Raw genomic sequence first — 55,860 nt, 5'->3', positions numbered from 1 at the left:
CCGCGGCCCTGGTCCACCGATTGCGCGCCCGGGGCGGCACCCTGCACTGTGGGCGACGCGTCGAGCACGTCCTGGTGCGTGACCGGCGCGCGGTGGGCGTCCGCACGGCCGGCGGGGAGACGGTCGCCGCCCGGCGCGCCGTCCTCGCGGACGTGTCCGTGCCCGCCCTCTACGGCGATCTCGTCGCCCCCGAGGACCTGCCGGACCAAGTCCTCGCCGATCTGCGGCGCTTCCAGTGGGACTTCGCCACCTTCAAGGTGGACTGGGCGCTGGACGGCCCCGTGCCCTGGCGGTGCGAGGACGCGGCCACGGCCGGGACCGTGCATCTGGCCGACGGTCTCGACGAGCTGACCCGGTTCGCCGCCCAGATCGCCATGCGGCAGGTCCCCGACCGCCCCTTCACGCTGTTCGGCCAGATGACGACCACGGACCCGTCCCGTTCACCGCGCGGCACGGAGTCCGCCTGGGCCTACACCCACGTCCCCCACGACATCCGGGCCGACGCGGGCGACGAGGGCATCACCGGCAGCTGGGACACCGAGGAGCAGGAACTCATGGCCGACCGCGTCGAACGTCAGGTGGAACGCTTCGCGCCCGGCTTCCGGTCACTGATCCGGGCCCGGCGCGTACTGGCCCCGCCGACACTCCAGAACATGAACGCCAACCTGGAGGGCGGCGCCATCAACGGCGGCACCACGGCCATGCACCAGCAACTCGTCTTCCGGCCCGTGCCCGGCACCGGGCGGCCGGAGACCCCGGTGACCGGCCTCTTCCTCGCCTCCGCGGCCGCCCATCCGGGCGGCGGGGTGCACGGGGCGCCGGGCGCCAACGCCGCGCGCGCCGCGCTGCGTCAGCACCGGTTCGCCGGCCTGGCGCGGCTACAGCGCACCCTCACCCGACGCGACCGCACCGGCGACAAGCCATGACCGGCCGCGTGCTCCCGGCCGTGTGCGACCTACCGCGTCCGCCGGGCACATGCGGTCGGCCGCGTGCGGCCGGGCCCCTGCGACCGGCCGCGTCCGACCGTCCACGTCTTCCCCGAGAAAGGGCCGACCGGTGACAGACAGCCCCCTCCGGAATCGCACCGTCGTGGTGACCGGCGCCGCGCGCGGACTGGGCGCCGCCCTGGCACACGCGTGCGCCCGCCGAGGCGCCCGGATCGCGCTGCTCGGCCACGAGAAGTCGCTGCTGGACGCCGTGGCGGCGGACCTGCCGACTCCGGCGCTGGCGGTCGAGGCCGACGTCACCGACCCCGCCGCGCTGGACGACGCGGCCGATGAGGTCCGCGGGCGCCTGGGCCCGCCGTCGGTCGTGGTGGCGAACGCGGGCATCGCGGAAGGCGGCCCGTTCGCCACGTCGGACCCGGCCGAGTGGCGCCGCGTCGTCGACGTGAACCTGACCGGCAGCGCCCACACGGCCCGCGCCTTCCTGCCGGACCTGCTCCGCACCGCCGGATACCATCTGCAGATCGCCTCGCTGGCCTCGCTCGGCGCCGCGCCCATGATGAGCGCCTACTGCGCCTCCAAGGCGGGCGTGGAGGCCTTCATCCACTCACTGCGCGCCGAGGTGGCCCACCACGGGGTCGCCGTGGGCATCGCCTACCTCAACTGGCTCGACACCGACATGATCCGCGACGCCGACCGATACGCCGTCCTGCGCGAGTTGCGGGCACACATGCCGGCTCCGGCCCGCCGCACCTTCCCGGCGGACTACGCCGCCGACCGGCTGGTACGCGCCGTGGAGCGCCGTCGCACGGCCGTGTACGTGCCCGGCTGGGTGCGTCTGGCACAGGTGGGGCGCACGACCCTGCCGCCGCTGGTTCTGCGGCTGTCCCGCCGTGAGCTGCCCCGGCTGGAGGCCGAGGGCGCCATGACCCCCACCGGTCCGCTCGGCGCGGGCGGGCGGGCCGACCGCGCGGTGGAGGAAAGCGGGGCGTAGCGGGCCCGGCGCAGGTCAGCGCGGCCCGAACCGTCGCGCCACGGCACGCAGCAGTGCCGACCGTCCCCGGTCAGGCACCGTCCACAGCGTCTCCCCCCGTACGCCCCACCGCTCCAGCAGGGCGTTGGCCGCGAGGAACCCGGAGGTGGCGGCGCGTTCCATCAGGGCCACGGGCAGATCCGTACGGACCAGATCCCCGGCGACGACGACGGCCGGGTCGGGCGTGCGGACCGTCGGACGGTCGCGGTAGCCGCCGACGGTGAACAGCGGGCAGTCCGCCCGCCACTCGTGCCGTGCGGCCACGATCCGGGCCTCGCGGGTCTCCGGGTACACCTGGTGCAACTGGCCGACGAGGCGCTTCTCCTCGACCTTCCGGACCGCCGTCGAGGGCAGCGCGTAGGCGTGGAGTTCGACGACCGAGCCTCCGGTGCGCGCGGCCCAGCGGCCCGCCTCGCCCTCCCACTGGGACAGCACACTGACGTTGTCCAGCGAGCCGTATCCGCTGGTGCCGAGGAAACCGGGCCGGCCGGACGCGACCGGACGGTCCAGCCACAGCCGGGAGACCAGGAACGGCGGAGCGGTCCGCAGCCGCGCCACCCGCCGGCGCCAGCCGTCGTCACCGAGCTGCGGTGAACGGCCCACCACCCCCTTCAGACCGCCGGTGTCCAGAGCGAGCACGACGGCGTCGTACGGCCGGGAACCGGCGGAGTCGACCACCAGGTGGCCGCCGGACGGACCGGGCCGGACCGCCTCGACGGACGTGCTCGTCCGCACCTCGGCCCCGTGCCGCGTCAGTTGCTCCGCGAGCGGATCCCACAGCGCCCGCGGGAACGGCTCGCGGGGGACGTCGAACAACAGGCCCTCGCTGGAGCCGAGGAAGTAGATGTGGAACATCAGCGCCATCTCCGCGGCCGACAGCTCCCGCGGGTCCGCGAAGAAGCTGCGGGAGAACACCTCGAAGGCAAGATGCCGCGCGGCCGCGGGAAAGCCCACGGCGTCGAGGAAGTCGTGGGCGCTGATGTCGTCCAGTTGTTCGTGGACGCGGCGGGTACGGACGTCGAGGAGCGGCAGGGCCGCGGCGGGCCGCATGGCCGGCAGGTCGCGCAGCCCGAAGCTGGGGCTCAGGGCGACGAAACCGAGGGCGCTGAACGGCGGAGTGCGCGGTACCCGGCGGAAACCGTCGCGCAGCCCGCTGCTGTGCCACAGCGGATAGTCCGGCAGCCCGGTCAGCATCCCCAGCGCGGGGTCGGAACGGCGCAGCAGGCCCCGCAGGTTGTAGTACTGGCGGAAGAAGGCGTGGAAGCCCCGGCTCATCGTGGCGGGGCTGCCGTCGGGCAGGTCGGCCGGCCAGCCGGCGACCCGGCCGCCGAGCACGGCCTCGCGCTCGTGGAGTACGACCCGTACCCCCCGTTCGGCCAGGACGGTCGCCGCCGCCAGGCCCGCGATGCCGCCGCCGATCACCGCCACGGACGGCGGATCACCGGCCACCCGGCTCCGCCCTGCCCGGGGATGGACGGCCGAGGCGCGGCGATCCCGCCCCGGCGGCCGCACCCCGCCGCCCCGGATCACGAGGTACCTCCGGCCTGCGGGCCGCCAGTCCGCACCCGGCCCGTCCCGACCGGGCCCGTCCGCGCACCGCCTGCCTCCGCGCCGTGAGCCTCGGCACCGTCCGTCGGCGCGCCGTCCGTCTCCGCGCCGGCCCGGCGGCCGAGGAAGGTGTGGGTGACGCCCGTCTGCCAGCCGGGCAACGGGAGGACCCGGACCCGTTCGAATCCGGCCCGGCACAGCCGCGCCCCGAACGCCGGCGCGGTGTCGAACTCCACGACGCTGCGCCACAGGTGCCGGTAGAGGTCCCGGTCGCCCGTGGCCGTGCCCAGCGGCAGTACGACGCCCCGGCACACCCCGGTCCACACCAGACGGTCCACGCGCCGCCCGCCGAGCGCGTACTCGTGCACCGCCAGCCTGCCCCCGGGAGCCAGCAGCCGGTGCACCGTACGCAGGACGGCGTCGGGGTCGGTGAGGTTGCGGAAGAGGTAGGCGGCGAGCACCGCGTCGAAGGGGCCGGGCACCGCACCCCGGTGCAGTTCCTCCGCCGGGGCGTGTACGAAGCGCACCCGCGACGGCCAGCGCTTGGCCCGGGCCCGGTCCAGCATGCCCGCCGAGGCGTCCACCCCGACGATCTGAGCGGCGGGGAAGGCCGCGGCGAGCGCCGCCGTCGAGGCGCCGGTGCCGCAGCCCAGGTCCAGCACCCGGCGTCCGGCGCCGCCGTCCGCGAGGCCGAGCCGGCGGGCGGAGCGGCGCAACTGGGCGTGGTAGCCCGGGTTGAGCGCGACCAGGCGGTCGTAGCGGTCGGCGCCGTGGTCGAAGGCGGTGGTCAGCGCGGCGTCGCGCAGCAAGGGCGGCATCGGGACTCCCGGGGCAGGTGGCTCACGGACGGGTGGTGCTCGCGGACGGGTGTTGCCGGCAGGCGGGTGTTGTCGACGGGCGGGTCCTGCTCACGGACGGGTGGCGACGCGTCACGTATGGATGGGTTGTGTTCGGACGGGTCGCGCTTGGAGGGGCTGTGTTCGGACGGGTCGCGTTCGGACGGGCTGTGTTCGGGCGGGCTGTGTTCGGACAGTCCGCATACGGGCGGGCTGTGTTCGGACGGGTCGCGCTTGGACGGGCTGCGTTCGGACGGGCTGCGTTCGGACGGGCTGCGTTCGGACGGGTCGCGTTCGGACGGGTCGCGTTCGGGCGGGGCCCGCTCAACGGACGGAGGGGTGGCGGCGCGGCAGCCACGGCAGCTCGGCCGCCGTGCGCAGCATCGGCAGGGCGGGGGTGCGCACCCCGACCGCGAGGTCCTCGTACAGCCGGGACCGTCCGTCGAGGAAGCGCAGCAGCCGCCCGGCGGGTACGCGGTCGAACAGCCGGAAGAAGAGATCGGGGCCGTCCACCCGGCCGGTGTCCAGCGCGCGCAGCAGCACCGCGTCCATCAGCCGGGCGCGCACCGGGTGCGGGGGCGGCGGTACCGGGCGGCGGCCCGCGCGCACGGCGCGGGCGACGGCGTCGGACTGCCGCTGCACGGCGGCGAACGTGTAGCCGGTGGACGCGCGGGTCGCCCCGCCCGCCATCCCGATCCGGAAGACGGCGCCGGAGCCCTTCGCCCGCCGCTCGAACACGGCGTCGGTCATCGGGATCACCCCCTGCTCCGTCGACAGGACCTCCGTGGCACCGGTCCGCAGGACGCGGCGCGTGTAGTCCTCCAGGGCGCTGTCGTACGCGGCGGACGTCAGCGGCGCCGGGCCGAACTCGGTGTACTCGACCAGCGCGGTGTGCCGCCCGGTCGGGAGCACGTAGCCGAAGGACAGGCCGCGCTCCGGCTGCCGGGTGCGGAAGTCCATCAGGTCGACCACCGCCGGGTCGAAGACCGGCCGCTCGGTGCGGACGAACCAGCCGCGGAAGTGCTGGAGGAGGCGGGTGCGGGCGGGCGGCGGGCGGCCGGGCGGGCGGGAGTCGAAGACCCAGCGGGCGCGCAGGCCGACGTCGGCCCCGGCGGCGTCCCTGGCCGGCACCCAGGCGGTCCCGTCCGGCAGGGTGGTCACGGTGCCGACGGTGGCCTCCAGACGCCGAAGCCCGGCCCGTTCCTTCAGGTCACGGTCGACCAGCGCCTCGAAGTCGTCCGAGCGGATCATCTTGTAGCGGGCCGGCCCGATGTGCCGCAGGGCGACCGCCCCGTCCCGGCTCCGTACCCGCAGCCACTCCCAGGACGCCGTCGTCGCCGGGTCGAAGCGGCCCGGGCCCGCCTCCCAGAAGCACCAGGTGCGTCGCGGTGCCCGCAGCGGGCCGGGCGGCGGATCGATCAGGACGACGGAGGGCGCCGCGCCGTGCGGTGAGTGAGCCGGGAGCCGGTGCGCCAGGGAGAGACCTGCCGCGCCGGCACCGACGACGACGATGTCCGCCTCGACCACGGCCACTTCCGGTGCCACCTCCTTCCGCCGGTGCGACGAGCGTGTGACGGCTCGGTCCGGCGGAGTATTCCGTCCCCGTGCCGTCCGCGGACGCACGGCGCGCTGAAATGCCTGGCGCCGGGTACCCACCGAGCGCGACGGATGCCCGCCGGGCGGGTGACTGCCGAGCGCGGAGGAGCTCGGGCGGCGTCGTACCGGAGGAGAAGGGGGAAGGGATGGTGCCGAGTCACCCCGTCGGACCGCGGCCGGCGCCGGAAGGCGCATCCACCGCGCGCCGCCAGACCGAAGCAGTCTCGGCGGCCGACGTACCGACACGGCTCGGCGCCGCGGCATACGACGAGAGGACCGGGATGCGACCCAGCACGGTGGAGGACAGGCGGAAACAGCCGGGGGACCTGCCGCACCCGGCGGAGGGCGCGCGATGACGCGGACGGTGACCGGCCGCACCGACCACGTCGTGGTCGTGGGTGCGGGGCTCGCGGGCCTGTCGGCCGCCCTGCATCTGCTGGGCTCCGGGCGGCGGGTGACGGTCGTGGAACGCGACCCGCTGCCCGGCGGCCGTGCCGGACGGCGTGAGTTCGGCGGCTACCGTCTCGACACGGGCCCGACCGTACTGACGATGCCCGATCTGGCCGACGAGGCGTTCGCCGCCGTCGGCGACCGGCTTGCCGACCGCGTCGAACTCCTGCCCCTGCACCCCGCCTACCGGGCGTTCTTCGCCGACGGCGGCACCCTGGACGTCCACACCGACGCCGCCGCCATGGAGGCGGAGGTGGAGCGGTTCGCCGGGGCGCGGGAGGCGGCCGGATACCGGCGGCTGCGCGCCTGGCTCCGGCAGCTGTACGCGGTGCAGATGCGCCGGTTCATCGACGCCAACTTCGACTCTCCGCTCGGCCTGCTCACGCCCGACCTGGCCAGACTCGCCGCCCTCGGCGGCTTCGGCCGGCTGGACGCGCGCATCGGACGCTTCCTGACGGACGAGCGGCTGAAACGGGTCTTCTCCTTCCAGGCCCTGTACGCCGGTGTCGCACCGGCCCGCGCGCTGGCCGCCTACGCCGTCATCGCCTACATGGACACCGTGGCCGGCGTGTACTTCCCACGCGGCGGCATGCACGCCCTGCCCCGAGCCATGGCGGACGCCGCCGCCGACGCCGGCGCCGACCTGCGCCTCGGACAGGACGTCACCCGCCTGGAACGGTCCGGAAACCGGGTCACCGCCGTCGTCACCGCTCACGAACGCATCCCCTGCGACGCCGTCGTCCTCACCCCCGACCTGCCCGTCGTCCACCGGCTGCTGGGCCGCCGCCCGCGCCGCCCGGTCGGGCTGCGGCACGCGCCCTCCGCCGTCGTCCTGCACGCCGGCACCACCCGTACCTGGCCGCACCTCGCCCACCACACGCTCTCCTTCGGCGCCGCCTGGCGCCGGACCTTCGACGAACTGACCCGGACCGGCACCCTGATGACCGACCCGTCGCTGCTGATCACCCGGCCCACCGCCGGGGACCCCACCCTGGCCCCAGAGGGACGTCACCTCCACTACGTCCTCGCGCCCTGCCCCAACACCGACATCGGGCCGGACGCCCGGGCCTGGACCGATCTCGCGCCCCGCTACCGAGACCGTCTGCTCACCACCCTGGAACACCGGGGACTGACCGGCCTCGCCGCCGCCATCGAGGAGGAATGCCTGGTGACACCCGCCGACTGGACCGCCCAGGGGCACGCCGCGGGCACGCCGTTCTCCGTCGCCCACACCTTCGCCCAGACGGGTCCCTTCCGCCCCCGCAACCTGGTGCGCGGCACGGAGAACGCGGTCCTCGCCGGCTGCGGCACCACCCCCGGGGTGGGCGTGCCGACCGTGCTGATCTCCGGGAAGCTGGCCGCCGCCCGCATCACCGGCACACCGGCGCGACGCACGGCGACGAAGGGCGGGCGCCGATGACCCGCCGTGAACTGGACGCCGCCGGCATCACCGACCCGGCCCTGCGCGCCGCCTACACCCGGTGCCGGCTCCTCAACGCCCGGCACGGGCGCACCTACTTCCTGGCGACCCGCCTCCTGCCCGCCGACCGCAGGCCGGCCGTGCACGCCCTGTACGGATTCGCGCGGTGGGCGGACGACATCGTCGACGACCTGGGGGCCCGGGCGACGACCGCCGAACGCGCGGCGACCCTCACCCGGCTCGAGGAGCAGCTGCGGCGGGCGCTGACCGATACCGGGCCCGCCGGCGAACCCGTGGTGGTCGCCCTCGCCGACACCGCCGCCCGGTACGCCATCGACCCGGCGCACTTCACCGACTTCATGGCCTCCATGCGCAGCGACCTCACGGTCTGCGACTACGCCACCTACGACGACCTGCGCGCCTACATGCACGGCTCGGCCGCCGTCATCGGCCTGCAGATGCTCCCCGTGCTCGGCACCGTGACCGCCCGCGCCCGGGCCGCGCCGCACGCCGCCGCGCTGGGCGTCGCCTTCCAGCTGACCAACTTCCTGCGGGACGTGGGCGAGGACCTGGACCGGGGGCGGATCTACCTCCCGGCGGACCTGCTGGCCGCGCACGGCGTGCAGCGGGACCTGCTGCTGTGGAGCAGGCGCACCGGCCGCCACGACCCCCGCATCACCGCCGCGCTGCGGGCCGCCGACGACCTCACCCGCGCCGTCTACCGCGAGGCCGCACCCGGGCTGGCGATGCTGGACCCGGTCTCGCGACCCTGCGTCCGTACCGCGTACGTCCTCTACCGCGGCATCCTCGACGCCATCGCGGACGGCGGGTACGCGGTACTGCACCGGCGCGCGGTGGTGCGCCGCCGCCGTCGCGCGACCGTGGCCGCCGACGGGCTCGTACGAGTGCTGTCCGCCCGGCTGAGGGCGCGGGGCGGCGCCGCTCGCGGGGCGCCGCCGGTGCCGTGCCGGAACGACGCCTGCTCTGTGAAGGAGGCCGGATGAGGCGCGACCCCAGCCCCCGCCGGGGCCGTTTTCCCCTACGGCTGCGCCGCCGGCCCGTCCCCTGGCAGAGGCAGCGCCCGACCTGGCGCGAGGCCCGCCCCGGCCTCATCGCCGCGGCTCTCGGGCGAGCCCGGGCCCGACCCTCGGGCAACTGGTACGTACTCGGCGCGAGTACGGAGGTACGGGCCACCAGCCCGCTGTCCGGCACGGTCGCCGGTGTCGAGGTCGTCGTCTGGCGCGACGCGCGCGGGCGCCTGGTGGGCGGACCCGGCGCGTGTCCCCACCTCGGCGCCCCGCTGGCCGACAGCCCGGTGCGGTGCGGCACGCTCGTGTGCCACTGGCACGGACTCGCCCTGGACGGTGCGGCGTTCGCCGGCTGGGAGCCGCTGCCCGTGCACGACGACGGCGTACTGGTGTGGGTACGGCTGGACACGGTGGGGGAGGAGGCGCCGACGGTCGCGCCCTTCGTGCCCGGCAGGCCACCGCTGGCGACGGCCCTGACGTCGGTGTGGCGCGGGACCGGGGCCTGCGAACCCGAGGACGTCGTCGCCAACCGGCTCGACCCGTGGCACGGTGCCTGGTTCCACCCGTACTCCTTCGTGGATCTCACCGTCGTCGAGACGCCCGATGAGGGATCCGGCGACACCGCGGTCGCGGGCGAGGACGACGACCGCTTCGTCGTGGACGTGTCCTTCCGGCTCACCGGCCGGCTCGTCGTGCCGGTACGGGCCGAGTTCACCGCGCCGGAGCCCCGCACCGTCGTCATGCGCATCACGGACGGCGAGGGCACGGGATCCGTCGTGGAGAGCCATGCCACGCCGCTGGGTCCCGACAGGGGCGGCCGACCGCGCACCGCGGTCGTCGAGGCGGTGCTGGCCACCTCGGACCGGCCGGGCTTTCCCGTGGCCAGGCGACTGGCACCGGCCCTGCGCCCGCTGATGCGCGCCGCCGCCGGCCGCCTGTGGCGCGACGACCTCGCCTACGCCGAGCGCCGCGGACACCTTCGCGAGCGCGGCCAGTTCCCCGGCTGAACGGAGCAGCACCGGCATGCAGACCTTCCTCCCCCACCCCGGCTTCCGGGAGTCGGCGCTGGCCCTGGACCGCCGCCGACTGGGCAAACAGCGGGTCGAGGCGCTCCAGGTACTGCGCGGTCTGACCGTGCCCGGCTACGGCTGGCGCCGGCATCCGGCGGTGCGGATGTGGACGGGCTACGAGGAGGCGCTGGTCCGGTACGGCCTGGAGGTCTGCCGGGTCTGGCGCGAGCAGGGCCACCAGGACAGCTGCGCCGCCTCGCTCGTCGCCGGGCTCGCCGCGAGCCGCCCGCACGAGCCGGTACGGGACCAGCCGGAGCTGGCGGACGCCGGGGAACTGCCGCCCTGGCTCGGGGACGACGCCTTCCACCGCAGCCACCGGTCGGCGCTGGTGCGCAAGGAGCCGGAGGTGTACGCCGAGCTGTTTCCCGGGACCCCGGACGACCTGCCCTATGTGTGGCCGGCCTCGGACCGGGAGCGCGGGGAGGCGGGGAGCGGCGCCCCGTAGGTCAGGCCTGCTGCTCGCCGGCCAGTTCCTTCAGGTCGACTGTCTGGTCGGCCGGCGGCTGTTCGGGGCTCACCGGCTTGTTGTAGTCGCTGAAGGTGACGCTGCCCGGGTTCTTGCCGCCCTCGGTCGTGGTCTTCAGAATGTACGGCTCGCCCTCCGTGGCGACGTACAGGGCGAGGGTCTCCCCGGCCGAGCCCTTCTTCGTGAGCTTCAGGGCCTCCTCGCCGTCCACCTCCGTCGTGTCACCGCGCTTCATGCCCTGGCGCTCGGACTTGTCCTCGTCCATGGCGGAGATGAAGCCCTGCTTGTCGCAGACACCGGTGGTCGTGGCGTCGTTCGCCGGCATCTTCACCCACTTGTCCTGGAGCTCGGGCGCCATCTTCCGCGCCGCGTCGGGCTGCTGCTTCAGGGCGTTCTGCCAGTACTGCTCGTCGCCGCGCAGGTAGAGGCTCGCCTCGGTGTGCCGCACGTCGGCCGTGGACTCTCCGGTGCCGATGGTGCCCTGGCAGTTCTTCTCCTGGTCGACCGAGACGTCGATGCTGACGGTGCTGCCGTCCTCCAGACGGTTGTCGCCCTTCACGTGCATGGACTTGGCCTGCCGCGTGGCCTCGACCGCCTTCGCGGCGATGTCGTCGGCGCTCTGCCCCTCGAACGGCTTGCTCTCGCCACCGGAATCGCCGCCGCAGCCGGCCAGTAAGGCGACCGAGACGCTCGCGGTCGCCACAGCGGTTGCCACTTTGCTGGTGCGCACTGGAAGCCCCTTCACATGTCTGTTCATGACTGTCAAATCCCTTGCTTTCCCGATGTGTTGGCACCGGGAGCTTCCGACTACCCCGGATTCCTGTGACATGCACGTGATGGAGAAGCCGTGATGCCCGTGTGAGGGCCCTCAACGGCGATTGGTCCCCGATGGTGCCCGTCGAGTGGACCCCGTGACGGACCGCCGTGCTTTCTAGCGTCGTGGTCATGAACGCCACCACCACGCGCGGGGCCCTGCTCGCCGCGTTCGCCTGTGCCCTCGTCGGAGGGTCCTTCACCGCCAACAGCCTGCTCGGCGACTACCCGTACGCGGGCGGCCAGTTCCTGCGCTACGGCCTGGCCTTCCTGCTTCTCGTCCCGCTCGCGGGTCCCGGCGTGACGACCCGGCTGCGCACGCTCGGGGCCGGCCGGTGGCTGCGCCTGGCGCTGCTCGCCGCCGTCGGCATGGTCGGCTTCAACCTGGCCGTCCTCGCCGCGGAACGCACGGCGGAACCGGCGGTCCCCGGCGTCTTCGTGGGCTGCGCGCCCGTGGTGGTCGCCGTCCTCGTCCCCCTCCTGGACGGGCGCCGGCCACAGCGCGTCGTGCTGTACGGGGCGCTGTTCGTGGCCGTGGGCGCCTTCACGGTCCAGGGGTGGGGGCGCACCGACGGGGCGGGCATCGCCTTCTCCGTGTGCGCCCTGGTGGGGGAGGTCGGTTTCGCCGTCCTCGCGGTGCCCGTACTGCGGCCCCTGGGCCCTCGCCTGCTGTCCACCGTGGTGTGCGGTGCGGCCGCCGTCGAGTCGGCGTCGGCGGGTGTCCTGGCGGACGGCGGCGGATGGCTGCGGCGGCCGGACGCGGTCGAGGCCGGCGCGCTCCTGTGGCAGGCGGCGGTGGTCACCGTCGTCGGGTTCGTGTGCTGGTACATGGGCATGCGGCGGATCGGGGCGGAGCGCGCCACGCTGTTCTCCGGCCTGATCCCGGTCGCCGCCGCCTGCACGGCACCGCTCGTCGGCACGGGCTCCTACGGTGTCGCGCAGGCCGTGGGCAGCGCCCTGGTCTGCGCCGGGGTCGCCGTGGGGTCGGGCGCCGCGTCGCTGAGGTTCGCCCGCCGGGGCCGCGTGCCGGGGGGCGCGTCAGTGGACCTCGGAGCGCTCCATGGAGAAGCTGTAGAGGACCTTCGAGGCGTTGATGAACTCCCCGACGATCACCGTGACGGCGCCGGCGCCGGCGCCGTCGGCGTACGGCGGGGCCCGGCGGACATCCGCCGGGGCCCCGGTGGGTGACCGTCAGGGCTCAGGGCTGTACGGGCATGCTCCAGCAGTTGGAGCCGGCCGGCTTCCCCGAGAGGCGGTCGGTGAGCCAGGAGATGGCCTTGCCCTGGTCGGCGAGCAGCGGGGCGAAGTGGTTGAGCAGGCCACTGCCGACGCCGGGCAGCAGGACCGCGTCGTAGGTGACCTTCGCGCCCTTGCGGCACCAGTCGACGGCCAGTCGGCGGGACTGCTCGTGGGGGACCAGGTCGTCGCTGACGCCGGTGGCCACGCGCACCGGACTGCCGGGTTTCAGCGAGCCGATGCGCTGTTCGGCCAGGAAGGCCTGCAGCGTCGGTTCGGCCCGGATGATGTCGCTGATCGACTGCCCGGTCTCCGTCCAGCCGGTGCTGCTGTCGCCTCCGTACCCGAACAGCGCGTCGCCGACGCACATGGTCGACAGGTCCTTGAGCGCCTCCTCGCCGGCCGTGCTGATGTACCGGTCGGCGATGGGCCGCAGGGCCGGCTCGGTCTGCAGGAAGCCGTTGAGCGACCAGCCCAGCGCGCCCGCCAGGTCGCCGCCGTCGATGGCCGCGGTCACCTCGGTCAGGTCGGCGGGCGGAGCGCCGGCGTAGGTGCCCGCCAGTTCCACGTCCGGGGCGTAGGACGGCTGGAGCTCGGCCGCGGCGGCCGTGGCCCCGCCGCCCTGGCTGTATCCGAAGAGGCCGACCCGTGAGTCGGGGGTGACCGACGCCGAGTCGAGGGAGCGTGCGGCGCGTACGGCGTCCAGTACGGCGTGGGCTCCGTCGACGCGGTTGACGTAGGTGTGCAGCCGGTCGGTGGTGCCGAGGCCGACGTAGTCGGTGACGACGACCGCGACACCGCGCAGCAGCAGCCGGTAGATCGACAGGTCCTCGTAACCCACCGACACCGTCTCGCCGTTGAGCAGCAGCGGGTGCTCCAGGGCCATCGATGCGGCGCACTGGTCGCCCTGGCCCATGGTGCCGGGTGCCACGGCGACCAGGGGTCGCGGTCCGCCGCCGCGCCACTTCGCGGCCGGCTCGATGTAGGCGCCGGTCACGGCGACCGGTTCGCCGTTCGCGTCGGTGGACTTGTACATCAGCCGGGTCGCCCGCCCCGGAAGGGGGCCGTCGAGGCTGGGCAGGCTCAGCGCGAGGCGCAGCGGTTCGCTGCGCACCAGCGCGCCGTCGGCGCCGGGCAGTGTGGACGGCGGGGTGTAGAAGGCGGGTATCTCGACGCCGCGGGACACCTCCGTGACCGCGTCGGTGGCCGATCCGTCGGCAGCGGCGGCCGGGACGGCCTGCGCACCGAGGGCGAGCGCGACCGTGACGGCCGCGGCGAGCGTGCGTGGGCGTGGGGGCATGGCGAACCTCCTGGGGGAAGGGCCGGAACCGGTCGTCCGCGGTCCGGTGGGAGAGGGCCGTGGTCGCGCTGCTCCTGCGGGGTGACGGGACCGTAACCGGCCTGGGGTTACCACGGGTAGCGCCCTGCTCATTACGGTTCAGTAACTTGACGGGCTGTCTAACAACGGTCACGCCGCCAACCGGGACGCGGCCGGCTTCTCGACGGGAACGTCAGGGCCCGCCACGCCCTCCGGCAGCGGGCCAGACGCCCAGGTCGGCCAGCCGGAGCACCAGCGCCGCGATGTTCCAGGCGTCGTCCACGCCCCGGTGGTGCCGCCCCTCCAGCGGCAGCCCGGCGAGTTCCAGAGCCCGCGCCATGCCGGGCCCCCGGCGCAGCCCGTGGGCGTCGGCGAAGACCGCCTTGGCGTTGGTGTGCGTGCGCTCGGGAGGGTGGCCGAAGGGATGGGGGACTCCGTCCGCGGCGCACTGGCGGACGAACTGGCGCCGGTCGTAGCCGCCCCAGCTCGCCCAGGGCCAAAGGCCCGCGCCGTGCTCCCGCACCAGCGTGGCGCAGGCCTGGGCGAATCTCACGCCCCGGTCGGCCTCGGCCTGGGTGATGCCGGTGAGTTCGGTGCAGTACGCGCTGACCCGGGAGCGGGCGGGCCGCACCAGGACGCGGTGCCGGCTCACGCGCTCCCGGGCGTCGAGGTCGACCACGGCGAGCCCGATCTCGATGACCTCGCTCACCGCGCCGGGCGGCGGCTGCCCCTGCCGGCAGGTGGCCTCCAGGTCGATGACGTTCAGCAGGCCCTCGCGGCCCCCGTCCGCGGTGCGTCGCTCCATCCCGGAACCGTACGACGGCACACGATCGGCCTCACCCGGTTTCCGGCCCGGGGGGAGGCACCTACCGGCGGCTGCGCACCAGCAGATACAGGAAGTACGGCGTACCGATGACCGCCGTCATGAGCCCCGCGCCGAGCTGCGCCGGCGCGATCACCGTGCGGCCGATGAGGTCGGCCGCGCAGACGAGCGTGGCGCCGAGGAGCAGTGCGACGGGCACGACCCGCACGTGCCGCCGGCCCACGAGGGCGCGGGCCGCGTGCGGGGCCACGAGCCCGACGAAGCCGATGGTGCCCGCGCAGGCCACGGCCGTCGAACTGAGCACGACGCTGAGCACGAGGAACCCGAGGCGTCCCGGACCCAGCGCAAGGCCCAGCAGCCGGGGCGTGTCCTCGTCCAGCGAGATCAGGTCCAGTTCGGTGCGCCGGGCGACCGCCACACCGATGCCCACGGTCAGCGCCAGCGCGACCGGCACGATGTCCGGCATGGTCCGCCCGTAGGTGGAACCCGACAGCCAGGTCAGCGCCTTCGTGGCGTTGAACGGGTCGGTGAGCACGATCAGCAGGCTGATCAGCGCGGTCGTCGCGGCGGCGACACCGATGCCGACGAGGACCAGCCGGTTCTGCCGGAAGCCGCCCCGGGCGGCGAGCCCGAAGACGAGGACCGCGGTGACGGCGGAGCCCCCGAAAGCGGCACCGGCGACCCCCCACGTCCCGGCGACCGGCGCGGTGGTCACCAGGACCACGGCACCCAGCGCGCCACCGCCGGAGACACCCAGGACACTGGGTTCCGCGAGCGGGTTGCGGGTCACCGCCTGCACCAGCGTGCCGGCCAGGGCGAGCGCCGCACCCGCGCAGAGCGCGGCGAGCACCCGGGGCACCCGCGTGTCCAGGACGAAGGAGACGGTCCGCCCGGCCCGCCCCTGCGCCCAGTTGACGACGTCACCGAGCAGCAGTTTGCTGTCGCCGACCAGCACGGCGGCGATCACGAGACCGACCAGGACGGCGGCCAGGACCGCCACGGTGGCCAGGAACACCGTCCGGCTCGGGATGCGCAACCGGTCGGGCGCCCCGGCCCCGGCCGGGTCCTTCAGCCGCAGCGCCATGACGACCAGGAACACGGCGCCGACCAGGCTGGTGACGACGCCCGTGGGGACGGCCACCGAGAGGTCGTCCGCGACGAAGGTCCGCAGCAGCACGTCCGAACCGAGGACCAGGGCAGCGCCGGTGAGCGCCGCCGCGAGCATGGCCGTACGGGACCGTGCGAAGCCGCGGAACCGGCGGGCGAGCGGGCGGACGAGGGCGGGTGCGCACAGGCCGACGAATCCGATCGGCCCGGCGAGCGTGACCGCGGCGGCGGACAGCAGCGCCGCCAGGACCACGACCGTGACCCGGGTGGCCCGGACCGGGACGCCCAGGCCGCGCGCGGCGTCGTCGCCGAGCGCGAGCGCGTCCACCCGACGGGCCGTCAGCAGCAGTCCGACGAGCCCGACCAGGGCGATGGGCAGCATCTGCAGGACGCCGTCGAAGCCGTTCTGGGCGATGCTGCCCTGGTTCCACTGGTAGAGGCCGTCCGTCTGCTCGGGGAAGAGCAGCAGCAGTCCCTCCGTCATGGAGTTGAAGCCCAGCATCAGAGCCGTACCGGCGAGCACCAGCCGGACGGTGCCCGTGCCGAGCCCGGACAGGCCGAGCACGACGGCCGCCGCCGCCAGGCCGCCGGCGAAGGCGACGCCGGAGGAGGCGATCATCGGGAGCGAGACGCCGGTGGCGCCGACCAGCCCGAGCGCCAGGTAGGAACCCGCGTTCACGGCCAGGGTGTCGGGGGACGCCAGCACGTTGCGGCTGACCGCCTGGAGCACGGCACCGGCCGTGCCGAGGACGGCACCGACCAGCAGCCCCGCGGCCATCCGGGGCAGCCGGGACGCGACCACGACGGACGCGTCGTCCGGATCGGCCTGCCCGGTCAGGGCCTTGAACACCTCGGTGGGTCCCACGGCGGCGGTGCCCTGGGTGATGTCGACGACGGCCAGGACGGCGACCAGCAGGACGAGTCCGGCCGTCACCGCGGCCGCACCCGACCGGGACGTGGGAGCCGTCGACGGACGGGCAGCGGGTTTGGTTGCGGTGACGGCCATGGCCTCGCTACTTCGTCAGCGCGCCGACGACGGCGTCGATGTACGCCTCCATCGACCCGGGGCCACCGAACATCCAGATGCCGTCGTCCAGCCGGTGCACGTCGCCGGCCTTCACGAACGGCAGGGACTTCCACACCGAGTTCTCGGCCAGCGCTCCGGTGAACGGGGTGGCGTTCGGGTCGTCGTCGTTGCCGATGTAGGCGAAGTGGGTGTCCTTCGGCAGGGCGGTCAGGCCCTCGACGTCGGTGGAGCCGAGACCGTAGGCCTCGTCGCCCTTCACCTTCCAGGCGTTCTTCAGACCGATCGCCTCGTTGACCTCACCGATGAGGGAGGTCGCGGTGTAGGGGCGGATCGAGACCTGGTTGGAGGCCACGTAGCCGTCGGCGAAGGCGATCTGCCGGCCGGCCGTCTTGGCGTCGGCCAGGGCCTTCTTGCCCTCGGCGACCTTCGCCTCGAAGTCGGTGCGGATCGTCTTCGCCTTGTCCGTGGTGCCGGTGGCCTTGGCGATGAGGTCGATGTTGTCGAGCATCTGCCCGATCTGGTCGGTGCCGTCGGCGGACTTCACCTCCAGCACCGGGGCGACCTCGCGCAGCTGCTTCACGGCGGCGGGCGGCAGGTCCGTGGTGGCGACGATGAGATCGGGGGAGAGGGAGGCGACGGTGTCCATGCTCGGCTCGCCGCGGGTGCCGATGTCCTTGGGCTCGTTCTTCAGCGGGACCGAGGTGTCCCACGTCTTGTAGCCCTTGACGTCCGCGACGCCGACCGGGTCGACACCCAGCGAGACGAGGCTCTCGACGGCGTTCCACTCGGTGGCGACGACCTTGGTGGCCGGGCCGTCGAGCTTCACCTCGGTGCCCTTGCCGTCCTTGAGCGTGATGGCCTCGGAGGCCTTCTTCTCGGTCTTGTCGGCGGCGGGCTCGGTGGTGCCGCAGGCGGCGAGGGTGAGCGCCGCGGCGGTGGTGGCGGCCGCGGTGAGCAGGAGGCGTCTCATGAGGTGGTGCCGAGCCTTTCGGGGGTTCGTATGTGGTGGCGGCCGATCGGGCGGGTGCGCAGTCGGCCGGTCAGGGGGTCGGTGTCGACGTCGATCCGGATGCCGTAGACGGCACTGAGGCGTTCCGGCGTCAGCACGTCCTCCGGCGGGCCGTCGGCGACGACGCGGCCCGCTTCGAGAAGCGTGATCCGGTCGGCGACGGCCGCGGCCTGGTCGAGGTCGTGCAGGACGACACCGACGGCGATGCCGTGGTCGTCGGCCAGGTCGCGGATGAGGTCGAGGAGTTCGATCTGGTAGCGCAGGTCGAGGTAGGTCGTCGGTTCGTCCAGGAGCAGTACGCCGGTCTCCTGGGCGAGGCAGCTCGCGAGCCACACCCGCTGCAACTGCCCGCCGGACAGGTGGTCGGCGCCGCGGTCGGCGAGGCCGTCGACGCCGGTGAGCGCGAGCGCCCGGACGACGGCGGCCGGGCCGTCCGGATCAGGCCGCCCCCAGCGGCCCCGGTACGGATAGCGGCCGAACTCGACGACGTCCCGCACGGTCAGCCCGCCGGGAGTCGGACGCCCCTGCGTCAGCAGGGCCACGTACCGCGAGAACTCACGGGACGTCAGCGCCAGGCCGTCGGTGTCCCCGTCGATCCTGAGCGTGGCACTGCGGGCACGCTGGAGCCGGGCGACGGTCCGCAGCAGCGTCGACTTGCCGCTGCCGTTCGGGCCCACCAGGACGGTCACTTCGCCGGGCCTGAGCCGGACCTCCGCGTCGTGCACGACATCGACACCGTCGTACGCCACGGTCACACCGGTCGCCGACAGTTCATGACCGCGCAGGCGCGGGGTGCCGGCTGCGTCTTCACCAGATCTCACGTGGCGAAGGTTAGCCTAACCTAAAAACCCCTGGTAGAGACGGGGCTCACACAGCCCCGGCGGCGACCGTGGCGCCCCGTTCGCCGCCGGCCGGGCGACCGGCTCAACTCACTTGCCACGACTGGGGTTTCCACAGCCCCGCCCGGTTCAGGGACTGCGGGCAGTGAAGGTAGATCTCGTCGATCTCCAGAAGCAGGGCGAGGTCCGGACGCCGCCCGTCCCGTGCCATCGCGTCGAAGAAGGGGGCGTCGGTGAGGATGCGGGCCCGGCCGTTGATCCGCAGCACCTCCTTGCCGCCGGGGATCAGGTAGAGCAGTCCGGCGTGCGGATTGTCGAGAATGTTGTGGAAGCTGTCTCCCCGCCGGTTCCCCGCCCGGTCCGGCAGGGCGAGGGCGCCGGGTGAGAGGACGTGCGTGAAGCCCGGCGCGTCACCGCGCGGCGAGACGTCACAGCCGCCCTCGGCGTCGGAGGTGGCCAGCAGGCAGAAGGGGGAGCGGGCCAGTATGTCCCGGTCCTCGTCCGTGAGCCGGTCGTGGACCTTGTTTATGACGAGGGGCCAGGGCTCGCCCAGCAGCTCGCGCAGTTCCGTGCGCGAGCCGAGCTCGACCCAGCCCTCCTCGGTGACGGCGTCCGGTCGTTCGCCGGTCGCGTCGATCGTGTGCGGCAAGGCCGGCTCCCCAGGTGTCTGCGTGCCGGAAGTGTGGCCTTCCGGCGGATGGCTGCACCCGGCACGTTATCCGACGTCAGGTCCGCCTTACCCGGCGCCCGGAGCGACGCGGAGCGCGGCTGGGCGGTGCGGCCTCAGAAGGCGTACCGGACGCGCAGCCAGGGCGCGTGGGCGGCGACGAGCGCCCGGAGCCGCTCCACCGCCCCGGCCTTGACGCCGTTCCGGTAGCGCACGTTGAGCGCGCCGTTCTCCGAGCGCTTGGCCTGCTGGAGCTCGGGCCGCCACAGCACCTCCTCGGCGCGCGGGTGCCAGCCGAGGTTGACCTCGTGCAGTTCCCGGTTGTGGGTCAGCATGATCACCTCGGCGGCGGCCTGTCGCTTGACCCGGTCCGGCAGGACGTCGTCGAGGTGCCGCAAAAGCTCCGCCCAGGCCTCCTCCCAGCCCGGCCGCACCACCACGGGGGAGAGGTTGAAGTGCACCTCGTAACCGGCGTCCAGGAAGTCGCCGGCCGCGGCGATGCGCTCGGCCACCGGCGAGGTGCGCACGTCCAGCAGCCGGGAGTCGTCCGGCGGCATCACGGAGAAGCGGATCCGGGTCCGGCCGCGCGGGTCGAGGGCGAGCAGGTCGGGATTGACGAACTTGGTGGCGAAGGATGCCTTGGCCGTCGGCCACTGCCGGAAGGCGTGCACCAGGTCCGCGGTGTTGTCGCAGATCAGGGCGTCCACCGAGCAGTCGCCGTTCTCGCCGACGTCGTAGACCCACGCTTCGGGGTCGCACTGGTTCGGCTCGGGCTTGGGCCCCTGCCGCGCGATGTGCCGGCCGAGGTGGGCGATGATCCGGTCGATGTTCGTGAAGACGGTGACGGGGTTGGCATAGCCCTTGCGGCGCGGCACGTAGCAGTAGGCGCAGGCCATGGCGCAGCCGTTGGAGGCGCCGGGGGCGATCCAGTCAGCGGAACGGCCGTTGGGGCGGGTGGCCGGCGTCTTCCTCTCGCCCAGGACCAGCGTCTCGCCCTTGACCCGCACCCAGCGCTCGACGTTGCCCTCGTTGCCGTGCAGGCCGGGGACGCGCCAGTGGGAGTCCACCTCGACCACACGGGCCTTCGGGAACCGGGCGATCACCTGCCGGCCGCGCGGAGAGGCCGCCGCCGCCGGCTCGGCGTGGATCTCGCGTACGGGCAGCAGGCGGCGGGCGGCGGCGGAGTCCCGGAAGAGCGGTCCGGCGGGCGGCGCGTCCGGCAAACCGGGCGTCAGGGCGCCGAGGCCGAACAGCGTGCCGGAGCCGTCGTCCGGTGCGGTGGACGGGTCGTGCATGGGTGCTCCGGTGGGGGCGGGTGCGTAACGGACCGCTCTCGGCCTCGGTGCGCCGCGGACGGTCCCGGTCCCCTCCACTGTACGAAGCGCGTGGTGCCTTCCGCGGTGTCACGCCTCCGGTCGGGGGCATACGCGTGACACGGCACCGGCCCGGTGCCGCCGATCCGAAGGGATGTACACCGTGCTCGCCATCATCGCGGCGGTTCTGTTCCTCATCGCGTGGCTGATCAACGCGGCGGAGATCTCGACCAACGACATCTTCACCGCTACCAACGTCATGCTCATCGGCCTCGCCCTGCTGGCCCTGCACGTCGCCGGGATCGGCAGCGGCTGGGCGACGCGCGGGCGGCGCCGCTGAGCCCTCGCGCGCCCGCCCGTCGTCAGCGGATCCGCGCCACGCCCGCGTAGATGCCGCTCTCCTCCGGCGCGGGCGGTTGTCCGCCCTCGCCGTACCACTCGGTGGCCGTGACCAGGCCGGGCGCCAGCAGATCCAGTCCGTCGAAGAAGCGGGCCACCTCCGCCCGGGTACGGAAGCCGAGCCGGATGCCGCCCTTGGCGTACTGGGCGATCACCTGCTCGGCGAGCTCCGGGAAGAGGTCGATCGCGGCGTGCGAGAGGACCAGGTGACTGCCTGACGGGAGGGTCTCGACCAGGCCGCGGACGATGCCGTGGGCGTCCTGTTCGTCCGGAACGAAGTGCATCAGGGCGATGAGCGACAGCGCGACGGGCCGGTCGAAGTCCAGGATCTCGCGCGCGTGCCGCACGATCTCGTCCGGCTCGCGGACATCGGCCTGGACGTAGTCCGTGGCCCCCTCGGGACTGCTGACCAGCAGGGCCTCCGCGTGCCGCAGGACGATCGGGTCGTTGTCGGCGTAGACGACCCTGGCCGTCGGCACCGCCCGCTGGACGATCTGGTGGAGGTTGGGCTCGGTCGGGATGCCCGTGCCGATGTCCAGGAACTGGTCGACGCCCTGCGCGGCGAGGTGGGCCACCGCACGGTTCATGAACGCGCGGTTCTGCCGTGCCGCGGCCCGCGCCTCGGGCGGCAGTGTCTCGCCCACCGCCTCGTCGACGGGGTAGTTGTCCTTGCCGCCCAGCAGCCAGTCGTAGACACGCGCGGGGTGGGCCCGGCCGGTGTCGATCCGGGGAGGCCGGGAATGGTCCGTCGTCATGGCAGGCTCCGTGGTCCGGGAGGTGACACTCCACCGCAGTTTCCGATCATCGTACGGCCCCGCGTTTCCTACCATGTGCGGGGCGGGCGGCGGGAGTTGCCGAGTACTCCGGGATCACCCGACGGTTGTCCCGCGATCACTCGGAGCTGTGGCCCAGGGCGCGGGGCGGACGGTAGGTCCACTCCCGGTCCGCGTCCGTGATCTCGCGTATCACCCGTGCCGGGGTCCCGGCGACGACCACCATGGGCGGCACGTGCGCCGTCACCACGCTGCCCGCGCCGACCACCGAGCCGCGGCCGACGGTGACCCCCGGCATGATCAGCGCGCCGGCCCCGATCCACACGTCGTCCTCGATGCGCACCGGCGCCGAGAACTGCGTCCCGTCCCTGCGCAGGTCCGGGTGGACGGGATGCCCGGTGGTGCTGATGGTCACGTGTGGGGCGAACATCACCCGGTTCCCGACGCAGACCTCGACGTCGTCGACGAGGGTGAGGCCGAAGTTGACGTACACGTCGTCGCCCAGGTGCACACGATTGCCGTAGGCCACGTGCAGCGGCGGCTCGATCCACACCCCCGCGCCCACGGAGGCGAGCAGCTCCTTCAGGAGCGCTCCGCGGCCCTCCTCGTCCCGGGCACCGGTCCGGTTGTAGGCGTCGGCCAGCTCCTTGCCCCGCAACCGCTCCTCCGCCAGGCCCCCCAGTCCCGGCGCGCCGTCGGAGTAGAGCTCCTGCGCCGCCATCCGGCGGCGGACGTCGAGCTCGCGAGGGTCGCTGGTCATGCCGTCTCCTTCTGTCTGTGTGTGGGGGACGGGCTGTGCGGGGTCGGTCTGCACGGGGTACGTCGGTATCGGTATGGGGTCCGTCGGTATGGGGTCCGTCGGTACGGGGTCCGTCGGTACGGGGCGGGGCCGCGGCCCCGCCCCGTACCGCGGGTGGACGCGGGCGGGGCCGTTCGGTCAAGAGGGGGGCGTCAGCCGGCGGACACGTCCGTCACCGTCCAGCGCTGGTTGGCGCCGGAGTTGGGCGGCCACGTCGTGACGGCCGCGCCCTCGTGCGTTGCCTGGCCGCCGACCTCGAGCAGGCGCCCGGTGGCCGCGTTGACCAGCGTCCAGGTGCCGTCGCCGGTGGTCGACATGATCCACTCGGCGGCCTTGTCACGCCTGCCGGTGTCGGGTTCGGCCACCGGGACGTCGTCGCGTACGGCCAGCCGCGTGCCGTCCGCCGGGTTGGTGAAGACATGGCGGTCGCGCACCCCGCTGTCGTGGCGCACCGCGCTGAGCCGCCACTGCTGGGCGCTGGTTGCGGCCCCTGTGCCGAGGACCAGGCCGGTGCCGTTGCCCGCGACGGTGACGGCCTTGCCGCTCTGCACGCCGGTCAGCGTGTACGTGTGGCCCTCGCGCAGCAGGGCGGCGTCCTTCGCGACGCCGGAGACGCCCTTGATCTCGAAGGAGGTCACGGACTGCGCGGGCACGGTGAAGGTGGCCGCGCGGTCGGTCACCCTGATCGGGGCCTGCTGTTCGAGCTTGCCGTCGGCGCTGGTCACGACCGGGGTGACGGTGGCGTCCCGGCGCACTTGGCGGAACTTCGACAGGTCGACGGTGACCGTGCGGGCCTCGGCGGTGCGGTTGACGTGGACGAGCGAGGCGCCCTTGCCGTCGCGGGTGACGGCGGCGGCGCTGCAGGTGTCGTCCGTCTTGATCAGCCGGTCGCCGGGCTGGATGAAGTGGGTGAAGTTGCGGGCGGTGTCGAACTTGGTGTTGGTCCGGATCGGGCAGGTGTCGAGGGTGTCCTCGGCGGTGCAGCTGAACGGGAGCTGGATGCTGCCCCAGTTGCCGCCCCCGGCGGACTCGCCGCCCGGTTTCATGTTGTCGTAGTCCTCGACCGGCTGCCAGAACACCCAGGCGCGCGGCTCCAGTTCCCGCAGGTCGTCGACGATCTGCTGGGCGAGGCCGAGGCCGGGCCGCATGTCCTCGAAGTCCTGGCCGTCGCCCCAGTCGCCGCCGACCTCGCTCATCCACAGGGGTTTGTCCGCGGCCTTGGCCAGGTCCCGCACGGTGGTGCGCTGCCCGGTGCCGTAGGTGTGGACGTTCATCTGGTCGACGAGGTCGCGGCCGGCCTGGGAGTAGGCGTTCCAGTTCGTCGCGAAGGTGCCGGGATTGGTCTCGTCCATCGCCGAGATGCCCGCCTTGACCTCCGCCTTCTTCAGCGCGGGGGCGAGTGCCCGGAGGACCTCGCGCTGGAGCCCGGGGCCCATGTGCGCCCCCTCCTGCCGGCCGCCGACGGGTTCGCCGTCCGCGCCCAGCCGCGTGCCCCAGTAGGGGGTGTTGGGCTCGTTGAACGGGTCGACGGTGTCGACCCTGATGCCCTCGGCCTTCTCCAGGCGCCTCGTCGCACCGGCCACGTAGGCGGCGAAGTCGTCGACCGACTCGGTTTTGAGCTGGTCGGCGGAGGAGTCGAAGCCACCGGAGACGTAGCCGCTGACGGTCATGAACCAGGGCGGGGAGTTGCTGAACGTCTCCCAGTGGTCGATGTCGTCCTTGATGCGCTCGACCCACCAGCGCTGGGTCGCGTCGGCGTCCTCGTTCCAGTCGGCCGGGTCGTCGGCGCTCCACCAGCCGGTGTCCTCGCGGGTGGTGCCCGCGGGCGCCTTCCACCAGCCCTCGACGGCGCCGCCGGCGCGCAGGTAGTCCTTCACGTCCGGCGCGTTGCCGCCGCCGATGTTGTAGCGGGCGATGTTCAGCCCCAGGCCGTCGTCGCCGAAGAGGAGCCGTGCCAGCTTCTCGCGGATCTCGGGCGGGTAGTCGCCGGTGGCGTTGGCGAACCAGACCAGACTGGTGCCCCACCCCTCGAACGCCTCCTGCTGGTAGGAGGGGTCGGGCCGCACGGTGACGGAGGCGGCGGCCGCGGCCGGTCCGGCCTGGGCGGGAACGCTGATCAGGGCGGCCCCTGTGGCCAGGGCGGTCAGTGCGGCGGCCCCGAGAGGGCGTCTGCTGCGGGTACGGCGTGCCATCGTGTGCTCCCGACTGGAAGGTATGGTCGCTCACCTTGTTTGCGTAAACATCGAGCGTCGCCTGAGGGTGCTCTCGCTGTCAGGGGTGCGGTTGATGTTTACGTAAACATCAATGGCCGCATGTCTACCCTGCCCCGAGGGCGACGGTCAAGGGCCCGTCGGGGAGCGACCGCGCGCCGGGCCGGCGGAGGACTGCCGCGCACGGGGAGTGCTGATGACAGAGACGCGCGTCCACTTCCGGTCCACGGCGTGCGGCGCGGGAGTCCGTGCGCTGGTGGAGCGCCGTGCCGCCGGACGGCGGACGGGTTCTCACCTTCCTCTGCCCTTCGCGAAGGTCGGTCGGTTCCTGGCCGAACGGGTGAGTACCGCCCGGTTTACGGGCTGCCGGGGAAGGCAACTCCACAGACCGACCGTCGACCCCACGCCCGGGAGAGCCTCATGACCCAAGTCGCCGACCATGTGCTCCAGCGCCTGTCCGAGTGGGGCGTCCAGCGGGTGTACGGCTGTCCGGGTGATGGCGTCAACGGCCCGCTCGGCTGGGACGAGGCGCTCGCCGCCGACCGGCCCGTGGTCTCGGAGGTCAAGGTCGACGCGGAGATCGCGCCGATCCCGCCGCACATCACGAGGGAGCGGGGCGAGAAGGCGGTCAAGGCGGCCCGGCACGATCCGCAAGCCAGCGGCATCGCCACCAAGGGCGTACGCCACAAGCTCACCGAGTACGCCGAGCACCTCCCCGGCCGGGGCAAGAAGTGAGCGGCGGGCGGCGGGCGCCGCGGGGTGGCCGGCACCGCCGGGCGGAGGTCGTGGTCGTCACCGGGGCGAGCGGCGGCGTCGGCCGGGCCACCGCCCGGGCCTTCGGCGCCCGCGGGAACTCCGTGGCCCTCCTCGCGCGCGGTGAGCATGCCCTGGAGCAGGCGGCGCAGGAGGTCCGCGAGGCCGGCGGACGCGCACTCCCCCTGGTGGTGGACGTCGCCGACCCGGAGGCCGTGGACGCGGCGGCCGCCCGGATCGAGGAGGAGCTCGGCCCGATCGACGTCTGGGTGAACGCCGCGTTCTCGACCGTCTTCGCTCCGGTGGCGGAGATCGCACCGGAGGAACTGAGGCGGGCCACGGAGGTGACCTACTTCGGCTTCGTCCACGGCACCCAGGCCGCCCTGCGGCACATGACGCCCCGCGATCGCGGCACCATCGTCCAGGTGGGTTCGGCCCTGGCCCGGCGCAGCGTCCCGCTCCAGGCGGTGTACTGCGGGGCCAAGCACGCCATCCAGGGCTTCACCGACTCCCTGCGCTGCGAACTCCTGCACGACCGCAGCGGGGTCCGGGTGACCATGGTCCAGATGCCCGGACTCAACACGCCCCAGTTCAGCTGGGTCCTCACCCGGCTGCCCCGGCATCCGCGCCCGGTGGCCCCGGTCTACCAGCCCGAGGTCGCCGCAGAGGCGGTCCTGTACGCCGCCGACCATCCCGAGCGGCGCGAGTACTGGGTCGGCGGCTCCACCGTCGCCACCCTGCTCGGCCAGAAGCTCGCACCCGGACTGCTGGACCGCTTTCTGGCCCGGACCGGCTACGACTCGCAGCAGACGGACGAGCCCGTCGACCCGTCCCGCCCGGTCAACCTCTGGAAGCCGGCGGACGACACCGCACCGGCCGACTACGGCGCGCACGGGGTCTTCGACGACGAGTCCCACGCCCGCAGCCTCCAGTTCTGGATCTCCCGCCGCCGCCGGCCGCTCGCGCTGGGCGCCGCCGTGACCGGAACGGTCGCCGCGGTACTGGCCGAGGGCGTGCGCCGCCGTTGTCGGTGACGCGATGGTGACGCGATGCCCGGGCCGGGTGCGGGGCGCCGCGCGCCGGGTGCCGGGTGCCCGGCCGACGGCTGCGGGGCGCCGTCGCGGCACGGCGTGGGGGAGGGTGTCCTCGGCACGCCCGTCCTCCCGGGCCTCCGGCCCTCGGGCGGCTCAGGCCCAGGAGGGAGCCGTCCGCCGGGCGAGGACGTCCGGTCGAGGACGTCCTTCGTCCGGCGTCGACCAGGTACGTCTGCGTGTCGTCCCGCTGAGCGGCGGTGACGTCGACGGACCACACGGCCTCGTGCTGCCGGTCCTCCTCCAGCCGGATGCCGGTCACCTCGCCGACGTCCGGACTCTTCACCTGCTCGACGGCCTCCTCGGGCAGCACCTCAGCCGAGGCAGCCAGGGCGGAGACCCGCTCCTTGTCCGCGGCCGACCGACCCTCCGGCACGGCGGTGCCGAGGAGCCGACCGTGCACGGCGTCGGCGCGGACCAGGTGCACGGTTCCGTCCCGCGCGGCGACCCGGGTGTACCAGACGGGCCGCGGGTCGGAGACGGGCGCAGCGCCACCGAGAGCAGGCGGCTGCCGGAATCCTCGTCCAGCGCCTCCCGGACGGCCCGGTCGTAGGGCTCCCCGGCCTGCGGCAGCACCTCGGGGTGGGGAGACGGCGGCGGGCCGTCGCACGCGGCGCCCGTGGGGGCAGCGCGCCCGCCACGACCAGCGCGGACACCCCGGTACCGCGGGCACGACGCCGCACGGTGGGTGGTACGTGAGCGGGCGGGCCATGGGCTGTCCGCCTGCCTGGAAGCCGGACGGGAGCGTAGGCGGAGAAGGGGTCATTCGCGGTCGATGTTCCGTGTCCACCAGTGGTGCTCGCAGAACCAGTGGCCGACCATCGCGCCGCCGAGGACGACGAACCCGACCCCGATCAGCCAGGACTCCACCACCAGCACGATGCCGACCGTGCCGTAACTGATCGCGTTGTCGAGGATGAGGGGCGTGAACACGAGGTACGAGAAGCCGCGCAGACCGATCAGGCCCACCATGGTCGCGATCGCCCCCGGCAGCAGGTCGCGCCAGCGGACCTGGCTGCCCAGCAGGAAGTGCTGGCCCCACCAGAAGAACAGCATGCCCGTCGCCGTGGACAGCGCGATCCGCACCGACCCGTGCAGCGCGGTCCGCGTCTGCACCTCCTGGTAGAGGTAGGCGGTCAGCATGGCCACCCAGGTCGCCTGGCGCCAGACACGGTGCCACGGGCCGGAGGGCAGCTCCCAGATGCGTTCGTAGCCGTTCTGCACGCTCGCCGCGAAGGCCACGCCGAACACGGCGAGCGCGATACCGCCCCATACGCTCGTGGTGCCGACGATCTTGGTCGGCGGAGTGATGATGTCGGTCAGCACCCGGGCGGACCGGCCGGACAGCCCCATGCCGTCGGCCAGCCAGGAGGCGAACCCGCCGCGGGCCCCCAGGGGATCGAAGGCGGCCACCACGATCAGCAGCGGCGCCAGCGTGACCAGGGCGAGCGTGGCGAACCCCATGGCCCGGTGCATCAGCTCCAGGTCCCGGCCGCGCCGGACGAGGGCGGACGCGGCCAGCCGGTCCCACGCACGGTGGAACGGCTGCCGGAAGCGGTTCACGGGATGCTCCTCGGGCGGTCCCTTCGATGGCTCGCGGATGCGGAACTGAGTGACCCGTCGGCGGGCCGGACAAACGTGGCGCCACCCGGACGCGCGCCGCGCACCGACCGGACGGCCCTCGCATGGGCCGAACGATGCGGGGAACCGGATTCGGGAAGGCGAGCCGAGAGGAAGCATCATGCGCGCACTGACCGTCCGGCCCGGCGGGGACGGCTCGCTCGCGGTGGAGGAGGTGGGGGAGCCGAAGCCGGCCGCCGGTGAGCTGCTGGTCCGAGGGGTGGCTCTGGGCGTCTGCGGCACGGACCGGGAGATCGTGTCCGGCGCGTACGGCCAGGCACCGCCTGATCGCGACCGGCTGATCCTCGGCCACGAGTCCCTCGGTCGCGTGGCCGAGGCGCCGGACGGCAGCGGATTCGCCGTCGGCGACCTGGTGGCCGGCGTGGTGCGGCGCCCCGACCCGGAGCCCTGCGGAGCCTGCGCGCACGGCGAGTTCGACATGTGCCGCAACGGCCGCTACCGCGAACGGGGCATCAAGGAACTCGACGGGTACGGCGCCGAGCTCTGGTGCCTGGAGACCGACTACGCCGTACGCGTCGACGCGGGACTGGGCCTCGCGGGCGTGCTCATGGAGCCGGCCAGTGTGGTCGCCAAGGCATGGGAACAGATCGAGCGGGTGGGCGCCAGGGCCTGGTTCGAGCCCCGCGGCGTACTGGTGACCGGCGCCGGCCCGATCGGACTCCTCGCCGCGCTCCTCGGCCGGCAGCGCGGCCTCGACGTACACGTCCTGGACCGGGTCACCAACGGGCCCAAGCCCGACCTCGTGCGCGCCCTCGGAGCCACCTACCACAGCGGTGCGGCCGACGAGGTGTTCGCCGCCGTACGCCCGGACGTCGTGGTGGAGGCCACCGGGGCGGGCCGGCTGGTGTTCGACGCGATGCGCGGGACGGCGGCGTACGGCATCGTCTGTCTCACCGGCGTCTCGCCCGCCGGGCGGAGCCTGACCGTGGACGCGGGCACGGTGAACCGCGACATCGTGCTGGAGAACGACGTGGTGGTGGGCTCCGTCAACGCCAACCTCCGCCACTTCCGGCAGGCCGCCGACGCCCTGGCGCGAGCGGACCGGGAGTGGCTCCACCGGCTTCTCGACCGCCGGGTGCCGCTGGCACACGCGACACGGGCTTTCGAGCCGAGCGCGGACAACATCAAGACGGTGATCACGCTGGAGGGCGGCGCGGACTGACCGCTCGCCTGCGCGTACGTGACGGCCCGAGGGAGTACGGGATGACGCCGACGACCGGCTTGGACGCGAGGGCGCTGGACGGGCGCACGGTCGACGCGGTCGACGTCCACGCCTTCGAGGTCCCCACCGACGGCCCGGACGGCCGGGAACAGGACGGCACCCTGGAGTGGGACTCCACGACCATGGTCCTGGTGCGGGTGCACGCGGGCGGCAGTACCGGGCTCGGCTACACCTACGGGGACGTGTCCGTGGCGGCCTTCGCGCACTCCGTGCTGACGCCGGTGATCATGGGCGGGCCGGTCGCCTCACCACCGGCGCTGTGGGAGCGGCTGGGCACCCGGATGCGCAACGCCGGCCGCCCCGGCGTCGGGGCCATGGCCCTGTCCGCCGTCGACGTGGCGCTGTGGGACCTCAAGGCGAGACTGCTCGGCCTTCCCCTGGTCCACCTCCTGCCCGCCCACCACGACCGGGTGCCGGTCTACGGCAGCGGCGGCTTCACCAACTACTCCCAGGACCGCCTCACCGACCAGCTCACCGGATGGGTCGAGCAAGGCATCCCGCGCGTGAAACTGAAGACCTCGCGAGAACCGGAGGCCGACGTGCGGCGCCTGACAGCCGTCCGCCGGGCGGTGGGCGACGGGACGCAGCTGTTCACCGACGCCAACGGGGCGCTCGGCCGCAAGGAGGCCCTGTACTGGGCGCACCGGTTCCACGACGAGTGGAACGTGCGCTGGTTCGAGGAGCCCGTGAGCTCCGCGGACCTGGCGGGGCTGCGGATGCTGCGCGACCGGGGGCCGGCCCGGCTGGAGATCACGGCGGGGGAGTACGCCTTCACCGCCCAGGACTTCGCCAACCTCGTCGACGGGCCGGCCGTGGACTGCCTCCAGGCCGACGTCACCCGCTGCGGCGGCATCACCGGCGTGCTGGAGGTCGCCGGTCTGTCGGCCGGCCGTCACCTCGATCTGTCCGCGCACTGCGCCCCGGCGGTGTCCGCCCACGCCTTCTGCGCAGTGCGCCGGCTGCGGCACCTGGAGTACTTCCACGACCACGTGCGCGTCGAGCGGCTGCTGTTCGACGGCGTCCTGTCGCCCGACGGCGGAGCCCTGAGCCCCGACACGGGCCGGCCGGGGCTCGGCCTGGAGGTCAAGTGGGCCGACGCGGAGCGGTACCGCGTGCACGGTACCCGCCCGTCCTGACCGCGACCGGGAGACGGGCGAGCTGACCGCGACCGGGAGACATGCGGCCGCCGACGGCCTCGTCAGGGGTCCATGCGCTGCTGCTCACGCATGCGCTCGTTGTGCCAGGCGATGGCGGCGCGTATCTGTGGTTCCTGGAGGCCGGTCCGGCAGCCGAGCTGGTCCATGGAGAGCGCGGGCGAGCCCGTGGTCAGGGCGCGGGTGAGCTTCGCCGCCCACAGCTCCTCGTCCACGAAGGGCCGGTGCGCGTAACCGTTCTTGATCACGTCGAAGTGGTCGTCGCAGCACGCGGTGATGAGCCGCAGCCCGTCGAACCGCTCCTTGGTGAGGTGGGCCGCGGAGGAGTCCGGCACGTAACCGCTCACGGCTTCGTCCTCGGGGAAGACCCTGGCGCACAGGTCGCACAGCTCCATGGGGACCGGCTTGGCGGTCCGGCGGTCCTTCCTGCCCTTGCGCTTCCACATGGCGACTCCCGGGGATCGGCGTCCGGAATGCCGGAGTTACCCGCAGGGCGGGGAGCAAACGCACGCGGGTGAGGAGACCGCCGTCGTCCCGGCCGCTCCGGACGCCGCTACGCCGGCCTCACCGGCAGCTCGAACGAGTCGTTTGGCGGGACTGCCTTCCGTCGCTTCCTCGCGCGACGGTCACAGGCGCTCGCCGGCCACGTCGTCCTCGCTGGGCGTCCGCCCGGTGAGCCGTCGGCCCCGGGCCTTCAGCAGCCGCTGCCGGTCGAGACGGCGGATCACGGGTGAGGCGGTCACCCCGTGCAGGACGACGGAGACGAGAACGGTGAAGGCCACCACGGCCCACAGCTCCCCGGCCGGGACGTGGAAGCCCTCCGTGCCGAGCGCATGGGCGAGGTAGAACAGCGAGCCGATACCGCGGATGCCGAAGAAGGCGGTCACGAGGCGCTCCCGAGGGCCGGCGGCCGTGCCGAACTGCGCGACCCAGCCGGTGAGCGGCCGGGCGACGAGCAGCACGAGCAGACCGACGGCGGCGCCCTGCCAGGTCAGGTCGGCCAGGGCTCCCTGCGCGACGCAGACGCCCAGGAGGAAGAGGAGCCCGGCGGTGAGCAGTCGTTCGACCTGCTCGACGAAGTCGTGGAGCACGGCGTGGTAACCGTGGTCGCGTTCGGCGGCGCGGATGCGGCAGGCGGTGACGAAGACCGCCAGGAACCCGTAGCCGTGGGCGAGTTCGGTGATGCCGTAAGAGAGGAACGTGGCGCCCAGGGCGACGAAGCCCTCCCGGTGCTCGGACAGTCGCATCGACGCCCGGCCGGCGCGGAAGAAGAGCCAGCCGAGCAGCTTGCCGACGGCGAGACCGGCCAGTACCGCGATCACGCACCCGTACAGTACGTCGACCAGGAGCCAGTGCCCGACCCAGCCGCCGGACAGGCCCGTGCCCGCTGCCGCGGTCAGCGCGATCGCCGCCATGACGACGGGGAAGGCGAGGCCGTCGTTGAGGCCGGCCTCGCCGGTGAGCGCGAAGCGCACCTCGTCCTCGTCGTGCTCGGAGTCGGTGGGTGCGCCCACCCGTACCTCGGAGGCGAGCACCGGGTCGGTGGGCGCGAGCACGGCCGCCAGCAGCAGCGCGGCGGCCGGCGGCCAGTCCAGCAGCCACCAGGCGAGGAGCCCCGTGGCCGCGATGGTCAGGGGCATCGTGATGCCGATCAGCCGCCAGGGGGCTTGCCAGCGGCGCAGGCCGAGGGGACGGTTCAGCGCCAGACCGGCACCCATCAGCGAGATGATGACGCAGATCTCGGTGAGGTGCTCCACCCACACCCTGTCGCGCACCAGGTCGATCTCCGGCAGCGGCGTGGGCAGCAGTTGCAGCGCGGCCCCGCAGGCGAGGAAGACGAGCGGCATGGACAGCGGCCGTCCGGCCACCAGCCGGGGGAGGACGGCGGCTGCGAGGGCACCCGCCCCGAGCACGGCGAAGAGGAAGTCAGCCAAGGTCACCGCTGACGTGTGCCCGCTGCGGCGCCGGCGTACGCCGACCGCCCGGTTGAATCCCGGACGATTTTGTGACCCGAGGACTCAGGACAGGCCGCCCAGCTCGCAGACCCGGCGGGCGACGTCACGGAGTTTCTCGTTGCGGTCCTGCGAGTACCGCCGCAGCGCGGCGAAGGCCTGGTCCTCGGTCATGCGGTGCCGGCCCATGAGGATGCCCATGGCCTCGCCGATGGTGTGCCGGGTGCCGATGGCCTCCTGCAACTGGGCGTGCGTACGGGCGCTGGAGAAGGCGACCGCGGCGTGGGAGGCCAGCAGCCAGCCCGCCGTCTCGCTGGCGTAGGTGAAGGCGCCGGGCCGATACGAGTAGATGTTCAGCGCCCCGAGGTCCTCGTCCTCGGTGAACAGCAGGAAGCCCATCATGCTGCCCAGGCCCAGCTTGCGCGCTTCTGGCAAGTACTTGGGCCAGCGCCGTGGCTCGTCCGTGAAGTCGGCGATCCGGAACTGCCGCTGCCCGTCGGAGGTGCGAGCGGCGTCGAAACAGGGCCCTTCCCCGGCGTGCTCCTGAAGTTGGTCGCTGTCGACCACCACCTGGTCGGTGGGGGCGAGCGACTGCACCCGCTTCCCGCGCAGGATGAGGATGCCGGCGGCGTCGCAGCCCTCCACCAGCTGCCTGGCCGAACCGGTGATCCGGCTCAGCGTGTCGTTCACCGACTCCTGGGCCAGCAGATCGCGCGCCAACGACGCCATCTGCTGTGCGAACCCGCGCCAGTCCTCCATGCCGTTCCTCCTCGGTCCCTGGATGAGTGCCCCTCGGCCGGCCGGATGCAACAGGGATGTCCGAAAGCCGCCGTGGCCGGGCGTTCGGTTAAGCGCCGGACGAGACCTGGGCGGCGGTGGCGGTGGCGACCGCGGCGGTGCGGGAGTCCCCTACCCGGTTCGGTGTAGGCGCGGGCCGGACGGGACTTGAGGTGCCCTCGGTCAGATGGAGCCCGCCCGGGGCCGGGCGGGCTCCATCTGACCGGACCTCCTCGACGCGGCCGGAATGCCGGCCGGGCCGACCGCCGGCCCCCATCAGCTCCCCGGCGGCCGGCGCCGGCGCGTCGACCTCGCCCGCGCCCTGACGAACGACCCCGGTGTGCTGCTCGTCGACGAACCGGCCAGCGCCCTCGGCCACGAGCGGGGCGCCGCCGTCATCGACCTGATCACCGGCCTGACCCGGGAGCGGGACACGGCCACCGTGCTGGTCATCCACGACCACGCCCATCCGGCCGCGCCCGACCGTGTCACCGAGGTGCACGACGGACGCCTGACAGTGCCCGCACCGGCGCGCTGACCGTACGTCCGCCGGTTCAGGCGCCGCCCGGCCGGAGCCGGTCGGCGGCGTCCGGCGGCTGGATCCGCATGCCGGGGCGCCGCCGGTGCACGGTCAGGTACGTCACCCCGTCCGGGCCGGCGACGACGCCGCGGGTCGAGCCGTGCGGCAGCCAGGTCAGGACGCCCGCGCGCAGGGGGTGTTCGCCGTCGGAGCGGACGAGGACCGCCGCACCGTCGAGGACGAGCAGCAGGACGTCGAGGTCCGGTTCGGTGTGCGTGTCGACCCGCCCCGCCGCGGGGATGCGCACGACGTTGGCGTCGAGCTGCCGCCCCGGTTCCGCGAGCTTCCACAGGGCGCCGGCCGGTGCGTCCCCGCCGGCGGACAGGAGTTCCGGGATGTCGCACAGGACCCGGGGGAGGGGTGGACCGGCCGCCGGCCGGGGAAATCCGCCGTCCTCCGCCGCCATCAGGTGTCACCGTCCGTCGTTCGGCGTCCGGTGACGCGCTCCACGGAGCCATTGCCGTAAGTAAACACGAACCTATTATGCGTGTTTGATAGCGTCCTGGCTGTGCGGCTGACGAGGTTCACCGACCTGGCGCTGCGTTCCGTCATGCGCCTGGCGGTCGTGAGAGACGGTGACGACCCACTGACCACCCGCGAGGTGGCCGAGGCCGTCGGTGTGCCGTACACGCACGCGGCGAAAGCCGTCACACGCCTGCGGCACCTCGGCGTCGTGGAGGCGCGGCGCGGTCGCGGCGGCGGGCTGACGCTGACCGCCCTGGGGCGACGCGCCTCGGTGGGTTGGCTCGTGCGCGAACTCGAAGGCGACGGTGAGGTGGTCGCCTGCGACGGCGACCCGCCGTGCCCGCTGCGCGGGGCCTGCCGGCTGCGGGGCGCGCTGCGGCGCGCGCAGGAGGCGTTCTATGCCGCGCTCGACCCGCTGACCGTGGCCGATCTGGTGGCCTCGCCCACCGGTCCGGTCCTGATCGGGCTGACGGGCCGCCCCTCCGGGTGACGGGCCGCCTTGGCTGTTCGGCGGCCGACCGCCGGGTTGTCGAGCCGTCGAGTCGTGCCCGAAAACACGAATGTGATCTACCATTCTAGGAGTCGCTGTGCTCTCCGAACAGTCCGTCCCCATGGTCCGGGCCACCCTTCCGGCGGGGAGCGGCCAACGGAAGCGGCCACGGCCTGTCTCGGCCGGGCATCCGCCCACCGCGGCAATTCCGTGCCATCGTTAGGCCGCTGCGGTGAACGCGGTGGTGATGGCGGTGTCGACGCGGGCGTGCACGACCAGCCGCGGGCCCGAGGTGCCGGAGTTGTTCTCCAACAGCCGGCGGACGGGCGCGCTGTGGGTGACGACGCACATCAGGACGCCGAGCCGGCGGCACCACTGGTGGGCCCGGAGCACGGCGCTCACCGAGGCGGGGCCGGCGGCCCGCTCGGTGAGGACGATGACGACGGGGGTCGGCTGATGGGCGTCGACCAGGTTGGTGATGCGCGTGGTCAGCGTGGCCCGTCCGTCGATTCCCGGGTCCTGGCCCACCGTGATGACCAGGACCCCGTGCTCCAGGGTGTGGGAAAGCATCGTGGCCTCCGATCCGACGCCTGATGGCGAAGTTGTGTTCAGTGAAGGTGCCCGGTACCGCGTTCGCAACGCGCCCGCGGCCGCGCACACGGCACTGAGTACGATCGTCCGGTCCGCCGGCGACCTCCGTACCCTGATCGACGCAAGGAGCCCCGACCGTTGTCCGCTCTCCTGCCCCCGCCCCGTACCGGGCCCCGCCTGCTGGACCCGGAGCGGCTGACACGGGTGGAGGACGGAGAGCGGCTGCACGCCCTGCTGTGGTGCCCCGGACCGGGCTGGCGGATGGCCGGCAGTGCCGTGCTGGGCGGGGGGATCGGCGACCGCGCGTGGGTGCTCAACACCCAGGTCGCCCACGGCTACCGGCGAACCGACCCGGCGCGGCACCTGGCCGACCTGGCGCGCGCCGCCGGTGCCCGCGGGTCCGGGGTGGGTCTGATGACGGCCGCCGACGTGTCCGCCTTCGCGCGGGCGCGGGACGGCGGCGTGGAAGCCGTGGTGACCGCGGGGATCTCGGTCCGCGGTTGGGCGGCCTCACCCGAGCAGGGTGCCGCCGCGCCCGCCGCGCCGGGGACGATCAACATCGTCGCCGAGCTGCCGGTCGCACTGAGCGACGCCGCCCTGGTCAATGCCGTGATGACGGCGACCGAGGCCAAGGTCCAGGCGCTGCCGGAGGCGGGCCTCGACTGTTCCGGCACGCCCACGGACGCGGTGTGCGTCGCCGCCCGCGCCGAGCGGTCGGGAGCCGGGGCCCACGCCTTCGCCGGCCCGCGCTCCGAGTGGGGAGCCCGGCTGGCCCGGGCGGTCCACCGGGCCGTGCTCTCCGCCTGCCCACCGGCCCGTGGACCCGGGGCCGGTCCGTCACCAGGCCGGTGAACCCGGGTCCGTCAGAGCGAGGTCCCGCGCCGCACCGCCACCACCCGCAGCGTCAGCGCCACGGTGAGCAGCACCCAGGCCACGGCGCAGTACGTCCACGCCGTCGCGCCCCTTGCGAGGTCAACGGCGCTCCAGACGGCCCACAGCGCGAGTACGACGCACAGCGCCGTCCACGCGGCGTCGGCGAGGCGGGTGCGCAACTGCGCGCGCTGCCGGGTGCCCGGTTCCAGATCGCCGAGGCCGTTGCCGGCGGGTGCCTGCCGCTCGTTCACGTCGAACTCCTTCGGAGGTTCGCTGGTTCGCCGAACAGTGAACTCCGGGTCCCCAGGGGGTGGTTGGGCAAGCGGTGACGGGCGCTCGGGCGTGGGGGGCGACCCGGTCCGGGCCGCCCCCCACGCTCGCGTCCGCCTCGGGCGATCAGCGCTGAGAGGTCTTCTGCAGCGCCTTGTCGAGAGCGGCCTTGAAGCCGTACGCCCACAGCTGGTTGACCCGGCCGCGCTCGTTGGCGTTCGGGTAGGCGTTGGTGCAGGACGGGCCGGGGCCGCCGCCCGACATCAGCTCGCTGCACGGGCCGGAGTAGTGGTCGGGCAGACCGAGCACGTGCCCGGTCTCGTGGGCGGTCACGCGGGTCGAGTTGTACTGCTGGTTCTGCCGGTAGTCGAGGAAGATGTAGCCGTTGCCGTGTCCGTCCGTGGAGGCGTACGAGCCGCGCGAGTCGTTGCCCTCGTAGTACGCGAAGTCCGCGCCCGAGCTTCTCTCCGCGAGCCGGACGTTGGACACCGAGCTGTTCCAGATCTGCGTGGAGCGGGATATCTGCGAGCGGAAGCTGGGCGCGTTCGTGGCGCTGTAGTAGACGGTGACGGCGGCCGTCGAGGTCGGGTTCGCGGCGCGCTTCTCGGCGACGGACTTGATGACCGCCTCGAAGAACGCCCGGTTGGCGGCGGCGTCTTCGCCCGAACCGGCGGCGGGCTGGTAGCCGACGTGGGCGCCCTGGGCCGGTGCCTGGGGAGCGGCGGCCGTCGCGGCGGGACCGGAGCCGAGTACGGCCGCCGTCAGGCCGAGGCCGGCCGCGGTGGACAGAAGGGGCAGGCTGATACGCATCGATGACTCCTTGTGTGGGGGAGTGGGGAGAGAAGTCGTCACCGGTGAGTGTGGAGCGCTCATGCGTCCGCTGTGATGATGGCAACAGGTGATAGGTCGGGGCTATCACCCACGGGGCCACCGCCGCGCGGACGCCCCGGAACAGCTTCGACCGGAGTGCAGAACTCGCCCTGATCCGCCGCGTTTTGTTCACCTGGCGCAACCAACTGTTCCGCCTTACGCTCCCTGCATGGAGCTCGAGGTGAGGCACCTACGCGCACTGTGCGCCATCGCCGACGCCGGCAGCCTGCACCGGGCGGCACGCCAACTGGGCGTTGCCCAGCCCACCTTGAGCACCCAGCTGAGCCGCATCGAACAGGCCCTGGGCGGCCCCCTGTTCACCCGTGAACGCACCGGCTGCCGACCCACGCCGCTCGGCCGGACGGTCCTCGGCCGGGCCCGTCCGCTGCTGGCCGACATGCGCACCCTGGTCCGGGAGGCCCGCGCCGCCGCGGCCGGCGGCGGCAGCCGGCTGCGCGTCGGATCCACGGCCAGCCGTGCCCTGGCCGGCTGGTTGCGCCGGCTCAGACAGCCGGGCCTGGAACCGACGCTCCAGATGGACGTCTCCGCCAACGCGCTGCTGCGCGGGGTCACCGACGGCCAGCTCGACGTCGCCTTCGTGCACGAGGTGGAGGGCTGCCCGCTGCACGTCCCCGAGGGGCTGCGGCTGCGGGTCCTCGTCGAACGCGAACCCCAGTTCGTCATGCTGCCCGCCGACCACCCCGCGGCCGCCCGGGCCGTCGTCCGCCTCGCCGACCTGGCCGGCGACCGCTGGATGGTCGACCCCACCGTCGACGGCGAGTGGGACGGCGTGCACCGCATGCTGCGCGCCGTCGGCCTCGACCCGCGCGTGCTGCACGGCGACTATCACACCGCCGCGTCCCTCGTCGCCACCGGCGAGGTGGTCACCGTCTGCCAGCCCAGCTCCCAGTCCCGCCCCGACACTGCCGTACGGCGGCTGTACGGCGACCCCCTCGGCGTACGCCTGCTGCTGGCCGCGCGCACCCGGGCCGAGCTGGACGCCGTCTACCCGTCGCTGGAGGAGGCGTACTGGGAGGTGGCCCGTCAGTCCACCGCGTACCGGGAGTGGCTGGAGCGCCCCGGGCCCCGTCTCGTACCGGCGGCCCCCTGAGCCGTATCGGCCATTGCGGTGGTTTTCCGCCCTAACCGGTATGGCAAGAGGGCCATATGGTTACGGAGAGGTGTATGAGCTCTGTGCGACGTCTTCCGCCTCTTCGTTCGATGGCCGTCATCTGTGCCCTGGGCAGTTCCGTCCTCCTGATGACCGGCTGCACGAACGCCGACACGACACGCTCCAGTGTCGCCGAGGCGGCTCAGACCACTCCCCCCACCACGTCCCCCACCAATACGGCTTCCGCCACCGACACCGCTTCCCCCTCTCCATCCGAGTCCCTGACCGACGACCAGGCCGAGCGCCAGGCGCTCGTCCCGAAGGCGAAGGTCACCTGGGACAAGGCGGCCGACACCGCCGTCAAGGAGGTCCCCGAGGGCAAGCTCGTCGACCTCGAACTGAAGCCCACGTCCGCCGAGGCCACCGCGTCGACCGGCTCGCCCAGCCCCAGCATGCCGAACCCGGCTCCCAGCCAGGGCGCCCCCGAGTGGGAGGCCAAGGTCGCCGCCCCCGACGGCACGGTGCACCGGATCGACGTCGACGCGGTCTCCGGCGAGGTCTTCCGCACCCAGGCCGAGGACCAGGACGCCGACGACAAGCAGCAGGTCGCCGACTGGCTGAAGCAGGCGACTCAGACGCCGGACCAGGCCGTGAAGGTGGCCACCGACAACGCCAAGGGCACCGTGACCCACGTCGAACTCGACGAGGGCGACGACCAGAAGGTCATGTGGTCCGTGGACGTCGTGTCGACCGACAACTGGGACAAGGCGACCGTGGACGTCGACGCGACCAACGGCAAGGTACTGCGCGAGGACGTGGACAGCGACTGAGCGCCGACCCCGAACACCGCGAGAGGAACCGAAGCAGCACGGGAGCAGCCGGGTGAGTCACCCGGCTGCTCCCGCCGCGTGTGCCCGCCGGTCTCAGGCGGCCGGCTCCACCGCCTCCGTCCGTCCGCCCGCCGCCGTGCGGGGCAGCGTCAGCACGGCAAGGAAGCCGCAGACCGCCACCGCGGCGAAGAAGTAGAACCCCCAGGGGTGACCGATTCCCGAGGCGACCAGGGCACCGGTGATCGACGGGCCGACGATCGAGCCGATCCGGCCGATCCCGGACGCCGAGCCGAGCGCGGTGCTCCGCACGGACGCCGGGTAGAAGCTCGTCACGTAGGCGTAGACGAGCACCATGGCGGAGAAGACGAACACGCCGGTGAAGAAGACGATGACGTTGAGCAGCAGGTCGCTCTCCATCTTGATGCTCAGGCACCCCAGCATGACCACCGAGACGGCGAACCAGACCATCGTGGTGCCCTTGATGCCCCGCCGGTCGGCGACGAACCCGCCGACGACCAGGCCGACGACACCGCCGATGTTGAGCACGAGGAGCTGGGTGACGGCCGTGGGCACGGGGTATCCGGCGTCGTTCATCAGCTTCGGCAGCCAGGTGTTGAGACCGTAGACCAGCAGCAGACCCATGAACGACGCGACCCAGATGCCGATGCCCGCCCGCAAGTAGGCCGGCTTGAGCAGTTCGGTGAACGGCACCCGCCGGTCCCCGTCCTGCTTGGCCCGGACGAAGGCCTCCGACTCCGGCAGCTTGAACCACTGGACGGCGGCGACCACGAGGCCGACGACGCCGAGCAGGTAGAAGAGGATCTCCCAGTCGTCGGTCACCTGGAGGGCGAGCAGCGAGGTGATCACCGCGCCGGTGTGGTAGCCGGTCATCGTCAGCGTGCTGGCCCGCGCCCGGCGGCTGGCCGGCATGTGCTCGGCCATCATGGTGAGCGAGACCGGCATGCAGGCACCCAGGCCCAGACCGGCGATCAGGCGGAGCGCGGCGAACATCGCGACGGAGTTCGCCAGCGGCACCACGATGGTGAGGAGCGAGAACAGCACCACCGAACCGATGAGCAGGCGGCGGCGTCCCAGCCGGTCGGCCAGCGGACCGACGCAGACCGCGCCGATCGCGACGCCCACGAGCGAGAGCGTCGCGATGGTGGTCGCGTCGCCCGCGGTCATGCCGAGGTGGTGGGTCTTGAGCAGGGTGGGGATGATGGCGCCGAGGACGACGAGGTCGTAGCCCTCCAGCAGGACGGTTATCCAGCAAAGGATCACCGTCCAGGCGCTGCTGCCGGCGCGGCCTGCCTTCGCGGGCGCGTCGGGCGTGGTGGCGGAAGCCATGGTGACTCTCCCCCCGGGGACGGGTGTGAGTGAGCGGAACCGGAACGGCCGGGTCGGCCGAGGGCGGCCGGAAGGATCAGAACGGGTAGTCGGCGATGTCCGGGCGGACCGTGACCCACTGGGTCTCGGTGAACGCCTCGACGTTGGCCGCGGCACCGCCGAAGCGGGACCCGGTGCCGGAGGCCTTGACCCCGCCGAAGGGGGCGTTGGGCTCGTCGCTCACGGTCTGCTCGTTGATGTGGACCTTGCCGGAGTCGATCCGGTCGGCGAGCTTCATCGCCGCCCCGACGTCCCCGAGGATGCCGACCGACAGCCCGTACTCACAGTCGTCGACGATGCGCGCGGCCTCCTCCAGGGTGGAGAAGGAGATGACGGGGGCGACGGGGCCGAAGATCTCCTCGCGCCACGCCGGCATCCCGGTCGTCAGGCCGGTCAGTACGGTGGCGCGGTAGCCGGCGCCGTCGATCTCGCCGCCCGCGGCGACCTTCGCACCCGCCGCGACGCTGTCGGTGACGATGCCGTGCACGCGCTCCAGTTGACGGCGGTCGATGATCGGGCCCAGCGCCACGTCCTCGCGGGCGGGGTCACCGACCGGCAGCGCCTCGGCCTTCGCGGCGAGTGCGGCGGTGTACTCCTCCACCAGCGACTCGTGCACGATGTGCCGGCCCGTCGTCATGCAGATCTGCCCCTGGTGCAGGTAGGAGCCGAACGCCCCCGCCGAGGCGGCCTTGCGCACGTCCGCGCCGGGCAGCACGACCAGCGCGTTGTTCCCGCCCAGCTCCAGATGGGCCCGCTTCAGCAGCCGCCCGGCCTGCTCGCCGATGGCCCGCCCGACCGGCGTGGACCCGGTGAAGGAGATCACCCGGACCTCCGGAGCCTCGACGACCGCCCGGCCCACCGAGCCGTCGCCCGGCAACAGGTGCAGGACACCGGCGGGGAGCCCGGCCTCCTCGAAGATCCGGGTGATGACGACGCCGCCGCTGACCGCGGTGCGCGGATCCGGCTTGAGCAGTACGGCGTTGCCGAGGGCGAGCGCCGGGGCCACGGAACGCAGGCCGAGGATGAGCGGGAAGTTGAAGGGCGCGATCACGCTCACGACACCGGCGGGCCGGCGGCGGGCGAGTGACCAGCGGGCCTCCTCCGAGGTGAGCACCTCGCCCTGGGGGTGCGTCGGCAGGCCCGCACACTCGAAGCACTCGCCCACGGCGAGCCCCACCTCGAAGCCGGCCTTGGACCGGACCGAGCCGGCCTCGCGCACCAGCCAGTTCTCGATCTCCGCGGCGTGCTCGGTGAAGAGGTCGCCCGCGCGGCGCAGCACGGCGGCCCGCCGCTGCGGTGACGTCGCCGCCCACTCTCGCTGGGCCTCGGCGGCCCGGGCCGCGGCGCGGCCGACGTCCTCGGCCGTGGCGAGACCCACCGTGCCGAGCCGGTCGCCGGTCGCCGGCTCGGTCACCGGCTGCTCGGCGGGGGAGTCCCGCCAGCCGTCGCTGAAGTACTTCCCGCCCCAGACGTCGCTGTCCAGGAGTGTCATCGTCTTCCCCTTCTTCGGATCTTCGGGTGCCGGGCGCGTCGGCGGCTCCGGGCGCTCGGCCGGTCAAGTCGTCTCTCAGGACGGCGTGGTGAGCGCCGTGTCCACCTGGATCAGACGGGGGTGGTCCGGCCGCTCGGCCAGTACGGCGCGCAGTTCCCCGGCCCCGCCGACATGCCGGGCGCGGACGCCGTAGCCCTCCGCGATGCGGGTGAAGTCCAGCCCGGGAATGTCCAGCCCGGGGGCGTCCGGCACGCCGAGCAGACCGCCGAACCAGCGCAGCGCCCCGTACGTGCCGTTGCGCAGCAGCACGACGGTCAGCGGGACCCGGTGCTGCGCCGCCGTCCACAGGGCGGTGATGCCGTAGTTGGCCGAGCCGTCCCCGATCACGCCGACGACCGGGCGGCCTGGCTGGGCCATCGCGACGCCGACCGCGCCGGGCAGACCGAAGCCGAGTCCTCCGGCCGCCGGGAAGTAGTAGGAGCCCTGGCGGCGCAGATCCATCTGGCGCCACCACGCGGAGTTGGTCGACGTCGACTCGACGACGTACGCGGTGTCCTCGGGCAGTTCGTCGCGCAGCGCGGCGAAGACCTGCTCGGGGTGGAGTCCCGGTCCCTCGGCGGTGAGCGGCTCGGGTACGGGCCGGTAGGGGCCCGCGGGCGTTCCCGGCGCGTCGAGCGCCTTCAGCAGCAGGTCGATGACGGCCCCGGGGTCGGCGACCAGCGCCTCGCCCATCGGCGCCCGCGCGGCGGCCGACGCGTCCTCGGTCACCTGGATCAACCGGGTGCCCTCCGGCAGGTACCGGCCGGGAAGGTACTCGTGGTAGCGGAACACCGGCGCGCCCAGCACCAGTACGAGGTCGTGCCCCTCGAAGGCCTCGGAGATCGGCGCGATCCCGGCGGGCAGCACGCCCCGGAACTGCGGATGCCGGTTCGGGAAGGGCAGCCGGAAGAGCGAGGGAGCCGCCCACACCGGGCCGCCCAGGCGCTCGGCCAGCCGGACGGCGTCGTCGAAGCGGCCGGCCGAGTCGATGTCGCCGCCCAGCACGAGCGCGGGGCGCCGTGCGGAGGCGACCTGCTCGACGAGCCGGCGGCCGTGCTCACCGCCGGGCACCGAGGCCCGCTCGACCCGCCGGTCGAGCACGGCCAGGGCGTTGTCGCCGGCCTCGGCCGACCAGTCGTCGTACGGGACGGAGAGATAGGTCGGCCGCTGCTGGAGCCGCGCCTCGAAGACGGCCTGGGCGAGCGCGCGCGGCACGTCCTCGGCGCACGCGGGCTCCGCCGCCCAGCCGACCAGCGGCTTCATCAGGGTCTGCGCGTCGACGCTCGCCAGGTTGGCCTCCGGACCGATGGCGGGCCGCACCTGCTGGCCGGCCACCACCACGAGCGGGGTGCGCGAGGCCACGGCGTTGGTCAGCGCCCCCATCGCGTTGCCCGAACCCGAGGCGGCGTGCAGGTTGACCAGGACGGGGCGGCCGGTCGCCTGGGCGTAGCCGTCGGCCATGCCGACGACGGCGCCCTCGTGCAGCCCGAGGACGTAGCGGAAGCCGTCGGGCAGGTCGGCGAGGAAGGGCAGCTCGTTGGAGCCCGGATTGCCGAAGACGGTGGTGAGCCCCTGGCGTTCCAGGAAATCGTGGGAGACACGACGCACGGATGGCACGGACGTTCCTTTCGAAGTGACGTCCGACACGCTAGGCACCCCGCGACATGGGCACCAATAGATGTTTCGGCACGCCGATATAGAGTCCGTCGATATGGGCACCTTCGATCTCAATCTGGCCCGCGTCTTCGTCCTCCTGTACGAGACCGGCAGCGTCACGGCCACCGCGGAGACGCTCCACGTCACGCAGCCCACCGTGAGCTACAGCCTGGGCAAGCTCCGGCGGCACTTCGACGACGAGCTGTTCCGCCGCAACGGACGCGGGCTCACGCCCACGGCCGGCGCCCGACGGCTGTACGAGCCGCTCCAGCGCGCCCTGGCGGAGATCGACGGGACGGTCCGGCAGGGCGACGCCTTCGACCCCGGGACCATGTCGGGCCGCTTCACGATCGCACTCTCCGACCTCGGCGAGGCGACCCTCCTGCCGAGGCTGCTCGCCGCGGCGCGCGAGCGTGCGCCGGCGGTGTCGTTCACCGTCCGCCCGTTCGACGTGGAGGACGCCGAGAGCCAACTGCGCCGCGGTGACCTCGACGCGTTCGTGGCGACCCCGGTGATCACCTCGCACCTGACCGTGCGCGTCCCGCTCTTCAGGGAGCGCTACGTCCTCATGGTCGCCGCGGACCACCCCCGGGTCCGCGGGGACGAGGTCACACTGGCGGGCCTCGCCGCCGAGCACCACGCGACGGTGTTCGGACCGAGCGGCCACGTCGCGCCCCGGGCGGTGCTGGCCGCGCACGGGCTCCTGGAACGGGTGGCCGTGGACGCCACCCGGTTCTCGATGCTGCCCTACCTGCTGGAGCAGACCGACCTGGTCGCCATCGTCCCCGAGTACGTCGGCGAGGTCTTCACCGCCTCCCACCGGGTGCGACTGGTGCGGCTGCCCTTCGAGACCGAGCCGATCGAGATCGCCCTGTACGCACGCCACGAGTCCTCGCGCAGCCCGGCGCAGCGATGGCTGGTGCAGTTCATGGCCCAGGTGCTGGGCGAGCAGGTGAGTCCGGCCCAGCTGCCGCCGACCGCCCCTCGGTGACGGCCCGTCACCGACCCGCCGACGGGGCGTCGTCAGGATCACTCGCATGACGGCACCGGAACCGGCCATCCTCGCCACCTCCGGCGGACACCGAGCGGGTGGCCGGACCGTGGTGGCCTTCGACGCCCTGGTCCATCACGCCGTGGACCTCTCGGGCGCGCACGGCCGCCGCCCCGCGTCCTGTACGTGGGCACCGCCATAGGGGACGCCGAGCACTTCACCGCCCGCATGACGGAGGCGGCCCGCGTCGCCGGGTTCGACCTGACACCGCCGCACCTGTTCCCCGTGCCCAACGTCGAGGACGTGGAGGGGACCGTGCTCGCCCAGGACGTCGTGTGGGTCATGGGCGGCTCGGTGGCGAACCTGCCGGCCGTGTGGCGCGTGCACGGCCTGGACCGGATCCTGCGCCGGGCCTGGGAGGCGGGCGTGGTGCTCAGCGGCGTGAGCGCGGGATCCCTCTGCTGGTTCCGGGGCGGCGCGACCGACTCCTCCGGCCCCGAACTGCGCCCGGTCACCGACGCCCTGGGCTTCCTCCCCTACGGCAACGGCGTGCACTACGACGTCGACCCGGGGCGCCGCCCCCTGATCCAACGCCTCGTCGCCGACGGCACCTTCCCGGCGGCCCACTGCACGGACGACGGCGTCGGCCTCGTCCACCGCGGCACCGAACTGGTCGAGGCGGTCACGGAGGTTCCGGGCAAGGGTGCCTACGTGGTCGTACGCGAGGGCGACACGGCGGTGGAGGAGCGCGTCGAGCCACGCGAGTTGCCCGGCCCGCGGTGGTGACGGCTCGGCGCGGTCACGGCTCGGCCGCCTGCGCACCACCGACGACCTCCACACGTTCCGCGGCGAGAGGGCCGGCGCCCCGGCCGGCGTCCACACCGAGGAGACCGTGCTCGGCCTCCGGCCCGTCAAGACCTCGACGGCGGCACCCCGTTGAGCACCGGGAGGGCCGTCCGTGTTTGCCGCCGCGGTGAGGGGCAAGGCGGTCTCCATGAGCGATCCGAACAAGGACACGAACAAGAAGCCCACCAGCACCCGGACCGCCGAGGCCAAGGCCCGCGGCGCCGCCGACAAGGCGACGGCACCCGCCTCCCGGGCGAGCCGGGCCGCCGCGGACAGGGCCGGTGACGCGGCGTCGGCGGCCAAGGCCGGTGCCCAGCGTTCGGCCGAGGCCGCGAACGGCGCCGTGCAGTCGGCGGCCAAGGGCGTCGCGGCGGGCCGCCAGGCGGTCGTCACCACCTCGGGCCAGGTCGCGGCCACGGCGAAGACGGCGTGGACGGCCATCGCCCACCGCAAGCTCGTCGCCGCCGGCGTGGGCGCCGGCATCACCGCCGTCAGCGCCGCGTCGTACGCGGTGGGACGCCGCGCGGGACGGCACACGCACGGTCCCCTCACCCGCCTCACCGGCGGCCGGATCTGACATCCGGCCGGCCGGTGCGCCGGCACAACCGGCGCTCCCGGTACCTCCACCTCGGCAGGAACACGCGGTACCACTCCCCGGACAGGGGAAGATGGGACCGCGAGCGAAGTCCCGACCGACGTGGAGGAGTGGGCGCATGCAGCACGACCGAGCCGGGAAGCCGGCCGGCCCCGAGGACCTGATCGACGTAGCCCGGCTGGTGACGGCGTACTACACCCTGCACCCGGACCCGGCCGAGCCGGGGCAGCGCGTGGCCTTCGGCACGTCCGGGCACCGCGGATCGTCCCTAGCGGCGGCGTTCAACGAGGACCACATCGCCGCCACCAGCCAGGCCATCTGCGAGTACCGCACCGCCCGGGGCACCGACGGCCCGCTCTTCCTGGGCGCCGACACGCACGCTCTGTCCGAGCCGGCGAGGATCACCGCACTGGAGGTGTTCGCGGCCAACGACGTGAGCGTCCTCGTCGACACCGCGGACGGCTACACCCCGACCCCGGCGGTCTCGCACGCCATCCTCACCCACAACCGCGGCCGTACCTCGGGCCTCGCCGACGGAGTGGTCGTCACCCCGTCGCACAACCCGCCCGCCGACGGCGGTTTCAAGTACAACCCGCCGAACGGCGGCCCCGCGGGCTCCGACGCCACCTCCTGGATCCAGGACCGGGCCAACGAGATCATCGCGGCCGGCCTGAAGGACGTACGGCGCGTCCCCTGCGCCCGGGCGCTCGCCGCGCCCGGCACCGGGCGCTACGACTTCCTCGACGCGTACGTCTCGGATCTGCCGAACGTCCTGGACCTCGACGCGATCCGGTCGGCGGGCGTGCGGATCGGCGCCGACCCGCTGGGCGGCGCCTCCGTCGCGTACTGGGGCCGCATCGCCGAGCAGCACCGCCTCGACCTGACGGTGGTCAACCCGCTCACCGACCCCACCTGGCGGTTCATGACGCTGGACTGGGACGGCAAGATCCGCATGGACTGCTCGTCGCCGCACGCGATGGCCTCGCTCATCGAACAGCGCGACCGCTTCACCATCGCCACCGGCAACGACGCGGACGCCGACCGGCACGGCATCGTCACCCCCGACGCCGGGCTGATGAACCCCAACCACTACCTCGCCACCGCCATCGCCTACCTCTACGCCCACCGCACCGAGTGGCCCGCCGAAGCGGGCGTGGGAAAGACCCTGGTGTCCTCCGGCATGATCGACCGGGTCGCCGCCGACCTCGGCCGGCGGCTGGTCGAAGTACCCGTCGGCTTCAAGTGGTTCGTGGACGGACTGCTCGGCGGCACGCTCGGCTTCGGCGGCGAGGAGTCCGCCGGGGCGTCCTTCCTGCGCCGGGACGGTTCGGTGTGGACCACGGACAAGGACGGCATCATCCTGGCGCTGCTCGCCTCGGAGATCACCGCCGTCACCGGCAGGACGCCCTCCGAGCACTACACCGCCCTCACCGCCCGCTTCGGCGAACCCGCCTACGCCCGCATCGACGCGCCCGCGACCCGCGAGGAGAAGGCCCGCCTGGCCAAGCTGTCCCCGGCCCAGGTGACCGCCGACACCCTCGCGGGGGAGCCGGTCACCGCCGTGCTCACCGAGGCACCGGGCAACGGCGCGGCCATCGGCGGCATCAAGGTGACCACCGAGAACGCCTGGTTCGCGGCCCGTCCCTCCGGCACCGAGGACGTGTACAAGATCTACGGGGAGTCGTTCCTCGGGGCGGACCACCTCCGGCAGGTGCAGGACGAGGCCAAGCTCGTCGTCCTCGGCGCCCTGGGCGGCTGACGCCGTACCGGCCCCTCGAACCGGGCCCGGGCCGGTCGGCGACGACCGGCCCGGGGGAATCCCACGCTCAGCCCGCGGATCTCGTGACCACCGATCGCCTCCCGGAAGGCGACGCGTGGTTGTCCCTTCATCCGGATACCGTCGAGGGCGAACAGGCGGCTGAGAAAGACATCGGTGAGGCGCCGGCCCTCGTCCGCCGAGCGGTGGTGGTGGGGCAGATCGGCGTCCGAGAACAGGTGACAGGCGGCCAGGCGGATGAGCTCGCGCGTGGTGACCCTGCCGGCCGCGGCGAAGGTCAGGCACTCACCGAGGATCTCCGTGTCCGAGCAGCCCTCCGCGATCAGGGGGGAGACCAGATCGTCGTGCTCGCGGCGGCGGTGCGCGCGGACGGCACCCCCCAGTCCGTCACCGTACGGCCCCGTTGGCCGAGCGGCCTTGACGACGTGGTCCACAGGATCGGCCACCCACCGGCCCCCGACCACCCCCTGGAGCCGCCGAGTCGGCGTGCCGCGCATCTCACGGCCGGGCGCGCTCGCCCCGTGGGTGGGAGCGCAGGGCCCACGCCGGTGTCCAGACCTCCGTGTCGAGACGACCCGACGGCCGGGAGGCGAGGTAGGCGCGCAGGACGGTCAGCGCGGGGTGCGGATTGCCGGCGTGCCAGAGCAGGGAGTGCGGGTACACGGGTGTCGGGTCGCGCAGGGGGATACGTCGCAGATCGTGGACGGCGGGCCAGACGAGGGGGGTCTGCTCGCTGAGGAAGGTCGCGATCGTCGAGGACTCGGCGATCGTGTCCAGGAGCCCCTCGACGCCGAAGTCGGGACCGATCGCGTCGATGGCGAGCCCGAACTCGGCGGCGAGCGCGTCGTAGTAGGCCGCCCACTCGGTGCCGGGGACGTTTCCGGGCATCCAGATGCGATGACCGGAGAGCTGGGCCGGGGTCACCGCCCGGGCCTTCGCGAACCCGTGGGCCGGCCCGGTGAAGAGGTGGAGCGGCTCGTCGAGGACGGGCGTGGCCTCGACTCCGTCGGGAAGGGTGCTTCCCGGCATGGTGACGCAGCGGAAGGAGGCGTCGATCGCCCCGGACCGGATGGCGGTAACGGCCGCGTCCGCGTCGACGTGGAAGAGGGTGACGACGTCGAGGCCGACCTCGGGGTGGGCCCGGTGGAAGTCGCGCAGCACCCCGGCCACGGAGAGCCGTCTGCCGATCACGTCGACCCGCAGCGGGCGCCGCCCCGGCCGCACCGAGGCGGCTGCCCGTTCCGCGGCGGCGAGGAGCGCACGCGCGTGCGGGAGGAAGGCCTGCCCGTCGATGGTGAGCCGCGACCCCCGCGGGGTGCGGGTGAACAACGGCACCCCAAGGTCCCGCTCCAGCGCGGCGACACGCTTGGAGACGGCCTGCTGGGTGATCGCCAGCTCGGCGGCGGCGACCTGGAACTGCCCCGCCTCCGCGACGGCGACGAAGGTGCGTACGGCCATGAGATCCACGGCGGCCATCCTAGGAGCACAACCAATCGTCGTACTCCTGCGATGGTCGCCCTCCGAAACCGGGTGCGCCGTCAGGGAGGGGTGTGCAAGGCTCCGCCGGTGGACCGACAGAAGATCTCCCGACTCGCCCATGCCGATCACCCGATCGCGGCCCCGCTCGACGACGACTCGGTACGCCGGCTGCTGGCACGTGGCGTCCCACATGGCGACGCGCGCGTCCTCGACCTGGGCTGCGGAGGGGGAGAGTGGCTCCTTCGCGCCCTCGCCGAACATCCGGGGCTCACGGCCGAGGGCGTCGACATCTCCGAGATCTCGCTCGCACACGCGCGGGAGACGGCGGACCGGCTCGGGGTGCGGGAACGCCTGGTCCTCCACCGTCAGGACGCCGCAGGGTTCGCCGCCAGGCACCGGTTCGACCTGGTCCTGTGCGTCGGCGCCACGCACGCCTTCGGCGGCCTGCTCGCCACCCTCGCGGCCGCACGCGAGCACCTGGCGCCGGGGGGCCGCGTCCTGGTCGGTGACGGCTTCTGGGAGGGCGAGCCGTCCGCCGAGGCCATCGAGATGCTCGGGGACCTCACCGATCTGCCGACCACCTTGGAGCAGGTCGTCGCGGACGGCTGGACGCCCGTCGGCGGGCACGTCAGTACCCGCGAGGAGCTCGACGACTACGAGTGGTCCTGGACCGGATCGCTGGCCTCCTGGGCCCTGGACCACCCCACCGACCCGGACAGTGCGCAAGCGCTCGAGGCGGCCACCACCCACCGCGACGAATGGCTCCGGGCATACCGGGGGGCGCTGGGCTTCCTCTGCCTCGTTCTGCGCCCCACGCGCGACTGAGTGACAGGACCACGGAGCTCTGCCGATCGGACGGGCTGTTCTCCGTCTTCTCCGGTGTTCCCGGATTTCGGGGGTAGACGGGCTGGCGTAACGGTCAAGGCTCAGGAAGAGGGCGGATCGGATGGATGGGGCTGCCCAGAACGGGGACCAGCTGAGAAATGAGCTGGTCAGAGTCACGGCAGAGTACGAGGGCATGCCCGGCGACATCGCCCGGGGCCGCGAGCTGGCCCGGAGGTTCCTGGATCGGGTGCGGGCGGCGCAGGGCCTCCCGGTGTCCGACCGCGCGACGGACCTGGTGCAACTGGTGGTCAGCGAGTTGCTGACGAACGCCTGCAAGTACGCGCCCGGCCCCTCAGTGGTCGACCTGGAGCTGACCGAGGACCGGGTGGAGGTCACGGTGTGGGACAGCGATCCGTTGCTGCCGGTGGCCGAGACCCCGGACCCGGGCCGGATCGGCCGGCACGGGCTGGAGATAGTCATGGCCGTCTGCCAGAGCTTCGAGGTGCGCCGGGAACCGGTCGGCAAGCGCATGAGGGCCGCGGTACGGCTCGCCGACGCGTGAACGGCACGGCAGCGGGCCGCCCGTACCGATGCTGACGGGACGACGGCAGCCCCGCCGTACGTGACGCGCTCCGCCGCCCTGCCGTACGGCAGGGCGCCGCTCTCCGGCCCGGAGCCGCTCACGGCCTCATTTCAGCGCTTCCTCCGCGTCGACCACCTCGGCCGGCCTCGGGGACTGGATGTCCAGCGGCTCGTCGAAGTCGGCGAAGGACGTGGTCGTGTCGTACTCGGCGCCCTTGTACACCGCCTTGAGCAGGTACGGCTTGCCCTGCGTGGCGACGTGGAAGCGATACGTCCCGCCCTTGTCCTCCTTGTCGGTCACGGTCAGCTCGACCGCCTCCCGGCCGCCGACGCGGGTGGTCCTCCCCTTCTTCGCCGTGCCGAAGGAGACGAAGGGGCGCGTGCAGGCGGAGAGGCCGTCGCCGGGCCGCGCGGCGTCCACCGGCTTCTTGATCCAGAGCTTCTGCTCGCCGGTGACGCTCGTCCCGCCCTTCCACTTCTGCAGGTAGGCGCGGTCGGGACGGACGTAGTCGGTCTCGTCGATCCGGATCTGGTCGAGGCGGCCGCCCTCGGACAAGGTGGTCCTCGCGGTGCACCGGCGGTCGAGGTCGGTCACGAGCCGGATGGTGACGGTGCCGGCCTTCGCCGCGGTGCTGGTGGAGTCGACCCGTACGGACTTCAGCGCCCGCATCGCGGCGTTGGCGTCCTCGAGCATGTCGTCGGCGGACCGGTACCCGCCGGCGTCACCGCTGCCGCACCCCGCCACGAGGGCCCCGGCCAGCAGACAGGTCAGCACGGCCGACGCCGTGGTCGTGGTCTTCGTCCGCACGAAACCCTCCAGGTACATGATCAGCACCGGGAGCCTACCCGACCTCCCTCCTTCAGCCCTCCGGAGCGGTCCCCACCCGCCCGCTGAGGGAACCTGGAGGGATGGACGGCATCGGAAGGCTGTGAGGGCCGTGACATCACGCTGGGCGGGCCACCGGGAGGGCGACGAGCGAGGGCACGAAGAAGCGGTCGGTGCCCCGGGACCCGACTTCGCCCGCGCCGTCCTGCACGCACTCGGCGCCGGCGTCCTCACCCTCGACCCGTCCGAGCGCATCACCTCGGTGAATCCCTGGGCCGAGCACCTGCTGGGGCGCCCGGCGCCGGACATGATCGGACACGACGCGCACGACCTGCTGCACCGGCACGCCGACGGCAGTCCGGTGCCGCGCGAGCGGTGCGAGCTGCGCAACCCGCTGCACGGCGTCTCCGCCGCGGAGGGAAGCGAGGAGTACTTCCAGCGGGCGGACGGCACCACGGTACCGATCATCTGGGCCACCACCCCGCTGGTCAGGGACGGCCGGCAGGAAGGGCTCGTGCTGGTCTTCCACGACTTCAGCCTGCACCGAAGCGCCGCGGAGGAGACCGAGGCGCGCACCGCCGCCCTGGAGGCACTCACCACCCAACTGCACCTGGTGGCCGAGATCTCCACCGTACTGATCCCCTCCGAGCGCACCTTCGCCACGCTCCGCCGTCTCCTGCGGCTGCTGGTGCCGGAGCTGGGCCAGTGGGCCGCGGTCGACGTCTACCAGGGGCAGTCGGACGTCCTGGAGCGGGTCGCCGTGCGCAGCAGCACACACCCGCACCGTGCGGGGCGGCTGAAGGGGCCGGTGACCTCGCTGCCGGACCCGGCCCGCGCCGCGCTGACCAGGCTGATCAACAGTGACCGCCCCGCCCCGCTGAGCGCCGGGGACGTGCTGCACGACCCGGGGAACCCCTTCACCGCCACTCACCGCGTGCTGTTCGAACGGCTCGGCGGACACGCGGCCGTCGTCGTCCCGCTCCGCACCAGGCAACGGTCGTACGGGATCCTGACCGTGGCGAGGGCGGGGGACCACCCCGCCCACACCGAGGCCGAGATCGCCCTGCTGGCCGACATCGGCCGCCGGGTCGGACTGGTCCTGGACAACGCCCGGCTCTACCACGAGCAGCAGAACGTCGCCGAGACCATGCAACGCCAGCTGCTGACACCCCTCCCACAGGTCGACCACCTGCGCATGGCGGCCCGGTACTGGCCCGCCGAGAGTGCCATGGAGGTCGGCGGGGACTGGTACGACGCCTTTCTGCTCGCCGACGGTGTCATGGCACTGGTCATCGGGGACGTGGTCGGGCACGACCTGCAGGCCGCCGCCCACATGGCCGAGGTCCGCAACATGCTGCGCGCCCTGGCCTGGGACCACCGGGAACCGCCGAGCGTGATCATGCGGCGCCTCGACGAGGCCGTGACCAACACCAGCGACGCACCCATGGCCACGCTCGTCTTCGCCCGTGTCGTGGGCCCCGAAGGCGGCCCCTGGCAGCTGCACTGGGTCAACGCCGGGCACCCGCCGCCCCTGCTGATCACGCGGGACGGGGAGACCCGCTTCCTGGAGGGCGGACACGGCCCGCTCATCGGTATGAGCGCCACCCTGCGCCTCGGTCTGGGCTGGCCCGACGCGCGTGAGGAACTCCCGCCGGAGAGCATCCTCCTGCTCTACACGGACGGTCTGGTGGAGAGCCGCGACCGCCCGATCGACCTCGGCCTGGCCAAGCTCCGCCACCACGCCGGCCTCCTGGCCCGCCGGCTGGAGGGGCGGAGCATCGACGAGTACTGCGACGAGCTGCTCGACCGCATCGCACCCCGCGGCGACGACGTCGCCCTGCTCGCCCTGCGCCTGCCCGCCGCCGGCGTCGGCGCCCCCGGGGACACCGCACCGCCTCCACCGCCCCAGTCCGCGCACAGCGAGGCCACCCCGGACCGAGCCGCTCCCGGCTCCCGACGCCAGCAGCCCGAGGTACGGGACCCGACACACGTCGACCCGGACGAGTAGAGGGCGGACGGGCAGCGGGCGGAGGAGCGTGCGCGGCGGCGCGTTCACGTGCCCGCCCTGCTCCCCGTACTCGTCCGGCGGCGGGCTGCGTGCGGTGGCTGAGCGGGTGCGTTCGACTTCTGGGGGACGCGGCGGCTCCCGCGGGATGCCGCGGCGCCCCTCCCACCCACCGGCCCGCCGCACGGCCGGGCCCCCGACCACGGAGGGCGCATGCCCATCTGCACCGCTCGCGACGGCGTCGACATCTTCTACAAGGACTGGGGCCGGGGCCGTCCGGTCGTGTTCATCCACGGCTGGCCGCTGAACGGCGACGCCTGGCAGGACCAGCTCAAGGCGGTGGCCGACGCCGGCTACCGCGGCATCGCCCACGACCGGCGCGGCCACGGCCGTTCCACGCCGGTCTACGACGGCTACGACTTCGACACCTTCGCCGACGACCTGCACGACCTGATCACCGCCCTCGACCTGCGCGACGTCACCCTCGTCGCACACTCCATGGGCGGCGGAGAGCTGGCCCGCTACATCGGCCGGCACGGCACCGAGCGGGTCCGCTCCGTGGTCCTGCTCTCCGCCATCACGCCGTTGATGCTGCGGGGGCCGGACAACCCCGAGGGCGTTCCGCAGTCGGTGTTCGACGGCCTCAAGTCCGGCATCCTCGAGGAACGCTCGCAGTTCTGGCAGGACACCGCGGTCGGCTTCTTCTCCGCCGACCGCGACGGCAGCAAGGCCACGCGGGGCAACAAGGACGCCTTCTGGTACATGGCGATGGCTCAGACCATCCAGGGCGGCGTCGACTGCGTGGACGCGTTCGGCGCCACCGACTTCCACGAGGACCTGAAGAAGTTCGACGTCCCGACCCTCGTCGTCCACGGCGACGACGACCGGATCGTCCCCATCGACGCCACGGGCCGCAAGACCGCCCGGCTCGTGGAGGGCGCGGAACTGAAGGTCTACGAGCGGGCCTCCCACGGCATCGCCATGGTGCCCGGCGACAAGGAAAGGTTCAACGCGGACCTTTTGACGTTCCTCGAGAGGTAGCCCCGACCTCCGACCGTGGCCCCCGGCCCCCGACCGGCCGCGCCTCGCTCACCCGAGCGGCGCGGCCGTCGTCGGTCACGGGCCGGACCCGCGGCGGTCGAGCCGCCGAAGCGAGGCACGGAACCCGGTGGTCGCGGCGCGGCGGCTCGCCCGTCCGAGGCACCCGAACGGGCGAGATCGGCACCTGCTCCAGTAAGTCTCGCGCTCGGGCAGCGCCCGGCCGGCACGGTGGTCCACCGATCCGGCCCGTCAGGCGCCGACTGCCGTACCCGCCTAGGAAGTTGACGGACCGAGTTGTCCGGTCACACCCGCCGGCCACCGGACGGTGCGACGGAGACCGCGAGGGGGCCTTGCCGGACGGGCCGTCACCCGGCTGAGCGCCTTGAGTGGTGCGAGAAGGACGACTGGCTGACGGTAAATCACGTCGGGGCCGGGTCACCTCAGCTGACGAAGCACCAGCTGCCCGGTCGTGACGGAAGGAAACCACAGATGCGTTCTGCGCACATGCTCCTGACCACAGCGGCGGCCTCGGCCGTCCTCGTCCTCGGCGCACCCGGCGCCTACGCGGCGGTCGGAGGCGACTGGGACCACGACGACTCTTCCTACAGCAAGGAGCACGACAACGGAGGCAAGCACGAGAAGCCGCGTGGCGGGATGCACACGGGTGGCGGTGCGCTGACCGCGGTGAACGAGGGTGACTGGGAGGGCGGCTCCAAGGAGGGCTCGGAGACCCACAAGCAGGACGAGGGTGAGAAGTCCTGGGGCGGCGGCGAGCACGAGAAGCCGCGCGGCGGGATGCACACGGGTGGCGGTGCGCTGACCGCGGTGATCGAGGGTGACTGGGAGGGCGGCTCCAAGGAGGGCTCGGAGACCCACAAGCAGGACGAGGGTGAGAAGTCCTGGGGCGGCGGCGAGCACGAGAAGCC

53 protein-coding genes and 2 pseudogenes (1 of these 55 running past the window's edge) are annotated in these 55,860 nt (G+C 73.3%); 27 read left to right on the top strand and 28 right to left on the bottom strand.

The features are described 5' to 3' along the window. On the top strand, nt 1-926 hold the 3' portion of the coding sequence (locus ACIQ1J_RS23430) for a phytoene desaturase family protein (RefSeq protein ID WP_403559583.1). Its footprint begins 694 nt before the window's first position; only the last 926 of its 1,620 coding nucleotides appear in the window; its start codon lies off the left edge, out of view; the stop codon is at nt 924-926. Between the two features lie 130 nt (nt 927-1,056). Beyond that, complete coding sequence (locus ACIQ1J_RS23425) at nt 1,057-1,938, top strand: SDR family oxidoreductase (protein ID WP_403559580.1); 882 nt, start codon at nt 1,057-1,059, stop codon at nt 1,936-1,938. Between the two features lie 15 nt (nt 1,939-1,953). Here the strand turns inward: ACIQ1J_RS23425 and ACIQ1J_RS23420 are convergent, their stop codons facing one another. The 3 genes from ACIQ1J_RS23420 to ACIQ1J_RS23410 all read right to left on the bottom strand — a co-directional run bounded on the left by ACIQ1J_RS23420 (nt 1,954) and on the right by ACIQ1J_RS23410 (nt 5,888). Then, complete coding sequence (locus tag ACIQ1J_RS23420) at nt 1,954-3,507, bottom strand: FAD-dependent oxidoreductase (protein WP_403559577.1); 1,554 nt, start codon at nt 3,505-3,507, stop codon at nt 1,954-1,956. Next, nucleotides 3,504-4,343: a methyltransferase domain-containing protein gene (locus ACIQ1J_RS23415; protein WP_403559574.1), complete on the bottom strand. Its 840-nt coding sequence runs from the start codon at nt 4,341-4,343 to the stop codon at nt 3,504-3,506. Before ACIQ1J_RS23415 ends, ACIQ1J_RS23420 begins: the two co-directional genes overlap by 4 nt. A 342-nt stretch (nt 4,344-4,685) precedes the next feature. Next, a complete protein-coding gene (locus tag ACIQ1J_RS23410) occupies nt 4,686-5,888 on the bottom strand; it encodes a lycopene cyclase family protein (RefSeq protein ID WP_403559711.1) in 1,203 nt (400 codons plus the stop codon). A 421-nt stretch (nt 5,889-6,309) separates the two neighbouring features. Here ACIQ1J_RS23410 and crtI point away from each other — a divergent pair, with 421 nt between their 5' ends. From crtI to ACIQ1J_RS23390, 4 genes are read left to right on the top strand one after another with little or no spacing between them, the layout of a single operon-like run. Further along, nucleotides 6,310-7,827, top strand: coding sequence for a phytoene desaturase family protein (crtI, locus tag ACIQ1J_RS23405; RefSeq protein ID WP_403559571.1), 1,518 nt, complete (start codon nt 6,310-6,312; stop codon nt 7,825-7,827). After that, nucleotides 7,824-8,831: a phytoene/squalene synthase family protein gene (locus ACIQ1J_RS23400; RefSeq protein WP_403559568.1), complete on the top strand. Its 1,008-nt coding sequence runs from the start codon at nt 7,824-7,826 to the stop codon at nt 8,829-8,831. Before crtI ends, ACIQ1J_RS23400 begins: the two co-directional genes overlap by 4 nt. Next, nucleotides 8,828-9,862: a DUF5914 domain-containing protein gene (locus tag ACIQ1J_RS23395; protein WP_403559565.1), complete on the top strand. Its 1,035-nt coding sequence runs from the start codon at nt 8,828-8,830 to the stop codon at nt 9,860-9,862. Before ACIQ1J_RS23400 ends, ACIQ1J_RS23395 begins: the two co-directional genes overlap by 4 nt. Nucleotides 9,863-9,878: 16 nt before the next feature. Beyond that, complete coding sequence (locus tag ACIQ1J_RS23390; RefSeq protein ID WP_403559563.1) at nt 9,879-10,370, top strand: MSMEG_6728 family protein; 492 nt, start codon at nt 9,879-9,881, stop codon at nt 10,368-10,370. Nucleotide 10,371: 1 nt separating this feature from the next. Here the strand turns inward: ACIQ1J_RS23390 and ACIQ1J_RS23385 are convergent, their stop codons facing one another. Then, a complete protein-coding gene (locus ACIQ1J_RS23385; RefSeq protein ID WP_403559560.1) occupies nt 10,372-11,121 on the bottom strand; it encodes a hypothetical protein in 750 nt (249 codons plus the stop codon). A gap of 215 nt (nt 11,122-11,336) precedes the next feature. Between ACIQ1J_RS23385 and ACIQ1J_RS23380 the strand changes: the two genes are divergently transcribed. Then, a complete protein-coding gene (locus tag ACIQ1J_RS23380; RefSeq protein WP_403559557.1) occupies nt 11,337-12,392 on the top strand; it encodes a DMT family transporter in 1,056 nt (351 codons plus the stop codon). A 10-nt stretch (nt 12,393-12,402) separates the two neighbouring features. On the opposite strand, the gene ACIQ1J_RS23375 is transcribed toward ACIQ1J_RS23380, so the two are convergent. The 7 genes from ACIQ1J_RS23375 to ACIQ1J_RS23345 form a co-directional block, all read right to left on the bottom strand. Beyond that, a complete protein-coding gene (locus ACIQ1J_RS23375) occupies nt 12,403-13,740 on the bottom strand; it encodes a lipase family protein (protein WP_403559554.1) in 1,338 nt (445 codons plus the stop codon). Between the two features lie 211 nt (nt 13,741-13,951). Further along, nucleotides 13,952-14,563, bottom strand: coding sequence for an exonuclease domain-containing protein (locus ACIQ1J_RS23370; RefSeq protein WP_403559552.1), 612 nt, complete (start codon nt 14,561-14,563; stop codon nt 13,952-13,954). Between the two features lie 61 nt (nt 14,564-14,624). After that, the gene (locus tag ACIQ1J_RS23365; protein ID WP_403559549.1) at nt 14,625-16,694 is read right to left on the bottom strand and encodes an iron ABC transporter permease; all 2,070 of its coding nucleotides are present in this window, start codon (nt 16,692-16,694) and stop codon (nt 14,625-14,627) included. Nucleotides 16,695-16,701: 7 nt separating this feature from the next. Further along, on the bottom strand, nt 16,702-17,685 hold the full coding sequence (locus ACIQ1J_RS23360) for an ABC transporter substrate-binding protein (RefSeq protein WP_403559546.1): 984 nt from the start codon (nt 17,683-17,685) through the stop codon (nt 16,702-16,704). Continuing rightward, on the bottom strand, nt 17,682-18,545 hold the full coding sequence (cdtA, locus tag ACIQ1J_RS23355) for a siderophore ABC transporter ATP-binding protein CdtA (protein WP_403559543.1): 864 nt from the start codon (nt 18,543-18,545) through the stop codon (nt 17,682-17,684). The genes ACIQ1J_RS23360 and cdtA overlap by 4 nt, the downstream gene beginning before the upstream one ends. Nucleotides 18,546-18,648: 103 nt before the next feature. Continuing rightward, nucleotides 18,649-19,212, bottom strand: coding sequence for an MSMEG_1061 family FMN-dependent PPOX-type flavoprotein (locus tag ACIQ1J_RS23350; RefSeq protein WP_403559540.1), 564 nt, complete (start codon nt 19,210-19,212; stop codon nt 18,649-18,651). Between the two features lie 134 nt (nt 19,213-19,346). After that, entirely contained in the window at nt 19,347-20,525 is a 1,179-nt protein-coding gene (locus ACIQ1J_RS23345; RefSeq protein ID WP_403559538.1) for a spore photoproduct lyase family protein, read from the bottom strand. 172 nt (nt 20,526-20,697) lie between these two features. Between ACIQ1J_RS23345 and ACIQ1J_RS23340 the strand changes: the two genes are divergently transcribed. Further along, nucleotides 20,698-20,883 carry a hypothetical protein gene (locus ACIQ1J_RS23340; RefSeq protein ID WP_337306530.1) on the top strand — a complete coding sequence of 62 codons (186 nt, stop codon included), beginning with the start codon at nt 20,698-20,700 and terminating at the stop codon, nt 20,881-20,883. A gap of 22 nt (nt 20,884-20,905) precedes the next feature. Here the strand turns inward: ACIQ1J_RS23340 and ACIQ1J_RS23335 are convergent, their stop codons facing one another. The 3 genes from ACIQ1J_RS23335 to ACIQ1J_RS23325 form a co-directional block, all read right to left on the bottom strand. Next, nucleotides 20,906-21,697: an SAM-dependent methyltransferase gene (locus ACIQ1J_RS23335; protein WP_403559535.1), complete on the bottom strand. Its 792-nt coding sequence runs from the start codon at nt 21,695-21,697 to the stop codon at nt 20,906-20,908. 136 nt (nt 21,698-21,833) lie between these two features. Continuing rightward, the gene (locus ACIQ1J_RS23330; protein WP_403559532.1) at nt 21,834-22,475 is read right to left on the bottom strand and encodes a sugar O-acetyltransferase; all 642 of its coding nucleotides are present in this window, start codon (nt 22,473-22,475) and stop codon (nt 21,834-21,836) included. Between the two features lie 191 nt (nt 22,476-22,666). Next, nucleotides 22,667-24,706, bottom strand: coding sequence for an RICIN domain-containing protein (locus tag ACIQ1J_RS23325; protein ID WP_403559529.1), 2,040 nt, complete (start codon nt 24,704-24,706; stop codon nt 22,667-22,669). A 438-nt stretch (nt 24,707-25,144) separates the two neighbouring features. Here ACIQ1J_RS23325 and ACIQ1J_RS23320 point away from each other — a divergent pair, with 438 nt between their 5' ends. The 3 genes from ACIQ1J_RS23320 (at nt 25,145) to ACIQ1J_RS23310 (ending at nt 27,121) form a co-directional block, all read left to right on the top strand. Continuing rightward, nucleotides 25,145-25,459: a hypothetical protein gene (locus ACIQ1J_RS23320; protein WP_403559527.1), complete on the top strand. Its 315-nt coding sequence runs from the start codon at nt 25,145-25,147 to the stop codon at nt 25,457-25,459. Beyond that, nucleotides 25,456-26,511 (top strand): SDR family oxidoreductase, encoded by a 1,056-nt coding sequence (locus tag ACIQ1J_RS23315; protein ID WP_403559524.1) that lies wholly within the window; start codon nt 25,456-25,458, stop codon nt 26,509-26,511. Before ACIQ1J_RS23320 ends, ACIQ1J_RS23315 begins: the two co-directional genes overlap by 4 nt. Before the next feature lie 283 nt (nt 26,512-26,794). Further along, complete coding sequence (locus ACIQ1J_RS23310) at nt 26,795-27,121, top strand: hypothetical protein (protein WP_403559522.1); 327 nt, start codon at nt 26,795-26,797, stop codon at nt 27,119-27,121. Nucleotides 27,122-27,330: 209 nt separating this feature from the next. Here the strand turns inward: ACIQ1J_RS23310 and ACIQ1J_RS23305 are convergent, their stop codons facing one another. Next, complete coding sequence (locus ACIQ1J_RS23305) at nt 27,331-28,131, bottom strand: ribonuclease BN (protein WP_403559519.1); 801 nt, start codon at nt 28,129-28,131, stop codon at nt 27,331-27,333. 178 nt (nt 28,132-28,309) lie between these two features. On the opposite strand from ACIQ1J_RS23305, the gene ACIQ1J_RS23300 reads away from it, so the two are divergent. Then, entirely contained in the window at nt 28,310-29,371 is a 1,062-nt protein-coding gene (locus ACIQ1J_RS23300; protein WP_403559516.1) for a glucose 1-dehydrogenase, read from the top strand. Between the two features lie 41 nt (nt 29,372-29,412). Next, nucleotides 29,413-30,567, top strand: coding sequence for an enolase C-terminal domain-like protein (locus ACIQ1J_RS23295; RefSeq protein ID WP_403559513.1), 1,155 nt, complete (start codon nt 29,413-29,415; stop codon nt 30,565-30,567). A gap of 62 nt (nt 30,568-30,629) precedes the next feature. Here the strand turns inward: ACIQ1J_RS23295 and ACIQ1J_RS23290 are convergent, their stop codons facing one another. The 3 genes from ACIQ1J_RS23290 to ACIQ1J_RS23280 all read right to left on the bottom strand — a co-directional run bounded on the left by ACIQ1J_RS23290 (nt 30,630) and on the right by ACIQ1J_RS23280 (nt 33,296). Next, on the bottom strand, nt 30,630-31,031 hold the full coding sequence (locus tag ACIQ1J_RS23290; RefSeq protein ID WP_210961231.1) for a hypothetical protein: 402 nt from the start codon (nt 31,029-31,031) through the stop codon (nt 30,630-30,632). Nucleotides 31,032-31,211: 180 nt separating this feature from the next. Beyond that, nucleotides 31,212-32,525: a cation:proton antiporter gene (locus ACIQ1J_RS23285; protein WP_403559510.1), complete on the bottom strand. Its 1,314-nt coding sequence runs from the start codon at nt 32,523-32,525 to the stop codon at nt 31,212-31,214. 78 nt (nt 32,526-32,603) lie between these two features. After that, the gene (locus tag ACIQ1J_RS23280) at nt 32,604-33,296 is read right to left on the bottom strand and encodes an ANTAR domain-containing protein (protein ID WP_403559508.1); all 693 of its coding nucleotides are present in this window, start codon (nt 33,294-33,296) and stop codon (nt 32,604-32,606) included. 244 nt (nt 33,297-33,540) lie between these two features. On the opposite strand from ACIQ1J_RS23280, the pseudogene ACIQ1J_RS23275 reads away from it, so the two are divergent. After that, a pseudogene (locus ACIQ1J_RS23275) lies at nt 33,541-33,852 on the top strand (ATP-binding cassette domain-containing protein); the annotation flags it as partial. Between the two features lie 16 nt (nt 33,853-33,868). Here the strand turns inward: ACIQ1J_RS23275 and ACIQ1J_RS23270 are convergent. Further along, a complete protein-coding gene (locus ACIQ1J_RS23270; protein WP_210961234.1) occupies nt 33,869-34,300 on the bottom strand; it encodes a hypothetical protein in 432 nt (143 codons plus the stop codon). A 102-nt stretch (nt 34,301-34,402) separates the two neighbouring features. Here ACIQ1J_RS23270 and nsrR point away from each other — a divergent pair, with 102 nt between their 5' ends. Further along, nucleotides 34,403-34,849: a nitric oxide-sensing transcriptional repressor NsrR gene (gene nsrR / locus ACIQ1J_RS23265; RefSeq protein WP_403559504.1), complete on the top strand. Its 447-nt coding sequence runs from the start codon at nt 34,403-34,405 to the stop codon at nt 34,847-34,849. Nucleotides 34,850-35,068: 219 nt separating this feature from the next. Here nsrR and ACIQ1J_RS23260 read toward each other — a convergent pair whose 3' ends face one another. After that, on the bottom strand, nt 35,069-35,419 hold the full coding sequence (locus ACIQ1J_RS23260) for a hypothetical protein (protein ID WP_403559501.1): 351 nt from the start codon (nt 35,417-35,419) through the stop codon (nt 35,069-35,071). Between the two features lie 159 nt (nt 35,420-35,578). Between ACIQ1J_RS23260 and ACIQ1J_RS23255 the strand changes: the two genes are divergently transcribed. After that, the gene (locus tag ACIQ1J_RS23255) at nt 35,579-36,292 is read left to right on the top strand and encodes an adenosylcobinamide amidohydrolase (RefSeq protein WP_403559499.1); all 714 of its coding nucleotides are present in this window, start codon (nt 35,579-35,581) and stop codon (nt 36,290-36,292) included. 11 nt (nt 36,293-36,303) lie between these two features. Here the strand turns inward: ACIQ1J_RS23255 and ACIQ1J_RS23250 are convergent, their stop codons facing one another. Beyond that, the gene (locus ACIQ1J_RS23250) at nt 36,304-36,564 is read right to left on the bottom strand and encodes a hypothetical protein (protein WP_403559496.1); all 261 of its coding nucleotides are present in this window, start codon (nt 36,562-36,564) and stop codon (nt 36,304-36,306) included. Nucleotides 36,565-36,709: 145 nt separating this feature from the next. Further along, a complete protein-coding gene (snpA, locus tag ACIQ1J_RS23245; protein WP_210961238.1) occupies nt 36,710-37,393 on the bottom strand; it encodes a snapalysin in 684 nt (227 codons plus the stop codon). 229 nt (nt 37,394-37,622) lie between these two features. Here snpA and ACIQ1J_RS23240 point away from each other — a divergent pair, with 229 nt between their 5' ends. Continuing rightward, the gene (locus ACIQ1J_RS23240) at nt 37,623-38,564 is read left to right on the top strand and encodes a LysR substrate-binding domain-containing protein (RefSeq protein WP_403559492.1); all 942 of its coding nucleotides are present in this window, start codon (nt 37,623-37,625) and stop codon (nt 38,562-38,564) included. A gap of 74 nt (nt 38,565-38,638) precedes the next feature. After that, complete coding sequence (locus ACIQ1J_RS23235; RefSeq protein ID WP_403559489.1) at nt 38,639-39,394, top strand: PepSY domain-containing protein; 756 nt, start codon at nt 38,639-38,641, stop codon at nt 39,392-39,394. Between the two features lie 93 nt (nt 39,395-39,487). Here ACIQ1J_RS23235 and ACIQ1J_RS23230 read toward each other — a convergent pair whose 3' ends face one another. From ACIQ1J_RS23230 to mdlC, 3 genes are all read right to left on the bottom strand, one after another. Beyond that, the gene (locus tag ACIQ1J_RS23230) at nt 39,488-40,741 is read right to left on the bottom strand and encodes an MFS transporter (protein WP_403559485.1); all 1,254 of its coding nucleotides are present in this window, start codon (nt 40,739-40,741) and stop codon (nt 39,488-39,490) included. Between the two features lie 76 nt (nt 40,742-40,817). Continuing rightward, nucleotides 40,818-42,272 carry a benzaldehyde dehydrogenase gene (locus ACIQ1J_RS23225; protein ID WP_403559482.1) on the bottom strand — a complete coding sequence of 485 codons (1,455 nt, stop codon included), beginning with the start codon at nt 42,270-42,272 and terminating at the stop codon, nt 40,818-40,820. Nucleotides 42,273-42,347: 75 nt separating this feature from the next. Further along, nucleotides 42,348-43,928, bottom strand: a complete 1,581-nt coding sequence (gene mdlC, locus ACIQ1J_RS23220; protein WP_403559479.1) for a benzoylformate decarboxylase — start codon at nt 43,926-43,928, stop codon at nt 42,348-42,350. 94 nt (nt 43,929-44,022) lie between these two features. Between mdlC and ACIQ1J_RS23215 the strand changes: the two genes are divergently transcribed. The 4 genes and pseudogenes from ACIQ1J_RS23215 to pgm all read left to right on the top strand — a co-directional run bounded on the left by ACIQ1J_RS23215 (nt 44,023) and on the right by pgm (nt 48,158). Beyond that, a complete protein-coding gene (locus tag ACIQ1J_RS23215; protein WP_210961244.1) occupies nt 44,023-44,958 on the top strand; it encodes a LysR family transcriptional regulator in 936 nt (311 codons plus the stop codon). 46 nt (nt 44,959-45,004) lie between these two features. Continuing rightward, nucleotides 45,005-45,744, top strand: a pseudogene (locus tag ACIQ1J_RS23210) (Type 1 glutamine amidotransferase-like domain-containing protein). A 208-nt stretch (nt 45,745-45,952) separates the two neighbouring features. Continuing rightward, on the top strand, nt 45,953-46,381 hold the full coding sequence (locus ACIQ1J_RS23205; RefSeq protein ID WP_210961245.1) for a hypothetical protein: 429 nt from the start codon (nt 45,953-45,955) through the stop codon (nt 46,379-46,381). A gap of 136 nt (nt 46,382-46,517) precedes the next feature. After that, the gene (gene pgm / locus ACIQ1J_RS23200) at nt 46,518-48,158 is read left to right on the top strand and encodes a phosphoglucomutase (alpha-D-glucose-1,6-bisphosphate-dependent) (RefSeq protein WP_403559475.1); all 1,641 of its coding nucleotides are present in this window, start codon (nt 46,518-46,520) and stop codon (nt 48,156-48,158) included. On the opposite strand, the gene ACIQ1J_RS23195 is transcribed toward pgm, so the two are convergent. Together ACIQ1J_RS23195 and ACIQ1J_RS23190 are read right to left on the bottom strand one after the other, a co-directional pair. After that, the gene (locus ACIQ1J_RS23195) at nt 48,071-48,622 is read right to left on the bottom strand and encodes a hypothetical protein (protein ID WP_403559472.1); all 552 of its coding nucleotides are present in this window, start codon (nt 48,620-48,622) and stop codon (nt 48,071-48,073) included. The genes pgm and ACIQ1J_RS23195 overlap by 88 nt on opposite strands. A gap of 52 nt (nt 48,623-48,674) precedes the next feature. Beyond that, nucleotides 48,675-49,643: a LysR family transcriptional regulator gene (locus ACIQ1J_RS23190; RefSeq protein WP_403559469.1), complete on the bottom strand. Its 969-nt coding sequence runs from the start codon at nt 49,641-49,643 to the stop codon at nt 48,675-48,677. Between the two features lie 99 nt (nt 49,644-49,742). Between ACIQ1J_RS23190 and ACIQ1J_RS23185 the strand changes: the two genes are divergently transcribed. Further along, nucleotides 49,743-50,480, top strand: a complete 738-nt coding sequence (locus tag ACIQ1J_RS23185; RefSeq protein ID WP_403559466.1) for an SAM-dependent methyltransferase — start codon at nt 49,743-49,745, stop codon at nt 50,478-50,480. A 121-nt stretch (nt 50,481-50,601) separates the two neighbouring features. Further along, nucleotides 50,602-51,042 (top strand): ATP-binding protein, encoded by a 441-nt coding sequence (locus tag ACIQ1J_RS23180; RefSeq protein WP_403559464.1) that lies wholly within the window; start codon nt 50,602-50,604, stop codon nt 51,040-51,042. Nucleotides 51,043-51,168: 126 nt separating this feature from the next. Here ACIQ1J_RS23180 and ACIQ1J_RS23175 read toward each other — a convergent pair whose 3' ends face one another. After that, nucleotides 51,169-51,888 (bottom strand): hypothetical protein, encoded by a 720-nt coding sequence (locus ACIQ1J_RS23175; RefSeq protein ID WP_403559709.1) that lies wholly within the window; start codon nt 51,886-51,888, stop codon nt 51,169-51,171. Nucleotides 51,889-52,000: 112 nt separating this feature from the next. Here ACIQ1J_RS23175 and ACIQ1J_RS23170 point away from each other — a divergent pair, with 112 nt between their 5' ends. From ACIQ1J_RS23170 to ACIQ1J_RS23160, 3 genes are all read left to right on the top strand, one after another. Then, nucleotides 52,001-53,896, top strand: coding sequence for a SpoIIE family protein phosphatase (locus tag ACIQ1J_RS23170; protein ID WP_403559461.1), 1,896 nt, complete (start codon nt 52,001-52,003; stop codon nt 53,894-53,896). A 210-nt stretch (nt 53,897-54,106) separates the two neighbouring features. Next, nucleotides 54,107-54,934, top strand: a complete 828-nt coding sequence (locus tag ACIQ1J_RS23165; RefSeq protein ID WP_210961251.1) for an alpha/beta fold hydrolase — start codon at nt 54,107-54,109, stop codon at nt 54,932-54,934. 489 nt (nt 54,935-55,423) lie between these two features. After that, the coding region (locus tag ACIQ1J_RS23160; protein ID WP_403559457.1) for a hypothetical protein at nt 55,424-55,860 on the top strand (437 nt) is incomplete at its 3' end.

The organism is Streptomyces sp. NPDC097107 (genome assembly GCF_044762405.1).
GTDB classification, from domain to species: domain Bacteria; phylum Actinomycetota; class Actinomycetes; order Streptomycetales; family Streptomycetaceae; genus Streptomyces; species Streptomyces thinghirensis.
This window is presented reverse-complemented; position numbering and strand designations above follow the sequence as displayed.

Coding starts and splice junctions, on each gene's coding strand:
- ACIQ1J_RS23365 (WP_403559549.1), bottom strand. CDS start 16,694: ATGGCCGTCACCGCAACCAAACCCGCTGCCCGTCCGTCGACGGCTCCC.
- ACIQ1J_RS23390 (WP_403559563.1), top strand. CDS start 9,879: ATGCAGACCTTCCTCCCCCACCCCGGCTTCCGGGAGTCGGCGCTGGCC.
- ACIQ1J_RS23375 (WP_403559554.1), bottom strand. CDS start 13,740: ATGCCCCCACGCCCACGCACGCTCGCCGCGGCCGTCACGGTCGCGCTC.
- ACIQ1J_RS23415 (WP_403559574.1), bottom strand. CDS start 4,343: ATGCCGCCCTTGCTGCGCGACGCCGCGCTGACCACCGCCTTCGACCAC.
- ACIQ1J_RS23380 (WP_403559557.1), top strand. CDS start 11,337: ATGAACGCCACCACCACGCGCGGGGCCCTGCTCGCCGCGTTCGCCTGT.
- ACIQ1J_RS23180 (WP_403559464.1), top strand. CDS start 50,602: ATGGATGGGGCTGCCCAGAACGGGGACCAGCTGAGAAATGAGCTGGTC.
- ACIQ1J_RS23270 (WP_210961234.1), bottom strand. CDS start 34,300: ATGGCGGCGGAGGACGGCGGATTTCCCCGGCCGGCGGCCGGTCCACCC.
- pgm (WP_403559475.1), top strand. CDS start 46,518: ATGCAGCACGACCGAGCCGGGAAGCCGGCCGGCCCCGAGGACCTGATC.
- ACIQ1J_RS23400 (WP_403559568.1), top strand. CDS start 7,824: ATGACCCGCCGTGAACTGGACGCCGCCGGCATCACCGACCCGGCCCTG.
- ACIQ1J_RS23360 (WP_403559546.1), bottom strand. CDS start 17,685: ATGAGACGCCTCCTGCTCACCGCGGCCGCCACCACCGCCGCGGCGCTC.
- ACIQ1J_RS23395 (WP_403559565.1), top strand. CDS start 8,828: ATGAGGCGCGACCCCAGCCCCCGCCGGGGCCGTTTTCCCCTACGGCTG.
- crtI (WP_403559571.1), top strand. CDS start 6,310: ATGACGCGGACGGTGACCGGCCGCACCGACCACGTCGTGGTCGTGGGT.
- ACIQ1J_RS23260 (WP_403559501.1), bottom strand. CDS start 35,419: ATGCTTTCCCACACCCTGGAGCACGGGGTCCTGGTCATCACGGTGGGC.
- ACIQ1J_RS23175 (WP_403559709.1), bottom strand. CDS start 51,888: ATGTACCTGGAGGGTTTCGTGCGGACGAAGACCACGACCACGGCGTCG.
- ACIQ1J_RS23165 (WP_210961251.1), top strand. CDS start 54,107: ATGCCCATCTGCACCGCTCGCGACGGCGTCGACATCTTCTACAAGGAC.
- ACIQ1J_RS23240 (WP_403559492.1), top strand. CDS start 37,623: ATGGAGCTCGAGGTGAGGCACCTACGCGCACTGTGCGCCATCGCCGAC.
- ACIQ1J_RS23230 (WP_403559485.1), bottom strand. CDS start 40,741: ATGGCTTCCGCCACCACGCCCGACGCGCCCGCGAAGGCAGGCCGCGCC.
- ACIQ1J_RS23300 (WP_403559516.1), top strand. CDS start 28,310: ATGCGCGCACTGACCGTCCGGCCCGGCGGGGACGGCTCGCTCGCGGTG.
- ACIQ1J_RS23330 (WP_403559532.1), bottom strand. CDS start 22,475: ATGACCAGCGACCCTCGCGAGCTCGACGTCCGCCGCCGGATGGCGGCG.
- ACIQ1J_RS23205 (WP_210961245.1), top strand. CDS start 45,953: ATGAGCGATCCGAACAAGGACACGAACAAGAAGCCCACCAGCACCCGG.
- ACIQ1J_RS23280 (WP_403559508.1), bottom strand. CDS start 33,296: ATGGAGGACTGGCGCGGGTTCGCACAGCAGATGGCGTCGTTGGCGCGC.
- snpA (WP_210961238.1), bottom strand. CDS start 37,393: ATGCGTATCAGCCTGCCCCTTCTGTCCACCGCGGCCGGCCTCGGCCTG.
- ACIQ1J_RS23370 (WP_403559552.1), bottom strand. CDS start 14,563: ATGGAGCGACGCACCGCGGACGGGGGCCGCGAGGGCCTGCTGAACGTC.
- ACIQ1J_RS23340 (WP_337306530.1), top strand. CDS start 20,698: ATGTACACCGTGCTCGCCATCATCGCGGCGGTTCTGTTCCTCATCGCG.
- ACIQ1J_RS23320 (WP_403559527.1), top strand. CDS start 25,145: ATGACCCAAGTCGCCGACCATGTGCTCCAGCGCCTGTCCGAGTGGGGC.
- ACIQ1J_RS23290 (WP_210961231.1), bottom strand. CDS start 31,031: ATGTGGAAGCGCAAGGGCAGGAAGGACCGCCGGACCGCCAAGCCGGTC.
- ACIQ1J_RS23335 (WP_403559535.1), bottom strand. CDS start 21,697: ATGACGACGGACCATTCCCGGCCTCCCCGGATCGACACCGGCCGGGCC.
- ACIQ1J_RS23325 (WP_403559529.1), bottom strand. CDS start 24,706: ATGGCACGCCGTACCCGCAGCAGACGCCCTCTCGGGGCCGCCGCACTG.
- ACIQ1J_RS23225 (WP_403559482.1), bottom strand. CDS start 42,272: ATGACACTCCTGGACAGCGACGTCTGGGGCGGGAAGTACTTCAGCGAC.
- ACIQ1J_RS23215 (WP_210961244.1), top strand. CDS start 44,023: ATGGGCACCTTCGATCTCAATCTGGCCCGCGTCTTCGTCCTCCTGTAC.
- ACIQ1J_RS23235 (WP_403559489.1), top strand. CDS start 38,639: ATGAGCTCTGTGCGACGTCTTCCGCCTCTTCGTTCGATGGCCGTCATC.
- ACIQ1J_RS23295 (WP_403559513.1), top strand. CDS start 29,413: ATGACGCCGACGACCGGCTTGGACGCGAGGGCGCTGGACGGGCGCACG.
- ACIQ1J_RS23345 (WP_403559538.1), bottom strand. CDS start 20,525: ATGCACGACCCGTCCACCGCACCGGACGACGGCTCCGGCACGCTGTTC.